Here is a 57671-nt window from a genome sequence, read left to right on the forward strand (position 1 = left end):
ACTTGCATCAAGTCGAACGTGAGGAGGTTATCCCGGCCGAGCGGCAACGCCTTCAGAAGCGCGTCGGCCTCGTCGACCGAATCCACGTTCATCAGGAAGATAACGCCCTTCATCGCGTCCCGTAACCAGAATTGCTCCATCTTCCCATCAAGGTAGAGCTGCAGAGTTGCCGGGACTTCCTTCGGCAAATAGGCCTGCTGTTGCTCGGGGGTAAGCGGCTTGAGTGTGCCAATCGCCATCACTTTCATCGTCGGCTCCAGTTACAAAGGTTGATCAGGATGTCGTCCGGGCAACGCGGACAGGTTGCGTTCGGATTGAGGACCACTGTAAGTCAGGAACGCGTATGCGTACTATTGTCGTAAATGACATTTTCGATGTCATTTGCGACTTGAAATTGACGATTCTCGCTCTCGATGGGGTGTTCGACACGGGGTTTTCCGCGGTGCTTGACGCTTTCACCACCGCGAACGATCTGGCCGCGATCCAGCAGCCCGGCGTCGGCCCGCACTTTGAAATCGACGTGATCGGAATGCGGCGCGATGTGCGGACTGCTTTGGGCGTGCGCGTGCCGGTCAAGCCGGTGAGCGCAATGGACCGGCCGGACTGGCTGGTCGTGCCGGCACTCGCCACAAAAATGCCGGAGCAACGGGTGCCGGCGCTCCAGCGTCGTAACGAACGATTTGACTGGCCGCGTGCCGAACGACGTGGCACCCTTCACGTTGCAGAGCCCGGACGGGCCGTCCAGGTCGGCTCCGTCCGCCTCGTCCGTGCGCGACCGGATGCCCGCACGCCGCCGAAACCCTAACGACATGACCATCGATAAATTCTTCCAACTATATCAATCCAAAGCTGCCGACAATCCGCTCAAGCACGAGTACCTAAAGGCGGTAATGATCGCGGCCATCGAAGACGGCCACTGGCGCGACGGCGACAAGCTGCCGACCGAGCAGATGCTCGCCGCAATCACACCGTTCAGTCTGGGCACGATCCAGAAGGCTGTCGGTTCACTGGTCAGAGAAGGCTATGTGCAACGCAAGCGTGGCCTCGGCACCTTCATCATTCCGAGGGAGAAGCGCCTGGGAGAGCCGTGGATATTCCAGATCCTGTCGACCGACGGCGACCGCTTCATCCCGATGACCAGCTCGGTGTCGCGGCGCGTTGAGGTCGAGTCGGATGCCGCATGGGCCCGCTGGCTGTGCGGCGGCATTGAGGATCGGCGCATCGTGCGGCTCGACCGCATCATCGTCGCCGAGGACTACACGTTCCTTAGTTTTTTCTACATCGACGCGACGCGCTTCCCGCACTTCAACGACGCGCCGTTCGATACGTTGCGCAGCGAGAACTTCGTGAAGCTGATCAAGGAGATCTACCAGGTCTCAGCGTCGCGGATCATGCACACGGTGCGCACCGCGCCGCTGCCCCGCTATGTCGCGGACACGTTGAAACTGCCGCAGAAGACGTACGGTACGCACCTCGAGATCATGGGCAGCAGCGCGGCCGGCGAGCCTGTGTTCTATCAGCAGCTGTACCTGCCGACCGGCGGCCCGCGCATCTACCTGTGACACGGCGGCATCGGGCGCGACACAGGAGCAGACGAGTCAGCTGATCAAAAAGCCTTCGTAGCCTTTGCCCGCCACTTCGCCGCAGATCTTTTCGTAACGGGCCATACCACCGGCATAGGGCATGAATACTCGCGGCTTGCCGGGCACGTTCGCACCGAGATACCAGGACGAACTCGCCATCGGCAGCAACGTCGCTTGCGCGGTCTCATTGACATGCTGCACCCACTTCTCGGCGGCCGTGGGCGTCGGTTCGATGCGTGTAGCCCCCCTGTTGCGCATCTCCGCAATGCATCGGGTGATCCATTCGACATGCTGCTCGATGGCGATAGGCATATTCGTTAGTACAGACGGACTGCCCGGACCCGTGATCGTGAACAGGTTGGGAAAGCCCGGCGACTGAAGTCCCAGATAAGTCCGGGGCCCGTGAGCCCACGCGTCCTTCAATTGCAACCCGCCGCGCCCCTCGATATTCAGCGCCAGCAGAGGTCCCGTCAGCGCGTCGAATCCCGTGGCGAACACGATTACGTCGAGCGGAATGAAGGCATCGCTGGTTCGAATCCCCTCCGGCACGATCTCGACGATCGGCGTGGCCTTGATATCCACTAACTCGACGTTGTCCCGATTGAATGTCTCGAAGTAGTGGGTGTCGATCGGTGGCCGCTTGGTCGCGTACAAATGATCACGGGGAGTCAGTTTTTCCGCGGTGGCGGGGTCCTTGACGATATTGTGGATTTTCTCGCGAATGAACTGGGACGCCGTCTCGTTCGCGGCCTCGTCGGTCAGCAAGTCCTTGAAGGTCGCCCGAAAACGCAGTCCGCCTCGTTCCCAGGCGGCTTGATAAGCCTGTTCGCGCTCCTCGTCAGAGACCTCCAGCGCGGATCGATCCGACACGTCGAACGGGTGGCCGTTCACCGAGCTGCGGGATTTTGCACGGATCGCCTCGCGATTTGTGGTCGCCCAGTCGCGGAAGCTCTGGTCGACAGGGCCGTTACGCGCCGGAACGCTGTAGTTGGCTGTTCTCTGGAACACCGTTAGCTTCCCGGCCTGCTCCGCGATGACCGGTGCCGCCTGAATGCCCGTAGAGCCGGTGCCGATCAGCCCGACGCGCTTGCCTTCGAAAACGACGCCGTTATCCGGCCAACGTCCCGTGTGGTAGTGCTCGCCGGCGAACGTCTCCAGTCCGGGAATCGACGGCACGTTCGCCGTGGACAGACAGCCGACCGCTGTCACCAGAAACTGAGCCTCAAAACGCTGGCCGTTACCGGTCGAGACGAGCCAGCTGTTTTTCAAGTCGTCGTAGGTAGCCTGGGTCACCCTGGTGCCCAGTTGGATGTTCGGTCGTAGCTCGAGCCGGTCCGCAACGTGGTTCAGATAACGGCGAATCTCATTGTGGTCCGGGTATCGCTCGCTCCACTGCCATTGGTCCTGAAGCTCGTCGGAGAATGTGTAGCAGTAGTAGTAGCTCTCGGAGTCGCAGCGTGCGCCTGGGTAACGATTCCAGTACCACGTCCCGCCAACGCCATCACCGGCTTCCAGCAGCCGTACGTCGAGCCCGAGTCGATCGCGGAGCATATGAAGCTGGTACAGGCCGGAGAATCCGGCGCCGACAATGATGGCGTCGTATCGACGACCCGGTTCGGCGTTGACGGCTCGTGTGTGACTCATGACCTCTCTCCATGTTCGGTTCCGCAACAGTTTGATCTTTGAAGCTTTACTGCATAGTAACAATGAACGTCAGAACGGAGCGATAGTGTTTTCCCCGATTCTCCACGGCCCCTCACAGCGCAACACTGACGCAATATGCTGGATGAAATCGGAGGGTAGGAGCGGCGTATCCGAGGTAGGGAAAAGGGTGCGACCAGGTGAAATAGCTCATCCATTTACTACATAGTTTATCGATTACTCAGGACCCGCGGGCGGCGCACCCGAGTCCTGTGCGCGGCGCGCCGCAGAGCGGTCCGACATTCCGCCGTCGTTGCTGCGCGACGGCTCGCTGCGCCGGAGGAATGGTTCGTCATGAACTCGAATTCCGCTTCGACTCCGCTTTCCGTCGTCGTGACTGGCGGCGGCGGCGGCATTGGCCTTGCAACCGTCCAGCTGATCCTTGAACGTGGCGGGAGCGTGGTGATCGTCGACCTGGACGCGACGCGCGCCGACGAACTCGCGCGTCAGTACCCACGGCGATTACAGCGCTTTGCCGGCAGCGTGACCGACGAGGCACGGCTACTGGAAATCCGCGAACTCGCGTCGCGCGCGGCCGAAGTGCCGCTGAACGGGCTCGTCAACTGCGCCGGGATTGCGCCCATTCCGACGCCGATCGAGGACTACCCGGTCGAACAGTGGTCGCGTGTGCTCGAGTCGCATCTGACCGGCACCTACATCGCGTGCAAGGTGTTCGGCGCCGCATTCGCGCAGTCAGGCGCGCCCGGATCGATCGTCAACCTCGCGTCGGTGCTCGCGCATCGCCCGGGGCCCGTGCTCGCATACGGCGCAGCGAAAAGCGGGGTCGTCAGCCTGACCGAGGCGCTGGCCGCGCACTGGGCGTCCCGCCGGGTGCGTGTCAACGCGGTCGCGCCCGGCTGGACCGACACGCCGTTCGTGCGCCGCAAGGGCCGAACCGACAAGGACTTCCGGTCGATCGTCGATGCCACGCCGCAAGGCCGTCTGCTCGATCCGGCCGAGATCGCCGAGGTGATCCTGTTCCTGCTGTCACCGGCAGCCAGTGCGGTGACCGGCTCGACCATCAACTGCGACGGCGGTTACGTCGCCGGTTCCGGCTGGGCGCCGTACGGCAGCTTTCCGCGCGCACCGAGCGACGCGCCGGACCGATACGCAACGACTCATCCACCTCGGGAGACGCCATGAGGGACTTCGCCAACCAGCAGGTCGTGATCGCCGGCGCGGCCGGGGGCATCGGCCAGCAGATCGCCGCGCTGCTCGCCGACGCCGGCGCGACACTGCACCTGCTCGACATTCGTGACCCCGTGCAGACTCGCGAGGTGAGCACAGCGTGCGCCCGCATCGGGTCGGTGCATCGCTGCAACGTCGCGCGCCGCGCTGAGGTCGAAGCGATCGCCGCGCAGGTCGGCCCGGTAGACGTGCTGGTCGACGCGGCCGGGATCTGGCCGCACGACGACTGGATGTCGCCCGACTGGGATGAGGCGTTCGATCGCGTGATCGATGTCAACTTGCGTGGGCCGATCAACTTGGTGCGCGCGTTCCTGCCGGGGATGATCGAGCGCCGCTACGGCCGGATCGTGCTCTGCGGATCGATTGCCGGCTGGGCCGGCGGAATGATGTCGAGCCCGCACTATGTCGCCAGCAAGGGCGGCATTCATGCGTTGGTGCGCTGGTTCGCGCAGTTGGCGGTGGCGCACGGGGTCTGCGTGAACGGAGTCGCGCCGGGACCGGTCGTCACGCCGATGACGCACGGCGCGAATCACGATCTGAGCAGGTTCCCCCTGGGCCGGCTCGCCGAACCGCGGGAAGTCGCACACGCGATGCGCTTCCTGTGCAGCCGCGATGCGAGCTATGTGTCGGGCACTGTGGTCGATGTGAACGGCGGCATCTACATGCGCTGAGCGATAGCCGCCTATCGAGGCCGCCAGATCATCGTGGCGGTCCGTTCCGGACAAGAGAGGAGACACAAAACCATGCAATCGAATCACACATCTTTGTCGTCGCCGATTACGCTGACGACTGCCGCGTCCTGGCTGATCACGCTCGCGGCCGGCTTCGGCCTGTTCTTCGACGCATTCGCGTCCGTCATCTATACGGTCACGGTGCCGCTGGTGGCCAAGGAATTCAATGTCTCGCCGCACCTGTTGGCCGGCACCTTTGGCTCGGTGTTCCTGATCGGCTATACCTTCGGCACGATCCTGTTCGGCGTGCTTGCCGATCGGCTCGGCAGGCGCCTGACGCTCGGGATCTCGATCGTCGGCTACGGCGTCTCGACCGCGCTGACCGGGCTGTCGAATAATCTGCTGATGCTCGGCGGCCTGCGCTGCGTGACCGGCATCGGGGGGGCAGGCGAGTTCTCGGTCGGCTTCCCGTACGTGTCGGAAGTCTGGTCACGCAAGAAGATGGCGCGCGCGATCGGATTGACCTACGCGTTCTGGGGACTCGGGTATTTTTTCACCATCTTCGTGTTCGAGACGCTGGTGCCGCGATTCGGCTGGCGCGCTTCGTACTTCTTCGCGCTGATCCCCACGGTGCTGATCCTGATCGCACGGCTGCGCCTCGAGGAGTCGCCGCGCTTCGTCCACGTGCTCGAGGCGCTGAAGAAGCTCAACGCAAAGAAGACCACGCTCGGCCAGGCGTGGCGCGTGCCGAAGTACCGGCGCCGGTTGATCGCCGCGATCCTGATCGCGACCGCGATCACCTACGGCTACTACGCGCTCGCGTTCTACCTGTCGGCGTTCGTGGTCGGCACGTACCACATGACACCGACCAATGCCGGCTGGTTCACGATGCTGTTCGTCGCCGGCGACATGTTCGGGATCCCGCTCGCGGTGTTCTCCGCGAATCGTTTCGGACGCCGAAAGTCGGCGCTGGTCGCCGGCGTGATCGGCATGATCGTGACCTTCCTGTGGTGGCAGGGCAATCTGTCGCTGCAGTGGTTCGGCGGGCTCGAGTTTCTCGGCTCGACCTTCATCGGCTTCGAATGGACCGTCGCGCTGATCGTGCTGTGCGAAATTTTCCCGACCGAGATCCGCGCGTCGGCGTTCGGCTGGTCGCTCGGCATTGGGCGGATCATCTCGATCGCCGCGCCGACGGTGACCGAACTGCTCGCTCATTACATCGGTCTTGAACGTGCGATCCAGTCGTCGGTGTTGATCTATCTGTGCCTGCTGGCCGGCTTCATCCTGCTGCCGGAGTCAAAAGCGATGGAGTCGGGCGAGTTCGTGCTGTCGCCTGGCGCACTCGACACCGACGCGGCGTTATCCGGGGCTGGCGTGCCTGCCCAAACGAAACTGGACACTTACTGAGCGTACCGAATGCACTGGGCGAGTGGCGCCGGATGTAAAGCGCCCGAGCATGGCTTGGGCGTTTTCGGTTAATAATTGCGCCTGCAGGTCTTTGCGCAGATCGCGCCCATCGACGAAGGAGACTTCATGCCACTGGATCAGGAAATCGCGCAGGTGCTGCAAGCGCTTGAAGGCGCGCCGCCGATGGAGAGCCTGCCGGTCGATGCGCTGCGCGCGAGTATCGCCTATCCGCCGCTCGAGAGCCGCACACCCGTCGGCAGCCTCGAAGACCTGACGATCCCCACGCAAGGCCATGCGTTGCGCGCGCGTCTCTATCGGCCCGCCGAGCCGCGCAGCCCTGGTCTGATGGTGTTTTTTCACGGCGGCGGCTTCGTGTTCGGCAACCTCGAGACGCACGATCACGTGTGCCGCGATCTATGCGTGGGCGCGGGATGCGCGTTGCTCGCCATCGATTACCGGCTCGCGCCCGAGCATCGCTTTCCGCTGCCGGCTGACGACTGTCTGAACGCGACGCGCTGGGCGGGCGAGCATGCCGCATCGCTCGGCTTCGACGCGACGCGGATCGTGCTGGTCGGCGATAGCGCGGGCGGCAATCTCGCGACGGTAACGTCGCTGCGGTTGCGTGACGAGGGCGGTCCCACGGTGCGCGCGCAGGCGCTCATCTATCCGGTCACCGACTATCACACGCCGGCCACGCGCTCGTACCTCGAGAATGGGACAGGCTACTCGCTGACGCGCGCGGCGATGATCCGCTTCTGGGGCGACTACCTCGAAGAGGCAGAGCACGCGCTGCATCCGCATGCGTCGCCGTTGCGCGCGCCCGATCTGTCGCGGTTGCCGCCGACGCTCGTGCAGACTGCGGAGTTCGATCCGCTGCGCGACGAAGGCGAGGCGTTTGCGCATCGGCTGCTCGATGCGGGCGTGACGGTCACGCTGTGGCGCGAAGCAGGGCTCATTCATGGCTTTGCGCGCATGGGGCTCGCGTCGGCTGCCGCAAGGCGTGCGAGCGCGCGCTGCGCGCAGTGGATCGCCGCGGCGCTCTGCTGAATCGGGGCTGGCGCAGTTCGGAATTCCTGGGGGCCACGGCAAGGACCTGGGAGGACGATTGAGCCCGCATCATCATAGCGGCGCAGCGCGCCCACCCGGAAAACCGGTCGTCTAGGGCGAGGGGCTTGCGGCTGGGGCGGCGGCGCCGTGCGGGAGCGCGCCGCCGAATCCCGTAATGGCGCCCGTGTTAAAGCGCCAGAATAAATACGGCAGTTTGCGTTGCGCGATCTTTGTTTCGAACCGCCGTTTGTAGCGCGCCCGGCGTTATTGCGCGGAGCGCTGCGCACGCTGTTGCGCGACGATGCGTCCGGCGCGCTGCGCATTGCATGGGTAGTTGAGCCAGTCGAGCGGGTCGTAACCGGCCGCGCGCCAGGCGACGAGATCGGCGATGACTTCCGCGCGTGTCTTGGGGGCGGCGGGGTCGTACCGCGATGTCGCGGTCTGGCTGAGCGCGGATGATGCCGACGCAAGGCACGCTGTACCCAGTACGATCCCGAGCGTCAGACGGGCAAGGTTTTTTTTCATGAGGAATCCTCCTCCAGGTCGAGGACGAGTCTTCATTGTAGGCTCGCTCACGTGAGCAGGTCGGCCGGCGTATGGGCGTTTTGCGCGATGAAGGTCGACGGCGGGCATCCCGCGCTGCTGCGCATGTGGGAACGTCGCCAGTGCGGCTACCGGGCGACGGGATACCGCGTTCGCACCCCCGAGGATGAGCTCCAGCTGGAGCTCGCCTGAAAGCCAGCAGCCAACCCGCAGGCTCGTCGCGCTCCTGCGCTAAGTTGCTATTTGAACGGACCTAGTTGATGCAGCGCTCAAGTTGTATCCTTAGCAAAGGATTCGGGGGAGTCGAGCATCATGCGTAGGGTAGTCGTCCGGCGGTCGCCGGTTCATGGAAGAGGCGTGTTTGCAATGCGTCCGCTGGGCGTGCCGTTGTGAAGGCAGGACCTGCGCCGGGTCGATGTTGGCCGGCGCGACGTGATGCCCTTCAGTGTCGTGCGCGCCCGTCACGTCTCAACAATCTCAAGCCCGTTTTCGGCACACCATTGCCTCAGCGCTCTTTCGACAGAATGGGAGCAGCGCGATTTCTGAACGGCCGGGTTCAAGGCGGAATTTTCCGCTTACTTGGCCGTGCCCTTCAAGCGCTGATTAAGCGATGCGCAGCGCCTGCAATATCGGTAGATGGACCTGAGCAAAGCGGTTCGCTTTCGCGACCAGTTCAGCCAGAGAAACCGCTGCGCCCGATGGCAGTCCCGCTGTTGCGCGCGCAGACTGGGATGCCCCGCGCAGGATAGGCTCTGCGAATTCAGCCCATTGCGCCGGTTGCTGCATTTGATGCAGTCTCGCCAATAGAAAGAGTTGCGGCACGCGCGGCATAAAAACCCCAGAACCCGACACCGGGCTCGCCAGAAACTGCACTTCGTCATAATGGCGCGCGTGTTCGCAGATCGCCGCGTTCAGCTTCTCTGTCGACGGTTGGGCGGCACTGATTTGCTCGTCGTTCTGGGCATTCAGCAACACGCCCGTGCTGATCAGCAGCGTCACGGCTTTGACGATCTGCGCCAGTGTGATGCCCCGTCCGAGAACGCTGTTTTCGATATCGGACAGGGTCGCGGGGCGATGGCTGGAAAGCGCGTCGAGAATAGGGCCGTATAGCGCTTCCGGCAACATCGTTTCGCCGAGCGCGCCGCGCACCTTCAGCACCACGGAAGCTCTCGGCAGGGCCAAGATGACCCGATGGGCGCGCAGTGCCGCCTCCCGCTCGTCGTTACTGAGCGTCAGTGGCTCCTTGACCCAATAATCGCGCCGAAACGACCGGTTCACGCAGAAATCGCGCACAGTCTCTCGCAAACCACTATCAGCAACGTCCGCTAACAAAGCGCGCTGCGCAGGGGTGAGGTTGATTTCATCGACGTGATCGCGGTAGTCCGCGGATCCCCCATAAGTCAGACCAGCCGCAACAAGCGATGATGCGAGCTGCACGAAAGACAGGGGTTGCCAGTCAGGAGCGAAATACTCATGCGCGAGATAATTCGGATTCTCCCCGGATAGCGTGTTGACGCGCTCAGCAAGCAGTGGATTGACCAGTGCATAGCCCGGCTGTGTCGCAAATACGGCCTGTGCAAAATCGACTGCTGCTTTAACGCGCACCTGGATGCGCTCTTCGGCGAGTATGCCGTTGTGCGGTTCGGATATCACACCGGCATGGAAATGTCGTTGCATCAATTCACGCACGGGCAGCATCGCGGTCCACCCGGGCTGGGTGTTGTAGCTCAGATACAGCACACCGCCGGCCTTGAGCTTGCGGCGTATGAATTCGACGATCAGGGCACGATTCTCGTCGGAGATCCAGCTCCAGACGCCGTGCATGCCGATGAAATCAAAGTCCGGCAAATCGTCGCGCCGGCAGAACTCAGAAAATCGCTCGCCGAACAATTGCGCCTGCGATCCTGCGCTGTCTGCGAGTCTCCGAGCAAAGTTCGCATGAGCCGGGTGAAAGTCTGTGCCATACCATCGCGTAGTCGACCCGGCTGCGTGAATATTTACGCTCACGCCGTGGCCAAAACCCAGCTCGCAAGCGGTATGCATAGCTGGCGAAGCGAGCCCGGCGTGCAGCAAAGGAAGGCTCAGCCGCAGCGGATTCAGCTCGTCGCAATAGCCAAATGTATATGCAATCTCATCAACGAAAACTGCGTCCAACTCACCCACGTTTTAACTCTCGTTCTTTGCGCGGGCGCCCGTATTGACTCCGCAGGTTGCCGAACCAGCCGTCCGGCGAAGCCCGTTACGATACCGTCGGGTGACATGGAATGCAAAACTTCTTGATGCGGGCATGAGCCTCCGATTTCACGAGACTGGTGGCATGCTGGTCCGGGCGTTCGCCGACGGCCTCGGGCGGCAACGCTACGCGGCGTCGAGATCCACGCCCGTCGTGTGTTTCACCAGCGAGACCGCGATCAAGGAAATTACCGACAGTCCTGCCAGATAGACGCCGATCGTCCACGACCGCCCGAAGCTGGTGATCAACGATTGCGCGATCGCAGGCGCGAAAGCGCCGCCGAGGATCGCTCCCAGCGCGTACCCGACCGATACTCCCGAATAGCGCACCCGGGCCGGAAACATCTCGGCATACAACGCCGCTTGCGGCCCGTAGGACAACCCGAGCGCGGCGGTCAGCACCAGCGCGGCGAGCAGAAACAGCGCCGGATTGCCCGAATCGATCAGGAACCACATCGGAATCGTCCACACTGCCATCAGCCCGTAGCCCACCTGAAACGTCCGCACCCGGCCCAGCCGGTCGCCCAGCCAACCGCCGAGCAGCGTAAACACAAACCAGCCGCCCGCCGACAGCGTGGCGATCAGCAGCATGGTGTCCGGCGGCATATGAAGGGTCTTCTGGCCATAGCTGATGAAGAAGGCGATCACGATGTAGCCCACCGCGTTGTTGGCCATGAAAATCAGCGCCGCACTGATGACCTGGCCGCCGTGGCTGCGCATCAGCTCGCCCAGCGGCGCGGAAGATTGCCTGCGGCGGGCCCGCATCGCTTCGTACACCGGCGATTCTTCGAGGGTGCGGCGAATGATCGCGCCGATGAAGATCAGCGCGATGGACAACAGGAAGGGCAGTCGCCAGCCCCACGCGGCCATCGCCGGCTTGCCGAGCATCTCGTTGAGAAACCACAGCACGCCGGTCGAGATGATCATGCCCAGCGGCGTACCGATCTGCGGCGCGGCGCCGAATAGGCTGCGCTTTTGCCTGGGGGCATGTTCGACCGACATCAGCGCCGCGCCACCCCATTCGCCGCCGGCGGAGAAGCCTTGCAGGATCCGCAGTGCGATCAGCAGCATCGGCGCCCATGCGCCGATCTGCGCGTAGGTCGGCAGCACGCCGATCAGCGCGGTCGCCGCGCCCATCATGATCAACGTGAAAACGAGGACGATGCGCCTGCCGAAGCGGTCGCCAAGATGCCCGCAGATCGCCGCGCCAAGCGGGCGGAACAGGAACGAGATGCCGATGGTGGCAAATGACAGGATCTGCGCTAGCCCGGGACTGTGCTTCTCGATCGGGGCGAAGAAGGCCGGCCCGAGCACCAGGCCGGCGGCCTGCGCGTAGACGAAGAAGTCATACCACTCGATCGTGGTGCCGACCAGCGTCGCGGCCAATACGCGTTTCTGTTCCTGTGTGCCGTCGGCGACAGCAAGTTCGACAGTATCCATTTCTCTCTTCCGTCTGTTGGGTTGCGGGCGACATCAGTGAATGCACGGGCGCGTGGTCTTTCGAGAGTCTGGTACGCATCGCCCGTGCGGATCGATTGCGACCAGCGGTTCCAAGCCGTCAACCGCTGATCGGTACTTGCACGATCTGCGAAATATCCGCGTCGCCGTAGCCGGCCTCGACCGCGCGTACCAACCACTGCCGCACCATGCCGGCAAGCGGCAAGGCCGCGCCGGTTTCACGCACCAGCGCTTGAATCGCGTCGAAATCCTTGAGCATCGTGCGGATCGTTCCCGTCGCCTGCGCGGGCGGCGCCAGCATGCGCGGCTGCAGCGTTTGCAGCAGCACCGAGTCGGCCCAGCCGCCCCGCAGCGCTTCGGGGATCCTCGCCGCGTCGATGCCGGCGTGCCGCGCCAGCAGCGTCGCCTCCGCGAGTGCGGCGATGGTGGTGGCGACAATCGTCTGGTTGGCGAGCTTGGTCGCCTGCCCCGCGCCGGTCTCGCCCATGCGGGTCACGCGCGCCGCGTAGCGAGCGGCTACCGGTTCCATCAAGCCAACGGCGTCTTCGTCGCCGCCGGCCATGATCGCCAGCGTGCCGGACACTGCGCCGGCGGTCCCCCCGGACACCGGCGCGTCGACCCACGCTCCGCCGGCCGCCGCGTGCCAGCGCGCCGCCAAGGTCCGCGTCAGCGACGGCGCCACGCTCGAATGGTCGACGATGAGCGGCGCCGCGCCCGCTTTGCCTGCCCCATCCACCAGCCCCTCGGCGCCGAAGACGACTGCATCGACCGCCGTGCCGTCGGTCAGGCACAACACGACGAGGTCCGCCTTTCGCGCCACCTCGGCCGGCGTCGCACAGACCGTGCAGTTCGCTCGACACCCTGCCGCCAGCGCCCGCGCCTTGTCCGGCGACCGGTTCCAGACGCGCAGCGCCACGCCGGCGTCGAGCAGGCGGCGCGCCATCGGTGCGCCCATCAGCCCCAGCCCGCAAAAACCCACCCGCATCGCTTTCATGCCAAGTCCCCCGGCGTGGGCGCCTCGTAGGGCCAGGGGACGCCGCCCGAGTGCGTGACCGCCCCGAGGTGCGCGGGCTGCACCAGCGCCTGATATTTTTCGAGCACGCCGCCCAGGCGCTCGCGCACGAACGGCACGGCAGCGGCGTGGCGGCGCGCCAATTCTTCTTCGGAGAGTTCGACGCGCAAGGTGCCCGCGCGCGCGTCGATGTGAATGCGGTCGCCATCGCGCAGCAAGGCGATCGGCCCGCCCGCAGCTGCTTCCGGGCCGACGTAGCCGATGCACATGCCGCGCGTGGCGCCGGAGAACCGGCCATCGGTCAGCAGCGCCACTTTCTCGCCCATCCCTTGACCGTAGATGGCGGCCGTCACGCTCAGCATCTCGCGCATGCCCGGTCCACCCTTCGGCCCCTCGTTGCGGATCACCAGCACCTCGCCCGGCTCGTACGCGTGCCGTGCCACCACCGCCATGCAGTCCTCCTCGCATTCGAAGATGCGCGCGGTGCCCGAGAACACCAGAGACTTGAGCCCGGCCGTCTTCAGGCACGCGCCGTCCGGTGCGAGGTTGCCCCGCAGGATGACGAGACCGCCGCTGTCGCTCAGCGGTTCGCTGCACGCGCGCACCACCGTTCCGTCCGGGCCGCCGAAGCCGCACAACGCCTCTTCAAGCGATACGCCCTCGAGTGTCGGTACGTCGCCGTGCAGATGGCCGCCCGCCAGCAACGCGTTGAGCACGGCGGGCACGCCGCCGGCATGATGCAGATCCTGCGCGAGATAGCGTCCGCCCGGCTGCAGGTCGCCGATCAGCGGAATCCGCTCGAACACGCGTTGCACGTCGTCGAGCGTGAAGCGCAGGCCCGCTTCGTGGGCAATCGCCGGGATGTGCAGCGCGGCGTTGGTCGAGCCGCCCGTGGCCGCCACCGCCGCACAGGCATTCTCAAGGCTCTTGCGCGTGACCAGATCGCGCGGCAGCGGCCCGCCCGCGTGCAGCATGCGCATGACGGTCTCGCCCGCGCGCCGCGCAATCGCCAGGCGCTCGCTGTAGACCGCCGGCACCATCGCCGAACCGAGCGGCGCGAGACCGAGTGTCTCGGCGACCATCGCCATGGTGTTCGCCGTAAACTGCCCGGGGCAGGCGCCCGCGCCCGGCGTGCATTGCCTCTCGATCGCATCGAGCGTCTCACGCGACATGTCGCCGCGCTGCGTCGTGCCCACCGCCTCGATGGTGGTGAGAATCGTCGACTGCCGCTGCGATGCGGCGTCGCCGGGAATCCGGCCGGGTGCGACACCCGGCAGCATCGCGCCGCCGAACAAGAACACGCCGGGCAGATTGACGCGCACCATCCCCATCAGAATGCCTGGTAGCGACTTGTCGCAACCGGCCACGCCGACGAGCGCGTCATAGCCGTGCGCGCGCACGAACACCTCGACGCTGTCCGCGACGATCTCGCGCGACACCAGACTCATGCGCATGCCGGCATGATTCATCGACGTGCCGTCGGTGACTGAAATCGCCGAACCGCGGATCGGCACGCCGCCGCCGGCGGCCACGCCGAGCCGCACATTGTCCGAAACCTGGTTCAATGACATCGAGCACGGCGAGTTCTCGCCAAACGTGTCGACGATCGCCACGAACGACTTTTGCATGGATGCCTCGTCCATGCCGGTGGCGCGCAGAAACGCGCGGTGCGGCGCCCGCGTCACGCCGTCGACGATGGCGCGCGAACGATGCTTGTGCAAATCGGCCATGATGGGCTTCCTTTGTCTGAATGTCCTGCGGCTACCCGCCGGCGAGCAGCAGGCCGTTTTCCATGGCGATCACCTGACCGGTGATCGCGGGTGCCTGCGCGGCGAGGAACCAGACTAGATCGGCCACTTCGGTGGGCTGCGAGACGCGCCTGAGCGGTGCCGCCTCGGTCATCCGCGCGACGACGCGCTCATACGCCTGCGTGTCGAGAACGTTCTGCAGCAGACCGTCGTCGACCATGCCCGGCGCGATCGCATTCACGCGAATGTGCGGCGCGAGGCTGCGCGCCAGCGACAACGTCAGCGTATTGGCCGCCCCTTTCGATGCCGCGTAGGCGACCGACGAACCCGTCCCATTGAGTCCGGCTAGCGACGAAATGTTGATGACGCTGGAGGCGCGCTCCCGCGTGGCGGTCTCGCGCAACAGAGGCACGGCCGCGCGCGTCATCTGGAACATACCGATCAGGTTGACGCGGTAGACGCGCTCGAACTCCGCGTCGTCGATCTCCGCGAGGTTCGCATGCGGCACGACGCGGGTGGTCCCCGCGCTGTTGATCAGCGCATCGACGCGTCCCCAGTGAGCGGCGACTTCGTCGGCAGCGCGGCGGCAATCGTCGTTCGCGCCGACGTCGGCGTCGAACACGAATGTCGGGGCCCCTTCGGCGCGACACGCGGCCGCGACCGCCGACGCCCCGGCGCGCGTGTCGTCGTTGAAGTTGCCGATCGCGACCGCCCAACCGGCGCGCGCGAAACGCCGCGCGCAAGCTGAACCAATGCCGCTAGCGGCGCCCGTGATCATGCAGACGGGCAGCTCGGAATACGCCATATTGGCTTCCTCTCGGGTTTTCAGTGAAGTCATGGGCGTGGCCCACTCGCCGGGTTCGCGCAGGAGATGCCCGCCACCACGCCGAGCGGCACGTGCCCGGCCGCGTCTCGCGGCGGACCGACTGTGACGGTGGGCGCGGGGGCCGACCAGTGGCCGGTGCAAGAGCTGTCGCTCATGCTTGTCTCCTAATTTACGTGTTGCGAGCCCGATCGTCGGACGGCCGCTGCCTCGTGAAGAGGCTCGCATCACGCTTGTTATACTAATTGGGTAATGCCTGGTAACGGGTGCGCATTGCACAAACAATTGTTTGCAGAGGTTAGCTAGACCCGGCAAAGTACGGCAAATCACTTTTTCGGCGCAAGTTATAACCATTTAGTTATTCCGCTAGAGGGACACATGTCGGCTCCGAGCAGCGGTGCGATTGAACGGTTCTTTCGCAGCGGCTTGAAATTGCCGCACCTGCGCATTCTCGTCAGCTTGGCCGAACTGGGCCAGGTGACGCGCGTGGCTGCCGCCTTTCACGTGACGCAACCCGCCATTTCCAAACAGATCGCGGAAATCGAGGAATCGCTTGGCGTGCAGATTGTCCAGCGCATCGGCAACGCTGTCGAATTGACGGGCATCGGCAGAGTGATCGTCGACCATGGCCGCGCGGTTCTGCGGCAACTCGAGCTTGCCCGGCGCGACGTCAGCGCGCTCGCTGCCGGCACCGGCGGGCACGTGCGCGTGGGCGCGGTCGTGACCATCCCCGAGCCGATCATCGCCAATGCCGTGCGCCTGTTCATGCGGCGCGCACCCGCGGCGTCCTTTTCGTTCATCGAGGCCACGCTCGACCGCCTGATCAGACAGCTCGATGACGGCGAGCTCGACATTGCGTTAGGCCGCAACCATCTGCCCGGCGTGCAGATGCGATTAAGACAGGAAACCCTTCATCGCGAGCCGTTCGTCTTCGTGGTCGGCGCCGGCCACCCCCTGGCCAATCCTGAGCGCGTGGTCTGCTGGGAAGATCTGCGGCAATGCCGTTGGATTGTGCCGCTACGCGGCGCGCCGGCTTTTGCGACGCTCGCGGAAACGTTGAGCGCGCACGATATCGTCCTCGCGGGCGCCGACGTGGAGTCGAGTTCTCTTGCTTTGAACATCGCGCTGATCAAGACCGGGGATTTCGTGTCGATCCTGCCGCTCTCCGTAGCGCGCAGCCATATGGTGCGCGGCACCATGCGCGTGCTGCCGCTGCCGCCGCTGGAGCCGCTCGGCGAAGTCGTCGTCTATTGGCGCACCGATTCGACCGCGCCGGCCACGTCGCTGTTCAACGAATGCCTGCGGGAGGCGTCGGCGGAGCCATATGACGAGCCATTCCCGGGAGCTGGATAGACCACGCAAAACGCCCAACCATGGCGGTTGGCTGTTTGCGTTGTGACGGCTTTCCCGGCGCGCGGAGGCCATCACACGATCGCGCTGCATAGACCTATCTCACGCAAAAACGATCGAGGCTTTCGATCGCTTCGTCGAGTGGCGATATAGGCGTGGAGACGGCGCGTCGTTGGACCGGCGAGAGTATCGCGGCCTCATGCCTCGCACGAAGTTGATCCTTACGCAGAAGGGCGGACCGTTTGAGCCAAGCGTAAAGCATCGCGTCAGCTTTGACGGCAGCCCCGTGGAGTATTTAGCGGCCGATAGTCTCCAGAGCTACGTGACGAGCCTGTACCGAGCCGCTGGCCTTGGCGCCGGTTGCAGTAGTCACTCTGGTCGTCGGACGTTGGTGCCGCCGCACGTCGCGGGGTGGGGTGCCGTCATCGGTGCCGGCCAATCCAGCCCTTGCGGACTTCGTGGGAAATCCCATATCATCTCTGAAACAACAATTCGATATAGTATGAATTGATGGAGTATGATTAGCGATAAAATCATATGAGTCAAGCGCGCGTTGTTTCGATCGAGATTGCTGATGTCATGTTGGTGACTGGGTGGGGCGTGTGCCGAAGCGCATTACCGGCGTTCACGCATTCACCTGGCGGTCGACAAGCCGTGGCGCACCTGGGGCGCTTCGTGCAGGCAACGCTTCAGATCGGCAATTGCGATGGACCGGATCATCAACAAGGAGACGATTCACCATGACGTTTGCGCAAACACCTACCGCAGCAAGCGAGTTTGTTTCAAAGGTTAATGAAACGATTGATTCGATGGACGAACAGGGGTTCGCTCACTTTCTGACGGAAAACTGTACCTTCGTCTATGCGAACAGCGAGCCTGTCATCGGTCGCGCAAACGCTGCTGCTGCTTCACAGAATTTCCTGAAGCAGCTCGCGGGCATCAAGCATCACATCCTCAACGTATGGGCGTTCGAGGATGTCGTCGTTTCGCAACTATCCGTGACTTACACACGCAAGGACGGTTCGACAGTGACGATTCCGGCCGTGACGATCTGGAAGTTGCAGGACATGTTGATCGATGAATGCCGCATCTACGTCGATATCTCTCCGCTGTTCGAGCGTTGATCATCAGGAAACAAAGCTATGAGCCGCGATCTTGAAGGCAAGACCGTCATCGTCACTGGTGGTGGTTCGGGTATCGGGCGTGCGGCGGCGCTGGCGTGCTCAGTGGCGGGGGCACTGCCGGCGGGCGAGTCTGGAAACTGACGCGCCGCGCTTTCCAGGGGGGGCTGCGGCACGGGCTAAAGGCGGAGGGCGTCCGCCTGCCATCCATAGAGGCCATGCAAATACTGCTGTATCATTTCCTTTTGGCCGAATCAATTTGCACGGATAGGACCGACCGATGGCCCGGTCCCATGCCAAGGAATGAGTGAATGCCCAAACCCAATTCGTCTGCAGCCAAGGCAGCCACTACCGCTCCGAAGTTAGTCGAGGCAACAGCGCAGAGGCTTTCCGATGTATTCGATGATCGCGGCAGAACCGTTCCGTGGATCGCGCGAACCCTACACCGACTCTACGATGCACAGGGGCAGAAGCTCCTCGACAGGGAGAGCATTCCGATTTCGTATTGGTACTACCTTCGCGTGCTGGCCGAACGCGGCGAGATCAATCAACTCGAGCTCAGTAAGCGCGTGGGCATCGCGTCGACGACCGCGGTACCCGCGCTCGACTATCTGGAAAAGCGCGGCCTGGTGAAAAGGGTGCGCGATCCAAACGACAGGCGAAAGTATTTCGTCCAGCTACAGGATGAAGGCCGGCGCCTCGTCGACGAAATGCTTCCCGATCTTACTGACATGATTTCGGCGTCACTCGACGGAATCTCGCAGAAGGACATGCGCGTCTTCTGGAAGGTCATGCACCAGATCGAAACCAACCTGATGCAGATGGCCCAGGGCGACACGGTCGTCGACTGACTGATCGCGAGCGTCGACGACTGAGTCCGTTCGTGCTCGCGACCTTGCGCGTTCACCTATCAGGCTTGATCGATATTCTGAGCCGTCGAAGAAGCGGCCACGGAAGCAAGAACGACCTGTGACTGACCACTACGCTTTGCCAGCGCCATAGCCGCCAGGTAACCAAACGTGATCGCCGGTCCCAGCGTGATGCCTGCGCCGATGTAGTGACCGCCAACAGGCGAGTTCATGTCGTTGCCGCATGCAAAGATGCCGGGAATCGGACGGTCGTTGCTGTCCAGGACTTCGCCGTTGGGGCCCGTCACGAGACCGCGGCTGGTGCCGAAGTCTCCCGGCATCAGCTTGACTGCATAGAACGGCCCGTGCTTGATGGGGCCGAGGCAGGGATTCGGCGCGTGAGACGGATCGCCCTTGTAGGTGTTATAGGCCGATGAGCCCTTGCCGAAATCCTCGTCGACGCCAGTTTGCGCGAAGTGGTTGTTGCGTGAGACGCTGCGCTCGAGTCCGGCGGCATCGATGCCTGCCTTGGCGGCGAGCTCCGCGAGTGTCTCGCCGCTATAGAGATAGCCCGACTCCTCATAGCGACGCAGCGACATGCCCGGCAGGATGACGCCAATGCCGTACTTCTTCACGGCTGCTGCGTCGACGACCAGAAACGCGGGGATTGCGCCGGCGTCGAACATCCCCTGAGTGAAGGCGTGATACGACGCGGCTTCATTGGTGAAGCGGTTGCCTTCCTTGTTCACGGCAATGAAACCCGGCTTGGGCCGATCGAGCATGAAGTGGCCCCACAGCGTATTGCCTTTTTCGTTCTTGTATTGCGAGATCGGCACGTAGTAGCCCGTGTCGCGCGCGTTGTGATCGAGCCGGCCGCCGACTGAAAGGCCGAGTCGAATGCCTTCACCCACGTTGCTCGGCAAGCCGAGGCCGAGTTCGACCGTCGGCTGACGGGAATGCTCGCGTCGCATTTCGAGGTTACCGCTGTAGCCGCCGGTCGCGATAACGACACCGCGGTGTGCGCGTATGCGAGACGTGCGGCCATCGCGCGTGACTTCGGCACCGATCACGGCACCATTGTTGGTGATGAGCCGCGTTGCGTGAGCGCCTCGCCAAACCGGAATCTGCTCATCGAGGATCGTCTTGTACAGGCGCGCGATGAGTGCATTGCCGCCCACGAGGCGGGTGCCGCGATGATAGCTCAGGCGGTCTTTGCCGTAGCGCAGGAAGCGCTTCACGACATGCGCGAACGACTTGAACGAGCGCGTGAACGACAAGAAGTGATTCAAGTCCAGAAGGTCGAGCATCATGCCGCCAAATGGCGCGAATGCCGGCAGCGGTGCCCGCAGGTCCTTGAAGTGCGCACCGAGTTCACGCCCGTCGAACTCGAGCGGGGCGTGAGCCCGTCCGAACATGCCGCCATTGGACTCCGGATAATAGTCTGGATAATGGACCGCCATGACCTTGAGTTCGGAATGGCGGACCAGGTAGTCGAGTGCAACCCGGCCCTGGGTGATGTAGCTTTCCTGGAGCGGGCTACCCACGGTGGTGCCAACCGTTGCCGCAAAGTATCGACGCGCTTTCTCGAAGGAATCCTGGAAGCCCGCCTCCTGCATCGGTGCGCTATCGACAAACCACATCATGCCGACCGACCAGGCGGAGGTGCCGCCGACCTGATCCGTCTTTTCGAGCAGGAGCGGCTTGAGTCCTTCGTTCTTCGACACAATGGCCGCCGACATGCCGCCTGCACCCGCCCCAAGAATAATGACATCGACCTCGAGATCCCAGCTTGCCGTCGTATCAGTACTCATAGCGCTTGTCCTGTTTGAGAAGTCCGGGAAGGTAAGTCGGGAATGGCAGCTCTGACTCGCAAAAATTCCAGTTGCCCCTGCGTGGTTCCGGCCAGCGGAGAGCTTGCACATCCGTTTTGCACATGCTGTATGATCATCACGAAACGGATTATCTTCAAAGAGATAATGCCATATAACATCGATTTATATGGGATGATGTGTTCTGGGGTAAACAAAGTCAAGAGATCCAGGGAATTCCCTGCATCGAGAGCATGACGCTTGCCGCCCGGCACGTACGTTGACGGCGGTGTGAACCCAGTTGAGGAATGGCCAATGTCAAAGTCGAGTTCGAATGAAGTGGACGAAGCGCTCGAGGGGCCGGAAGCGGCGGCCGGTCGCCGCACAGTCGTTTTTGACGACCGCGGCCGAACCGTGCCATGGATGGCACGCACGCTGTACCGCCTCTATGAGAACCAAGCCCAGAAGGTGCTGGACAAGGAGGGGGTTTCGGCTGCGCACTGGTTCTATCTTCGGGTTCTGGCCGAACGTGGCGAGATGAACCAGCTCGAACTCAGCAAGCGGGTCGGCATTGCGTCGACCACGGCCGTACCAGCGCTCGACAGCATGGAAAAGCGCAAACTCGTGCAACGCACGCGCGACCCCATGGACAGAAGAAAATACTACGTCAGCCTGCAGGATGAAGGACGACGCGTTGTCGACGCATTGCTGCCCGAGCTCACCGAGATGATTGCGGCTTCGCTCGAAGGCGTCTCGGCGAAAGACCTCCGGGTGTTCTGGAAAGTCATGCACCAGATCGAAGCCAACCTGACTCTGATGTCTCAGGGCGATTCCGCGATCGACTAGCCGCCGGCCGGTCACTGGCACGACGACGATGGTGGGGGGGCGTTGCTGACCGGTGTGCGCAGAACACCGGCGCGCGGTCGCGCTCACACGACGCGCATGGTCGGGCGGTCCCGGCCCGGCGGGAAAATACACCAGAGTCCGTCCCTGTGGCCAAAGAAGAACATGGCTGCGGTTCCGGCGGCCGTGCATGCTTCGACGCACACGTAACACTGCCGCCTCGCACGCTGGTTCTTGAATTCGACCACATGCACCGTGCCCATCGAGGTGGGAGCAAGCCAGTGCTCCACCGTCGAGCGCAACGACTTTCCTGCGCTAGCCATTCTCTTCTCCTTACCACGCTCGCCTTGATCGCGTGACGACAACCAGCTGACCGGCCTCGCTCACCAAAAGGACGTTCGCGTCCGCCGTGAGGCCAGTCGGGACCCTGACCTGCTACCTGCTTGCAGCGCTCCGCTCCTAGCCCCGGCCGACTATGGGCAGGATGGGGCGCTGCATACTCATATCTACGCGCTTCAATTACGTGTGCGGCGCATACGAGAGCCGCACACGCTTGCTACTTGCTCACCTTGATCCGTTTGCCCGTTTGACTCGACTGCTCGATTGCGTGGAGCACTTCGTGAAGCGCGCGTGCGTGATCGAAGCTGGGCGCCGTGCGGGTGCCATGGCGCAGGTCATCGGCCATCAACCGGTAAACGCCGGCGACATTGCGCGCTGCAACGGCATCCCCGGCGTCGATCGGGAACGGATCCGGGATGTCGAGCTCCTCGTAGCCGTCCTGGCCTTTGCGTCCGAACTCGACGCGCAAGGGCGAGATGTTGATCGCCGGGACGTATTCATTCCTCGCGGTGACGCGCAGATCGCCCTCGCTTCCGTTGATCTCCCATAGCAGCTTCGTCCCGCGCGGCATGCCACCGCGGAGTTGCAACGACAGCGGCGCCCCGGAGGACAGAATCGCGTTCGCCATGAGATGGTCGGGCGTTTTCATCTCGACGGTTTCGCCCGTCTCGATGACGCGCACGGTTTGCCTGCGTTGCGAGAGTACCGCGCCGATCTGTTCGATATTGCCGAGGACGGCATCGATCGCCGCAATCGCGTGCCCCCCGATCACGGAAAGCAGTGTGGCGCCGTTCCGGTTGTCCATGGCGTAGGCGTCACCCTGCAGGACGTCGTCGCCCCAGCTGAAACCCGAACCGACGTACGTCGAAGACAGGACATTGCCGATCTTGCCGTCCGCGACGAGCTTGCGCATGAACTGCACTTCGGGGGAGGCGATTGCCTGCGCGCCCACGACGGCCAATGCCTTTTTCTCGCGCGCGAGTTCGGCAAGCGCGATGGTTTCTTCGAGCCCGTTGCCGAGCGGCCATTCGCTGTAGACGCTCTTGCCCGCCTGCAGGGCCGCCGTGACGACTTCCTTGTGGTGCTGAACCTTGACGGTGACGACGACGATGTCGATGTCCGGCGATGCGGCCAGCGCAGCGGCACTTTCGAATGCCCGCGGGATGTCGAACGCGGCGGCCGCGGCCTGCGCGCTCGCGTGGCTCGTATTCGCCACGCCGGCGAGCTCGAAGACGTCGGACAAGGCCAGCAAGGCCGGCATGTGGGCTGTCGCCGCCCAACCGCGTTCCGGGCTCAGGCCGACGATACCGACACGATATTTTCTTTCCATGGCTTCCTCTAACCTTTAGGTAACTGCCGTAACCACGAGCGCCCGATCTCAAAGGTTGGCCCTCTGGAGTCGGCCACCGGCACCGGCCGCTCCCGTCATACGATCTGGTATTTGTACGACGAGTCTTCCTTGTCACGGCGCCCGACAGTGAAATTTTCGAGCGGTGCCAGATCTTCGGGAACCGGGTCCGATCGCTGGGAGTCGAGCACGACCACCCGATCGGCAATGCGCCATTCACCGTTTCGCCGCTCCATGCGGTCCACGTAGCGAATGTTCACCACCCAATCCATCGCGGGCTTGTCGCCGTTGGGTTTCGTGCGGTGGATTGCCTGCGCATAGTGTTCCGCAAACGCCACATCGCCGCGGACCTCGACATACTGATTGCCGGTGAAGTGCTGCGTCGATTCGAAGGTCGGCAACAACTCGGCTGCCCAGTCGATGAAACCTTCGATACTTCCGTTGTACGCGCCGTGCCTGTCGACCGCATCCGGGTGATAGCACGAGCGCACGAGATCCCAGTCCATCCGATCGATGCCGCGGCAATAGCGGATATGAACGCGGCGAATCTCCGCTTCATCCAGTAGCTGCTGAAGTTTCGCTTCCAACTTCGGTCTCCTTGATTGAATCGTCGCGGCTGAAGCAAATCGATGCCACGCCGCTGGTGGGGAGTGGATTAAAACCGATCGCGAGCGCAATCCACTTGCGAATCCGGAACGTGACCTGACGACAGGCGGAGCGGGCTTCGTCTGCGCTGATCTGCGCATCCGATCGCCCACTCCCGCAGCGCCTGCGCCGCTGCCCGCTTGCGCGGCATGGCTGCGCGAACCGTTTTAAGTGCGGGCCGGCTTGCCGACCAGCGCCCGGTACTCATTGGCCGAGGCTGGCTTGCGTCCGAGCAGGCCGGCGATGTCGCGCGCCATGTTGAACATCTCCAGATTGTCCTTGAGGCGCTCGTCGCTGTTCGGATACTTCCACGGCGTATCTTCGGTGCCGATCCGGATATGCAGGCCCATCATCGTGGCGAGGGTCGTCATATAGAGCGTCGCGCGACCGGCCGCACAGACGCTGATGACCGACGTCGGATCGATCTGGCGGATCTGGTCGACCATCAGGAACATGTGGTGCGTCATGTCCTGGGCATTGCTCACCCACGTGCCGGACACCAGCGTGCGGCCGACGTTGAACGGCAGGCCATAGAGAATCAGCCAGTTGTAGGGCTTCTTGAGGATGCCGGTATCGATCAGTTTGCGCTTCGCGAGCTCGATCTCGCCGGAGCTGTGGACGGCCAGTTCCGGCTTGACGCCGGTAGCCTCGAGCTCCGCGATAGCGGGCACCATGAACGCTTCCGGATGACCCGGCGCGCACGGTGCGACTTCGGTCAGACCCGCGCGCGCGGGACTCACGCACTCATCGAATGTCGAGCCGTTGAGGACGTTCAGATTCGGCACGAAGTCGTTGCCAAAGCGCGAGCGCAGCGGCTCGAGAACGGCGGAATATGCCTCAACTGGCGGGATGTCGCGGTCGAGCCGCCGCCCCTTCTCGTCGGTCATGAACGAGAAGTCGATGTGCACGCCGCAGGCGCCGGCTTCGATGACGCTCGACGCCGCATCCACGTACTCCGCGAGCGACGTCGTGCTCTCGAAGCGCCCCGATACGGCGGCATTGATCGCAATCTTTTCCGACACGTCCCATTTGGGTTGCAGCTCGGCGCCGGCAATGAACTGGTACTCCTCCATTTCGCGTTTGGCGGCTTCCCAGAGTGACAACTTTTCGACCATGATGATCCTCGACACAGGTAGTGAATTTAGGTTCGCAAATCTTCCGAACCCACGGCAATCCGGTTGCACTAAGATGATTACGTGCAAGATCGATGTCCATCGAATAATGCTGGGTGGAATTAATAAAGTCAAGGAACCCAGGGAATGCCCTGGTGAATGGCGCGTGAGCGACGGTCCTGTGCCGCCTGTCGGTCACCATTTGTCGAGGAATGAGCGAATGGCCAGGTCCTGGCCAACTTTGATCGATCCACTGGATCACTTTGACGAGCCGGCTGGGGACGCGGCTACTGGCGCTATCGCGAGCGGGGCCTGTCTTTACGACACAAGCCGACAGAAGCGGCCCAGGCGAAACAGGTCAAAAGGTGGATTTGCCGGCGCCGTTTGCTCCGGCGCGACTGTGGACTTCGCCCGCAGGCACCGAGAACGTCGTGTTCTCAGGTGCCCGCACGCCTGGAAAGGTCTTCGCGACCCAATCGATTTGTAGAACTGAGTCCTGTTTGTTCGTGACTCGTCTTCAGCTATCAATGCTCGAACACGGCCTTCAGCTTTTCCGGCGGGAGCGCGGAGGTGAGGTCGGCATCAGGCGGAGCGGACGGATCGCACTTCGGATAGAGGCCCTTGGTACTGTCCGCGTAGGCAAAGGGAAGAATCGACGGCGATTCCTTATCTGCCGTTCCCTGATAGGCCGCTACACCCTGGCGCACGGCAAAGCGCACGTAAGTCGTCGTGCCGTCGAGCGTGTAATAGGGATAGGGCTTGCCCGACTGCTTCGCCGCGAGAAAATGGCAGTTCACCTGGTTGTCGCTTGCAATCGTCGCGATGGCGGGGACCGGAAGGTGCGCCTGCTCGAATGCCTTTACGGCGGCCAGCGCGGTTTCGCCGCCGTCCGTCACGATGGCGTCAATCTTCGGATACTGCGCGATGAGACCGACCGTGGCCTTCTGGGCGTCGACGGGATTCCAGTTCGTCACGATGTACTGCTGGTTGAGCAACTTCAGCTCCGGATATTTCTTGAGTCCCTCTCTCAGACCATCCATGAAGTTTTGGGAGGTGGTCGCTCCGGGCGATCCCCCCATGAACACGACATTTCCCTTCTTGACTGTCGTTCCGAGCCAGTCGGCCCACAGGACACCGATCTGCTTCGTGTCGCCCACCACGTTGACGACGTAGTCACGGCCAGGTGTGCCAGCCATCTGAGCCGAGTACGGGACGACCGCGACGCCCGCCTTCATGGCCGCCCGCATGGCGGGAAGCTGCACCGCGCCGAAGTCGGGAAGCAGAATGAGGACGTTGATGCCCTGCGCGACCATGCTGTTGATGTCGGAATTCGCCTTCTGCGGATCGCCGTTGGCATTGCTGTAGATGACCCGCGTGACGTTCTTGCAGCGACTGAGCTCGTCCTTGACTTCCGCGAGTCCGGTCTTGCGCCACGTATTGCCGCCGTAGCCGTCCGACACGCCGACGATCATCGGTTTCGTGCCGCACAACGGCGTGATGTCGCCTTGATGGTTCGTGATGGAATCTTGCGCCGCGTGAACGGCGGTACAGGTGAAACCCGCGGAAAGAAGCAGGCTGGCGCATATTTGCATAGCCGAGACGAGCATCTTCGCTCGCCGGTATCGAAGATCGCGCCAGTTCTTGAGGCCGCATTGATGAGCGGTCGCAATCTCTTGCGCAAAGAACGGACTTTGCAGCTTTTGCACTGCAGCTTGCGATACGCGAAGCTTGAAGAACATGGTGATCCTCGCCGTGGATGGTGGATGAGTAATGGACAGGGGCCGATCAGGAAAATGGAGCTTTCCTGCAGCGGCATTGTCACGCGATCCTAAGTGAAACAATGCGTTGCAAGATCAATTTATATAGAATAATGGGTTTCGGAATGAGTGAAGTCAAGGCCCCTAGGGAAAGTCCCTGGCGAGGGGGCAGTGAACGCGCCGGGGGCGGCCGAATGCGCTTCGCGTGCAAGGGTAAGGAAGGGGCGGGAGCTGCGCAGCTGTCCGCAGGCTGAAAATGAGAGGGGGGAGGCGGGATCAAGATGATTCGCTTCCCCAGGCGCGCCTATTGCGGTGCCTGGGCCGGCGAGCTCATTTGGGGTCGACTGACGCATTCGCGCGGCGTTCACCGATTTCCTGCGTCAAGGCGCCGAGTTCGTCGCCCCCGTACTTCAATCGCGTTGTTGTCAGGGCACCCGGCTGGCCTGCGACACGAACTTGGTGACGAGGTAGCCATCGAACGTCTCAATGCCTCCTTCACTGCCCATACCGCTCTCCTTCACACCGCCCAACGGCGTTTCGGCCAGCGCCAGGCCGGAATGGTTGATGCCAACCATTCCGGCTTCGATACGGCCAGCAACGTATTCGGCGGTCGCGATCGAATTGGTGAACACATAGGAAGCCAGGCCGTATGGCAGCGCGTTGGCACGTGCCAATGCCTCTTCAGTGGTACTGAATTTTGTGATTGGCACAACGGGGCCGAACGGTTCCTCGACCATCAGGCGCGCGTCGTCGGGCACGCCGGTGAGGATGGTAGGGGGGAAGAAGCAACCTGTTTCAGACAGACGACTGCCGCCACACACCAGCGATGCCCCGCGCTCCCGCGCGTCCGTCACCAGGGACAGCATTGCGTCCACGCGTCGCTCGTGGGCCAGCGGCCCCATCTGGGTCTGCGGATCGAGGCCGTCTCCGACCCGTAGCGGTGCGTATTCGGCGGTGAAGGCATCCACGAACCGCTCATAGGCTCTTTCGTGCACGAAGAAGCGGCTCGGTGCCATGCAGACCTGACCGGCATTGCGTGTCTTGGTACGCGCCAGAAAACGCGCGGCCTGTTCCACGTCGGAATCGTCGAACACCAGCACCGGCGAGTGGCCACCCAGTTCCATCGTCATGCGCTTCATCTGCGCGCCGGCCATCGAAGCCAGCTGTTTGCCGACAGTGGCGGAGCCCGTGAACGAAATCTTTCGCACCGCCGGAGCGTTGATCAGATGCGTGGAAACCTCGGACGGCACGCCCCAGACGACGTTCAGGCATCCCGCCGGCAAACCCGCATCGTGAAATATACGCGCCATCGCCACCACTGCGCTTGGCGAATCCTCCGGGCCCTTGAGCACCAGCGTGCAGCCCGCGCCCAAGGCAGCGAGCACCTTGCGTAGCGACAGGTTGAAGGGAAAGTTCCAGGGTGTGAATGCAGCGCAAACACCTATGGGATCACGGGAGACCGTCTGCTGCACGCCCGGCGTGCGCGCCGGGATCACGCGCCCATAAATACGCCGGCACTCCTCAGCATGCCATTCAGCGTGCTCAGCGCAGCTTTGTACTTCCAGAATGGCTTCGGCCAAGGGCTTGCCCTGGTCGAGCGTAATGTTACGGGCGATCTGTGGGGCGCGCTCCCGGATCAACGAGGCGACGCGGCGCAGCAATGCTGAGCGTTCGATCGCCGGTGTGTGTCGCCAGACCTGGAATGCATCCGCCGCTGCGTTCACGGCATCATCCAGATCCTGGGGCGTAGCGTGCGGCAAGCGGGCGAACGCCTTGCCAGTCGCAGGGTTAATCACATCCTGTTCGGGCCGCCCATCGGCGCTCAGGAAACGGCCACCGATGTAGAGGGCAAGTGCTTCGTATTGTGCGGTTGTGGTGTCCATGGCGGTCTGACTCAAAGAAATACACTACCGCCGTCCACGGCGAGGGTTTGGCCGGTGACAAAGCCCGCACCATCACTAACCAGGTAAGCCAGTGCCGCTACGAGGTCGCTTGGCACCTGATCGCGCTGGATACAGCGGCCGGCAGTACGAGCGTTTTCGCCAATACGGTCTTGCAGATCGGTCTGCAGCACGCCATCGCTTAGCGTGAAGCCCGGAGCAATCGCATTGACCGTAATGCTGTCCTTCGCCAGTTCCCGCGCAAGGGCGCGCGTGAAGGCAATGACGGCCCCCTTGCTGGCCACGTAGTGCGCCATATTCACCGGCCCCTTGATTGGCACAGTGGAAGCGATGTTGACCAAGCGCCCCCGACCGCTCTGGCGCAGATGTGGCAACACCGCTTTGGCGCAGTTGAATGGGCCCATCGTGTTGACTTCCATCACCCGCATCCATTCCTGATTGGTGATCTGCTCAAACGGCTTGAGCGTCAGAGTGGTAAACAGTGCGGCGTTATTGACGAGGCCATCGATTCCGCCGAACTCCGAGACTGCTGCGGCCGCCATGTCAGCGGCATCTGCCTCGCTGACAACGTCCGTGCGCACGCCAATGACTTGATGTCCGGACTCACGAAGACGTGCTGCTGCATCGTGCGCGCCACGCAGGTCGGCGATGACGACACGATGCCCCAGCTGTGCAAGGTGTTCGCTGAAAGCGTAGCCAATGCCGCTGGCACCACCAGTGACAATAATGCGCTTGGGTAATTCAGGTTTCATGGTTTCCTTCGCACGTCAGAAGACTTCAGGTGACAATGAGTGGTCTATGTTCCTGTGGGGCGCTTGCCCTGTGGTATGTAGCGCAATATCGGCAAAGGCTGATCGGGTGTCAACGAACCCGGCTCCAATGTCCGGATACCGGACTTTTGTACGAAATTCGAATTTCGCGAGGGTCTATGGCGTCTCATGCGGGCGAGAAAGAATCACGGGAAAACGAACCCGAATACGTGATGGGGCTCGAAAAAGGGCTGTCCATCATCGAAGCATTCGGTATGAAAAGAGGGCCGTTGACCGTGACACAGGCGGCGGAGATAACCGGCCATACAAAGGGTTCGGTACGACGCAGTTTGCTGACGCTGTGCAGGCTGGGCTATGCCGCGCAGAACGGTCACAGTTTTGTCCTGGCACCACGCGCACTGAGGCTGGGCTACGCATATGTAGCCTCTGATCCGTTGACCAAGGTCGCGCAACCTATCCTGGAGATCACCAGCGAACGCACGCAAGAGTCTGCCTCGATCGCTGTGCTGGATTTGCAGGATGCAGTCTTCGTAGCGCGCTCAACGCATCGGCGCAGCCTGTCGAGCGGTTTGGGTGTTGGCTCGCGCTTGCCTGCTTACTGTAGTGCCACAGGGCGCGTTCTGCTGTCGGGGCGGCCGCCGGCCGAGGTGAGATTCATGCTGAACAGAATGGCACGTCCCGCTCTGACGCCTCACACCCTCACTACGACCTCCAGCATCATGAAAGAGATCGAGTTTGTGGGCAGACACGGGTACGCCATCATCGATGAAGAACTGGAGATTGGAATTCGCTCAATCGCCGTTCCGATCCGCAACGCGCGTGGCGAAATGATTGCGGCCATGAGTCTTTCGGTGGCCACAAGCCGCATGACGCGCGAAGGCGTAGTGGAACACCTGCTGCCAGAACTTGAGATCGCACGCCGCCACCTTGCCGCCCTGTTGTAGCGCTCCGCCTGTCCGGCCATGCATCGTCAGCGAGCCTGTGTGGCTCGCAGTCGTGCGGTGAGTGGCGTGCACCATACGTCAGGAAACGCCGGTAGTCGGGCGCACTTCTCGCGGCCGAATACGCGAATCGCCAGCCGGCCTATAGCGAGCGTTGCAGACGCCCGGCGGTTTCACGCAGCGCCGGCAGGAAGCTTTCCCGCAAGGTATCGATGGACACGCGCCCTGAAAATACGCTCACGCTCAGCGCCGCCTCGATCTGGCCGGCGCTGTTCTTCACCGGCACCGCCATCGCCGACATGCCGATTTCCAGCTCTTCGTCGCTGATCGCGTAGCCGTCCTCTGCCGCGCGCCGGATCGCCTTCAGCACCCCCTCGAGATTGGCCACTGTGCGAACGGTGAACCGTTTCATGGGCACGCTTTCGAGGTGCGCGCGCGCCTGCTCTTCAGGCAGGCCGGCGAGCAGCACGCGTCCCGTGGCTGAGCAATAGGCGGGCAGGCGGCCGCCGAGCTTCACGCCCGTCGACACGATACGGACCGCCTCCGCACGTGCGATGAAAACCGCATAACCCTCGTCCAGCACGGCCAGCGAGACGGACTCCTGTAGCTTGTCGCGCGTGCTCGCCAGCAGGGGTTGCGCAATCTGCGGCAGCGACGACGTGCTGAGGTAGGCGCTACCCAGCCGGAGCATGCGCGGCAGCGGCGTGAAGAACTTGCCGTCGTGGGCGAGATAGCCGTGCTCGACGAGCGTCAGCAGGCAGCGCCGCGCTGCGGGGCGGCTCAGGTCAGCCAGATGCGCCGCGTCCGAAACGGTCATGCGCGTGGTGTTCGGACCGAACGCCTCGATGATGGCCAGCCCCTTGGCCAGCCCCCCCATGCCTTCCTTCGCGTGGGCCTGGGTTGTCCCGGCCTCATCCTTGACGGGCGACATAGCGCGCTCCTCTGTATTGACAGGGCTTTTGATGGGTGTCATATTGGGTCGTATATCGAACAATGTCCGATATTCGAACACACCTGGGAGGGGCTGTCAACTGCAGTCCCGCCGAGGCCCCGGTAATCGGCGTTCGGCAAACGCCCTCTACGGAGTCAGCAACTTGAACATCATCCCCATCCAGCCGGCGCGCCGCGCCAGCATCGAGTGGCCCGCCGAGGGCGTCACGCGCGTGCCCTATGTGCTGTTCCAGAGTGACGAAGTCTATGCGGACGAGCAGGAAGCGATATTTCGTGGTCCGAACTGGAGCTATCTGTGCCTCGAAGCGGAGCTGCCGAATCCGGGTGACTTCCGCAGCACGTTCATCGGCGATGCTCCCGTGGTGGTCACGCGCGACACGGACGGCGAGCTCTATGCGTTCGAAAACCGCTGCGCGCATCGCGGCGCGATGGTTTGCCTGGAAAACGCGGGCAACGCGAAGGACTTCAATTGCGTCTACCATGCCTGGACGTACAGCCTGCAGGGCGATCTGCTCGGCGTCGCGTTCCGGGACGGCATCAACGGCCAGGGCGGCATGAAGGAAGACTTCTGTCTCGGCGATCACGGCTTGCGCAAGCTGCGCGTTGCGACGCTGCACGGTTTGGTGTTCGGCAGCTTCTCCGACGACGTGCCGCCGCTCGACGAATACCTTGGCGAGGAGATCGTCGAACGCATTGCGCGCGTGCTCGAAAACCGCACGTCCGTCGTACTCGGCCGCTTCACGCAAATGCTGCCGAACAACTGGAAACTTTATTTCGAGAACATTAAGGATTCCTATCATGCTAGCATCCTGCATCTGTTCTTCACGACTTTCCAGTTGAACAAGCTGTCGCAGCGCGGCGGCATCATCGTCGACCCCAGCGGCGGGCATCACGTCAGTTATTCAGCAGTCGATCACGCGGCTGAAGCGGCGACGCAGACGGCCACGAAGGACTACGCGGCCCAGAACATCCGCTCGGAGAGCGGCCACCGCCTCGAAGATACCTCGGTGCTCGCGGGCACCGACGAGTTCGGCGACGGCATCACCCTGCAGATTCTTTCAGTCTTTCCTGGCTTCGTGCTCCAGCAGATCCAGAACGCCATCGCGGTGCGCCAGATCCTGCCGCGCGGCGCGCGCCGGACCGAACTGAACTGGATCTATCTCGGCTTCGAGGACGATACGCCCGAGTTGCGGGAAATGCGTCTGCGCCAGGCGAACCTCGTGGGCCCGGCCGGGTACGTCTCGATGGAGGACGGCTGCGTAGGTGGCTTCGTGCAGCGCGGCATCGACGGGGCAAGCGATGCACGCTCGGTGATCGAGATGGGCGGCGATGGCACGACCAGCAGCGCGAGCCGCGTGACGGAAGCCTCGATTCGCGGCTTCTGGAAGGCCTACCGTAACGCAATGGGATATTGACGATGACGCAGGACATCCACCAACTGATCGCCCGTGCGCAGGCCGAATACGTGCGCTGCATCGACGACGGCGACCTCGGGCAGTGGCCCGAGTTCTTCACCACGTCGTGCGTCTACAGGGTCACGACCGCCGACAACCATCGCCGCGGCCTCGTGGGCAGCATGATCTACGCGGCCTCGCACGGCATGCTGGTCGACCGGGTCGCGTCGCTGCGCGACGCCAATATCTATGAACGGCACGCCTACCGCCATCTGCTCGGGCAACCGTACGTGATCAGTGACGACGGCACCGAGGCGCGCAGCGAAACCTCGTTCATGGTCGCGCGCATCATGCGCGACGGGACCACTGACCTGTTCGCGACGGGCCGCTATTGCGACGTGTACGTGCGCGACGAGGCAGGCGTGCGGTTGCGCGAGCGGGTCGTCGTGTCCGACAGCTCGCGTATCGACACGTTGCTCGCGTTGCCGCTATGACGCCCGCGAACCTGCCTTCGACCGACATCTGCTGACAACGCATCGAGGTGATATCGTGGATTTTCGCATTTCCGTCGCTGACAGCGACATAACGTTCCCATGCACGGCCGGTGAAACCGTGCTCGACGCGGCCGAACGCGCCGGCTATGCGGTGCCGTACTCGTGCCGCAAGGGCGTCTGCGCGTCCTGCGAAGGACGCCTCGTGGCGGGCGAGGGGCGTTCTCCGGTGCAGGGCGCAGTGGCGGCGCCGGTCGAGCGCGCGCTGCTGTGCTGCCTGCGCCCCGACACGGACCTGACGATCGCGCCGCGTCGCATCGAGAAGCGCGACCCCATCGCGCGCAAGACGCTCGAGGCCTCCGTGTATCGCATCACGCAGCCGGCCGGCGATGTCAGCACCCTGCAGTTGCGGCTGCCCGTGGGCGTGCGCGCGAAGTTCAGTGCCGGCCAGTATCTGCAGATCGAGCTGGAGGACGGCACGCGGCGCAACTATTCGATGGCGAATGCGCCGCACGAAAACGACAGCGTGCAGCTGCACGTGCGCCACGTGCCCGGCGGCCGGTTTTCCGAAGCCGTGCTGGGCCGCCTCGCGAAGGGCGACAGGCTGCGCATTGAGCTGCCGTTCGGAGAGTTCATGCTGCGCGAAGGGTCGAACAGGCCTGCCGTGCTGCTCGCGACAGGCACCGGGTTCGCGCCGGTGAAGTCGATCGTCGAGGATGCCATCAAGCGCAAGCTCGAGCGGCCGTTGCATCTGTACTGGGGCGCGCGCCGCGCCGAAGACCTCTACCTCGCGTCACTCGCGCAGAAATGGCACGACAGTGGCCGCGTAAAGTTCGTGCCGGTGCTGTCCGAAGCCGACGAGGCGTGGACGGGCCGGCGCGGCTTCGTGCACGAGGCCGTGCTCGAAGACTTCGGTTCGCTCGCGGGATATGAGGTGTACGCATGCGGCAATCCGTCGATGACGAGCGCCGCGCGCGACACCTTCGTGAAGGCCGGCTTGCCAGAAGACGACTTCTTCAGCGACGCGTTCGTTCACACCGGCTGACGCGCATGGCAAGGTTTGAACGAACGCAGTCGTTTCCGATGCTGGCGATGGGGTGCCGTTCGACCATAAGTGATGGCGTTACCGGCAGCGCGGCACGCCGATCAATGGCCCCATGATCCTTGACTTATGTAATGCTTAGTAGGATCATGCGACATAGGATAACGTGAGGTAGATCTGATCGGCCTCCCAGTCTGCCTGGCTGGCTCGGGCTGACGCTTTCGTTTCTATCGTTCCGCAACAAGGAGAAGAGGTAATGGGAAATCACAAACTCCGGCTGTCTATCGCCGTTGGCAACTATGACCGCATGCGGCCGCTCATCGATGGGGATGTTCAGATCGACGGCGTAGATCCGGTCTTCATGCTGCAGGAACCCGAGGAGATCTTCTTTCGCGCATTTCGGCACGCCGACTACGACATCTGCGAGCTGTCGCTCAGCAGCTATTCTGTCAAGGTGGCTGCGGGCACGTCGCCCTATACCGCCGTGCCGGTCTTTCCGTCGCGGGCGTTCCGGCATACGTCGATCTACGTGCGTGCGGACCGGGGGATCAACAAACCTGAAGACCTGAAGGGCAAGCGCATTGGGGTACCCGAGTACCAGCTCACCGCCAATGTCTGGGTCCGGCTTCTCCTCGAAGAAGAGTATGGGGTGAAAGCGTCGGATGTGACCTGGGTGCGCGGCGGTTACGAAGATCCAACCCGAGTCGAGAAAATTTCGCTGAACCTGCCGGACGACATCAAGCTGGAAGACGCCCCCGAAGGTGAAACCATCTCCAGCCTTCTGGCGGAGGGGAAGATCGATGCCGTCATCGGTCCGCGCGCGCCGTCCTGCTTTGACCAGGGCCATCCGCAGGTTCGGTATCTCTTCGACGATCCACATAAGACTGCGGCCGATTGGTATGCACGCACCAAGCTGTTTCCGATCATGCACACGCTCGGTGTCAGAAAGACGCTCACCGATCAGCATCCGTGGCTGCCGGCTGCACTCGTCAAGGCATTCGAGAAATCGAAGGCCCTCGCGCTCGCGCGCCTCAGCGAGACCGGTGCGACCAAGGTTACTTTGCCGTTCGTCGAAGACCAGTTGCGGGCGGCGCGCAAGCTGATGGGCTTCGACTTCTGGCCGTACGGCTTCAAGGAAAACGAGCAGACTATCGACCGCTTCCTTGCACGCCATCATGCCGAGGGATTGTCCAGCCGTCGGCTTGAGGCGCGTGAGTTGTTCCATCCTGCCAGCCTCGAAAGCTTCAAGATCTGATTCCAGCGGAATATCGCATGTCCGCCAACGAACAGGCGGACGTGCGAACATGATTCAAGATTCAACCTCCGTGCCACGTGATTTTCCGGGCAAGCCAACCCCACGACGTGTCAAGCGAAGGCCGATATGGGTTGCGATTGGTCGCGCTTATACGGCCGGGCTGCTGCGGTAAGCGCCATCGCCGTGAGGTGGCCAAAAGTCAACGCTGGGCCCGGCGTGATTCCCGCGCCGATCTATTGGCCACTCACGGGCTTCAGTAGAGTAGTGTGCCGAGGTTAACGCTGCCAGTGCGGTCTCTTGTAGCGATAACCTTTTCCGTTCCGCCCTTTCTCACCCGCAGCTCGATACGCGAGGACGGCGCAATCAGCCCAGAGAATCGGAAGTCGCCAAAATGATCGGTCCTGGTTGTGCGCTCGCTTCCGTCGGAGGAGTCGTGCAGGACAACTTCGGCGCCCTCCAGATTGCGCAGTTGACCGCCACCCAGGTCCTCACAGACGTTGCCCGCCACCAGATGGCTGAGTGCGTCCTCCAGATTCTTGTAGAAGACGCGCGGCTTGGTGCCGAACTCGGGGCGAATGACTGACAGATGGTCTTTCTCGACCATCTCCGCCAATTGGGCGTCCGCGATATTCAACGCACGGATCGCCTTGGTGGGGCAGGCTTGCGCGCAGCGCGGCTCTTTCCAGCCGGCGTCGAGCAGGTGAGCGTCGAAGTTCCAGTTCTGCGGCACCTGTTCCTGTTCGTTCCATTCGATCATGCCGTAAGGGCATGTCTCGACCAGATCGCGCCGGCCATGCGACTTGACCGGGTCGATCACGACGACACCGTCCGGACGCTTGTAGATCGCACCGTCCGACGCCGCTTTGACGCAAGGCGCGTTGTCACAGTGATTACAGGTCTTCGGGATATAGGTGACATCGACGAGCGAGCCCTCTGCGCGAACGTGACGTTCGATCCGGATCGTTTCCAGGCCTTCCGGCGGATGAGGCGCGGAATAACCCGGAAAGGCATTGCCGCTGTACTCGTCCTTGGTCGCGAGGACGCAATTTCTGCAATTGATGCAGAGTGAAACGTCAACGACCAGCGCCCAGCCGCTCACGCTGCTTTCTCGAGTTTCGAGTCCCATTTTTCCACCTCCACCCAGCAAGTATTAGGCATGATCCCATCTGCGGTCGGACTCATTTTTCCTCCTGGCGTCAGGAGATTGAGACAGCCTCCGCGATCGACCAGGCCCACCGAAGTCTCGATCAGGTCGAGCTCGGCACACGACTCGTTGCCGCGCGCCACTCCCGCCTTGACGAGCTGAGAAACGTCCACGGCGCAGATGACCGACGCCTGCGCGTTGTGGACCCGAACCAGATCGCCACGCTGTATGCCTCGAGTCTCGGCATCCCGGGCATTCATTCGCAAAACCCAATATCGATATCCGCCGACCTTCATCCGGTGTTCGTCGATCGTGCTGACGTGACTGTTCTTGCCATCCGCATGCGTATGGAAGCTGTAGACCGGATGGTTGGTCACGAGCTGCAGCGGAAACGGTTGTTTCGCGGTGCTGGCGCGGTTTATGTATCGGTTGACGGCCGGCCTTGCGGGATCGATCTGTTCGATGCGACGCAGGCTCGACGGCACGAACTCGAACTTGCCTGACTGCGTCGGCAGACCGTCGCCGAAGCCGGTCGAATACGTGCCCGGTAGCGGATTCGCTTCCGGCAGATCCTTCGGCCGTCCTTGCGCAAACCAGCGCATGTCGACAGGCGGCTGGTCGTCGTCCTTCGGCGGAGGCACGACGTGATAGCCCTTTTGCAGGAACTTCTTCCAGGTAGTCTGCTTGGGCAAGTCGGTTGAATTGAACGTCCGCTCGCACCAGGCCAATTCGGAGCAACCGCCTTCCGAGAACATCCCGCCGTATCCGAGCCTTGTCATGATCTCCAGAAAGATCTGATAGTCCGACTTCGATTCGCCGAGGGGCTCGATGCATTTGTGCTGCATGATCACCATACGGTGATTGAGCTGGGTCTGTGCATGCTGGATGTAGCCGCCGCAGTTCGCCCATTCGGCGATGTCATCACGTTCGAGCGAGGTGCACGCAGGCAGGATGATGTCGGCAAACTGCGCCTCGTTCTCCATCCAGATCGACTGGTTGACGATAAATTCGAGCGATGAATGACGATACGCTTCAACGAGCCTGTGTGATCCGGGAGTTGTGCCGAACGATGACGAGCCGTAGCGGTACAGCATGTGAATGCGGGAATGGCCCGGTCTCGGATACGAGTATTGGGCAAATTGTCCCTCGACCGAGAAGCCGTCCCACGCGTAGCCCTCCGAGTGTCCCTGCACGATGGCTTCGGCCAGCCGTTGCCGGGGAACGGACTGCTTCACCGGGTTGATCGTGATGATGTGAGGCATGCGGCAGTAGTTGTTGGCCGCGCTCGCAGTGTTGTTCAGATCGCCTGAGATTCCGCCCTCGGCGTACCCGGGAAAGTAAAAATTGAGGTCCTGCGGTGCACCGATCTGCAAATTGCCGAAGTTGATCCCCGGTTTTCCCCACCCCTGCATTGCCATCATCATGACGACGCTTCGCGCCCACTGCGCACCCGTCTCGGTTCGGCATGCACCACCAAAGCCTGCGCCCAGGCCGCCAGCCGCGAGATAAGTCTTCTTTGACGCCCACAACCGCGCCAGACTGCGGACATCCTTCGCGGGCACACCGGTCTCCGCTTCTTGCCACTCCGGCGTCTTCGCTACGCCGTCCTCTTTCCCGAGGACGTACGCGCTCCATTCGTCAAAGCCCGTCGTATTCGATGCCACGTACTCCTTATCGTAGCTGCCGATAATCATCCATTCGTGCATGATGGCGATCGCGAGCGCCGAGTCGGAGCCGGGTTTGATCGGCAGCCATTTCCCGCCGAGGAACTGAGCGGAATGCGTCAGATACGGATCGATATGCACGAACTCGATGCCGAGCTGTTTGGCCCACAGCCGGCGCTCGGTGCCTTCGAAGCCGCCATAAACGCCGTTGGTCGATTCGGGATCGCTCGACCAGAACACGATGACCTCGGCATGCTGAAGGCAGTCCTCGGTCGTGCCGTAAAAGCTCGGCGTGCCCAGGCGCAGGCTGTTGCCGTAGTGATGCATGGCCCCCCAGTACCATCCTTCCCAACTGATCGGACTCGGTTCGACGCGGGTAAAGCCGATCAGGTTGCCGAAGCGCAGCATCGCGCTCAGGTAGTAGTTGATGTTCCCCCACTGGTGGTGTGCGCCCGTGACCATGGCTATGGCCCCGGGGCCGTAGTCCTTCTTCATGCGGCGGATTTCTCCGGCGACGATATCGAGCGCTTCGTCCCAGCTGATGCGTTCATAGCCCGAGATCCCGCGATTCTGGGGATTGCGTTCGCCATTGGGATCGAAGTCGACGCGCTTCATCGGATAGAGGAGGCGCTTTTCGGAGTACACGAGCGATTTGAGGGAGAGCGCGTGCGGGCTGACCGTCGCGCGCCGTGCCGGCGAAAGCCGGCGACCTCTTGCAGTGATACTCCAGCTCGGTCCGTCATCCTCTTCGAGATCGATGGGCGTGGTGCGAACGATCTTGTCGTCCTTGACGAAGACGAACACTGGGCCGCCATTGGTGAGTGTGACGTAACGCGTGGTTCCGTCCTTCATCGGCATGCCCTTGCGCCACGCAGCCGTCTTCATCGCGTTGACGATTTGGCCGAACCACACAAGCTTCTGGTCGCTTCCGCCCTGCGTGATTTTGAAATTTTTGAGCGCATCGATCAGGAACGCATGATCGGTTTTCGGCGCGAGCATCTTGTGCGCTGTCGCAACGTCCATGAAGACAAGCTCTGCGTCGGGCTCGGGGCACACTCCCCAGCGTCCGGACACGCTGCCGTCCTTGAAATGAAGCTGCCTCGCGAGACTGTTGTCTCTGAGCCGTAGCTGGATGACTCCGCTTCCTGTGGCGAGATGCGCGCGCACGGACGGAAACTTGCGGGCCGCAATACGCAGGACGGTCGGCATGAGCCAGAGGATAAGTACAAGGATTTTTCGCTGCATGAGAATGTCATCCCTGAGCAGAACTGCACTTTGATTGGAAGCAACGACTGCCCGTCAGACATCGGTCGACTCTGGTCCGGGGCGTCGTTGCGGCCAGGTAAAGATTTGCTTGCGCGCATATGCGTTCGCGGATCACCCCGTACAGGCCTGTTTCAGGCGGCCACGGCATCGCGCGGCCTTTCGGTTCCCGACTATGCCTCGAGAATTTGGCGATCGTTCTCATTTTTAGATCTCCCTGTGTCTCCGTGTTTCCGGAACGATCCGCGACATCGGTACAGGCTGTTCCGAATTGCGCCCTAATGAGCGAATGTGGCGGAGCAGCACGACGCAGCGGTCGATCACGCTGTATGATCTTACTTTCAATGGATCATTTGTAAGGCAATGATACCACTAAAAATCAACCTGTATCGAATGATGTTGTATAGTGTAAACAAAGTCAAGGACTCCCGGCTGAGGTGTGCCCTGACTACCATTTGCTCGTGGCCCGGAAATCTGCCCGGTTTGCCCATACATGGAGGAATAAGGGAATGCCCAAATCGAATCCCGGCGTCGCCAAAGTAACTTTGGATCGCGAGCCACCAGCCGAGGCAGCCGCGAAGCTGTCGCCCGAACTATTTGATGAGCGTGGCCGAACGGTGCCGTGGATGGCCAGGACGGTGCGACGGCTCTATGATGCGCTGGGCCAGAAAGTTCTCGATAGGGAAAACCTTGCCATTGCGTATTGGTATTACTTGCGCGTACTGGCCGAGCGCGGCGAGTTGAATCAGCTCGAATTAAGTAAGCGCGTGGGGATTGCCTCGACGACCGCAGTGCCGGCACTAGACAACCTGGAAAAGCGCGGGCTGGTGCAAAGAGTCCGGGATCCTAAAGACCGAAGAAAATATTACGTCAGTCTTAAGGAGGAGGGTAGGCGCCTGGTCGACGACATCATGCCGGAGATCGCGGACTTGCATTCGACCTCGCTCGACGGAATTTCCCCGCGGGACATGCGGGTGTTCTGGAAGGTCGCGCACCAGATCGAGAAAAACCTGATTGAGATGTCCAAGGACGATGCGGCCCTGGACTGACTTCGAACGGGTGACACCGTCAAAACACACTGTCGCGAGGGCAGAACTTGGGAGATGTCGCGCCGCACAAGCACGCAGCGAGAGATCGGCTTGGGGAATTCCCTGGCGCTCTTGACTTGGTTTATTCTATTGCACATCATGCGATATCAATCGATCGTTTGTGCGATGAACAACCTCGAAACCAAGGAGGTGGACAAATGAGTGCCAAGCCGCAAGATGCGGGCTCGCCCCCGGTGCAACTCTGGAGCCGTGACGGATTCCAGGGGGCGCTGTCAGTTGTGACCCGCCAGACCTACGCGCCTGATTATCTTTCCGTGCAGGGGCCGCACGCGCCGCGGCGAGCCGTCCTTGACCGCTTGACGCCTGACGATCTGGACGACCCTGAGGCGCTTCCGACCACCGTGGCGACTTCCAGGCTCGGCGTCAAACTGCATGTGTCGGGGCGGCGCAAGCCCATGCCGTACGTGGTGCGCAATGTCGAAGCGGACGAGATTCATTTCATCCAATCCGGCACGGTCAGGTTCGAAACGGACGTGGGCTGTCTCACCGCAACGGAAGGGGACTTCGTCTGCATTCCCCGGGCCGTCGCGTATCGCTATGCGCCAGCGGGCGATGCCATGCGAAGCATCATCGTCGAGAGTCCTTCGGCCCTGAAGCTCGCGCCGCCTGCGCCAAGCGGCCTGCTCAACGTTGCGCGGGATCTGAAGTATGCCGAGATCGACTCCAGCATGCCGGCCGGCGGCCCGACGCGACTGGTGCTGAAAACCCTCGACCCCGAGAACACGGTCTTCACGATGCCGCATGATCCGCTTGCGCTTGGCGTGCACTTGTCGGAGTCCGTTCCGGTGTGGAAGCTGAATCTGGCCAATATCCAGGTTCACGCCTACCTGCCTGAGGGTGGTCCGCCCAGCCAGTTTCTGTCATCGAGCACGGGCGACCTGCTGATGTTCAACCTCAGCGCGCGTCCCGGCGGGCGGCCACCGGTTCACATCAACGCCGACTTCGACGAAGTGATTTGCTACGCGCGGGGACCCGGCGCCTGGGGCGGGTGTGTGGAACCCGGCACGTTGACCTGTGTGCCAAAGGGGGTCATCCACCACGGGCCATCGGAGGACGTTCCCGAGGGCTATCAGGCCTGGTTGCTGGAAACACGCGCGACGCTGCGTTGGACACCGAACGCCATTGCCGCTTCGGAGCTGATGGAGACGGGCCAATACAGGCCGCATCCGAGCGTGGGCAAATGACGTGACCCGCTGTTTCCGGGCCGTACCTGGGCCGTGCCTTAAAAAAGGCGGCGGCCTGGATACCAATGACCCAATGGTTTCGAGGATGCAATGAATAAACGCTTTCGAGTGGGAATCGTGGGAGTGAGCACGGAGCGCCGCGGTTGGGGTACGACAGCGCATATTCCTGCATTGCGTGCGCTGTCCGACGTATTCGAGACCGCTGGGGTGGCAAACACGAGTCTCGCGAGCGCAAAGGCGGCCGCCGCTGCCTTTAGCATTCCGCGCGCGTTCGAGAACGTGGCGGAGCTCGTGGCCTCCCCGGATATCGACGTCGTGGCCGTAACGGTCAAGGTTCCCCACCATCGTGAAGTTGTCGCGGCGGCTTTGGCGGCGGGCAAGCATGTCTACTGTGAGTGGCCGCTCGGCAACGGCCTTGCGGAAGCGATCGAGCTTGCAGGCCTCGCGAGGCTGAGCAAGGCACGGGCAGTGGTGGGCACCCAGGCCACCGCGTCGCCCGAAGTCGAACTCGTGCGCAAGCTCGTGGCTGACGGATACGTGGGCGAAGTGTTGTCATCGACCTACCTTGGCAGCGGTCCTACCTGGAATGACGAAGTCACGCGGGGCGACTCCTACGTCATGGATTCGCGCACCGGCGCAACCCTGCTGTCGATCATTGGCGGGCATGCACTTGCTGCGGTGCAAAGTGTGCTCGGCCCCGTCGACGAGGTGCAGGGCGTGCTGTCGCAGCGCCGCAAGACCGTGCGCATCGTCGAGACGGGCGACACAATCCCGATGCAAACACCCGATCATGTGATGGTCAATGCCGTTTTGAAGTCGGGTGCACCGTTGTCGCTGGAGCTTCGCGGTGGCCTGCCGCGCGGCACGCAACTGCTGTGGGAGATCAACGGAACGCTGGGCGATCTGCGCATTACCGCGGCGCATGACCAGTTTCCCGTGATCAATATCGCGCCATTGCGCGTGGAGGCTGGCCGCAAGGGTGAGCAGGGGTATCGCGAGGTTGAGGCAGCGAAGTCCGATTTCGTGGATACGGTCATAGCGCGAAATGTGGCGGCCATCTATCGGCAGATGGCCCGGGACCTGGTTCACGGAACCCGCACTGCCCCTGATTTTGATGACGCGGTAGCCCTTCATAGGGTGATTGATGCCATTGAGCGGTCAGATCAGACACGCAAGCGGGTGCGAATCGACTAATCAAAACAAGTGGCGAATGCCCACCGCGGAGCCTAAGGTCGTCCCCGCTGCGCCGAACAGCGCGCCGTTCGTCGACAGCCCGGTATTCATCTTGCCGCGGTTGTCGACGAACCCGCATTGGCCATAGAGCAGCGTCGCCTTCGACAAGCTGTACGTCAGACCGGTGGCAGCCATGTTCGAATGGTCGTTCGTATCGTTGCCGTCGCTCGTATGCCAGACGCCCGCATCGACGTTCGTCACAGGCGTGAACCGGTAGCTCAATCCGCCGCCGTACACGCGGCTGTCGAACGATCCCGCGACCTTGTAATTGACGAACACGGCGCCGGTGTGGATCGGCACGCCGCTGCCGAAGTAGGACGCGCTGCACGGATCCGACGCGATCAGCGACGGCACGAGCGGCGGTAGCTGCACGCCGGCTTTGACGGTGCCGAAGCCGCCATCGATTCCGACCCATGCCTCCATGGGAGCAGGCGGTAGCTTTGTCTACTGTGTTGCCGGGCGTCGCGACAGATTCTGAAGCGGGGCGTCAGAATCCCTCGTTGCGCTGGAAACCCGAAGCGCTTTTAATCGCCGCGCCCTCGGCGAACGACTAGAACGATCCCGCGAGCGTGTCCAGTTACGATTTGCGCGACTTCCCCGATCTGCGCGTTGACCCGTGGGTCATACTGCTGGCGAACTCGTCCGTCTTTGCATCGCACCATGCTCAAGAAGAACCAGGCGATCACGGATTGCAGCGAAGAAGCGTCATGCCGTCAGTTGAGGCATCGCCGTTCGCAGCCGCGGCTGCTTTGAGACGACACCCATGTGACATCCGTGGCCCGCGGGACAGGGGTAGGGAGATTCCCTAGGGCTCTTGACTTTGTTCATTCCACAACACATCATTCGATATACATCAATCGTGTATAGCATCATCGTATTTGAATGATGTACCCCAGAGCACGGATGGGGTGCTTCGATCTCGATGCTGTCTCATTGATCAACTGCCGTCGGTCCCCTTATGTGACGGTACTGCTAGTTAATTCTTTGTATTCCTGCGAGCGATCCGTCGTGCAGACAAGAATTCAGGCTGACTGTTGAGCCGCAGTGGATTCGTGCTTTGTCGAATGGCGCGAATGGAGGACGGCTTGGCCGGTCTCCCTGCATGCAGGGCTTCTGGTGGAGTCAAAGGCAATGCAATCCAGCAATCGAATCCTGGGCTCTGCCGGAAAGTCGCACCTCGACTGGCATTCCTCTGTTTATTTTCGATCTATCGCATTCCGCTGTCGAGGCTATCAATCCGCATTCACTGCGGGAATTTAAATTCTATTTAATAAATCTGGATGCAGATAGATAGAACAAGAAATCGGGTGGCACATTCATTTCTCAATATTTCGTACAACATATCAATGCAGACAATCGGCGAATTGTTCATATTTAACAACGGCATCGATGATCAACATGTTCGACTCGCTTAAGTCCTGGCTGACTGGCACGCGAAACACGGAAGACCTGCGCGAATTCACGAAGGCCGCCTTCGAAAGGAATGAGGCCCGTGCAGCGTGCCGATCCGGCGGCGCATTCGCGAAGATTGCCACGGTATTTGGTGCCTGCGCCATCGGCACGGCCGCCTATGCGGCCGGCGACTCCGTGACCAACCATCAAGGCGACATCACGCCGATTAGCGGCCTATCAGGGAACGGCAGACAAGGAGTCGCCGTCGATTCTGCCCGTCGTCTAGGCAGACGGCGCCACGGGCCTCGATCCGAAGTGCGATTCGTCCGCTTCGCCCGCCGCCGACCTCACCCCCGCACTTCCTTCCAAGAAGCTCAAGGAAGTATTTGCACAGTAACTCTTCGAGACGAATCATGAATGACCAGAAAACGCTGCTGCAGGTCGACGGTGTCACCAAGATCTTCCCCGGAGTCCGGGCGCTCGATAATGTGACGTTCTCGGTGGTCGAGGGCGAGGTACACGGTCTCGTCGGCGAGAACGGGGCAGGCAAATCCACGCTCATGGCCGTCGCGTCCGGCGCCCTGGTTCCGGAGAAAGGGCGCGTCGTGATCGACGGCACGGAAACACGAGGCGACACGGAGCAGGCACGCCGGTTGGGGTTGGCTATCGTCCGGCAGGAACCAGCGCTCATGCCGGACCTGACCGTAGCTGAAAACCTGTATCTCGGCGTGCCTGCCGAGCAGCGTCCGTCCTTGATGGAGGTTGCGCGATGGGCGCGAGGGCTTCTGAAGCAATGGAGCGACGATGTTTCGATCAATGCGAACGACCGCGTGGTGAGCTTGGGCCCCGAGCAGCGGTTCATCGTCGAAATCGTCAAAGCGCTTGCTGCAAAGCCCAAGGTTCTGGTTCTCGACGAACCGACCGAACACCTGTTGACGGAAGACGTCGATCGGCTGTTCGAGCGCATCCGCAAGATAACGGCTTCGGGTTGTTCGGTCGTCTATATCTCTCACCGGATCCGCGAGGTGCAAAGAATTGCACATCGCCTGACGGTTCTTCGCGACGGTCAGGGCCAGGGCACCTATGAGGCCGCGGGCCTCAGCGAACAGGAAATCGTCGAACTGATCGTTGGCGGTGCGCTCGACCGCGATTTCCCGGCCAAGGGTAACAAGGGCGGTGCGAGCGTCATTCTCGACGTGACGAAGCTGCGCGGTGCCGGCTTTACCGACATATCGGTTCGGGTCGAGAAAGGCGAGATAGTCGGCCTCGCGGGGATCGACGGCAACGGCCAGCGGGAGTTCATGCGGGCCCTCGCGGGACAGACACGAAGTCGCGGTAGCGTCACGGTGGCCGGCATTCCCGCGAAGCTTCACAACTCGCAGGCTGCCGCCGGTTCGGGCATCCGCTATCTGCCGGGCGACCGTCATCGTGAGGGCATTTTCGGCGAATTGTCGGTGCGCGAGAATTTTTCGATCCGCAGTCTCCCATTCGATTCCATCAAGGGATGGGTAAGCCAGCGCAGCGAAGCAAAGCGCGCCAGGGACGCCGTGACGCGATTCGCTGTCAAGACGCCGTCCGTCGACACGCCCATTCGTACCCTGTCGGGCGGTAACCAGCAGAAGCTTGTGCTGGCGAGTGTGCTCGCCAGTCATCCCAAGGTGCTGCTGGTCGACGAGCCGACCCAGGGCGTGGACATCGGCGCACGGATGGAAATCTACAAGGTGCTTCGCGAGGCCGCAGCTGCGGGCGCCGCCGTGATCGTCGTTTCGTCGGATGCGCACGAGGTGGCGGGACTCTGTGACCGCGTGTTCATCTTCTCACGCGGCCATGTCGTCAAGGAATTGGGCGAAAACGCCGTCAGTGAGAACAACATCACGTCTGCCGTCCTGACCGCAACGACTGAGCGGGAGAAGGGCGCTTCCCGGACCTCCGGGCTCTGGAAGTGGGCTGCTGGGGATTGGGCGCCGCTCATGATGCTTGCCGTTGCAGTCTGTGCGCTCGGCCTGTATGCGGCGCACGTCAATCCGGCCTATCTTTCTGCGCGGAACCTCAGCGGCATGCTGGCGCTCGTGGCGACACTGGCCATCGTCGCGTACGGGCAGCAGATGATCATGCTGGTCGGCGGGATCGATCTTTCGGTCGGGCCGCTCATGGGGCTGATCGTCGTCATACAGTCGTTTTTCCTGAATGATGGCGCCTCGTTGGGCCATCAGATCTCGGGATGGGTGATCGTGTTGCTCGTCGTCCTCGGCGTCGGACTCGTGAACTGGATGCTTGTCGGCCCGTTCCGGTTGCATCCGATGGTGGCGACGCTCGCGACGTACATGGTGCTGCAAGCGGTGTCACTGCTCCTGCGCCCGGTTCCGGGTGGCCTGATCGCGGATTCCATTGCTGAGTCGATCGGTGCCCAGATCGGTGTCATGCCCATAGTCGCGATAGCGGCAATCGTGATTGCCGTGGTGCTCGAAATCGCGTTGTTCAAGTCGAGGGCCGGTCTCACGCTGCGCGGCGTGGGCTCCCGCGCCGAAGCGGCGCGTATGTCCGGCGCCCGCCCGCAACTGACGTCGCTCGCCGCGTACATGGGGTGTTCGTTCCTTGCGGGCCTCGCCGCCGTGCCCATGATGGCGCAGGTCGGCTCTGGCGACCCCAACGCCGGTATCAACTACACACTCGGAAGCGTCGCAGCGGTGGTGATCGGCGGCGCAAGCCTGTTTGGCGGACGCGGCTCCTTCGTCGGTTCGCTGCTGGGTGCACTCCTCATCATTCAGGTGAATGTCGTCACCTCATTCCTCGATATCGGGGACTCTTGGCAGTCGTACCTCTTGGGCGGAATGATCCTCACGTCAGTCGCGCTCTATTCCAAGAGCAGAGAAATGGTGGTGGCGAAATGAGAAACGCAATGCACAATCAGAATCAGGCGGAAGTCATGTCGGAATTCCTCGATCCCTCGAAGTCGAAATCAAAAGCAAAGCCGGCACGGCTACCCGCAGTTGATGAATTCTCATGGATCTGGGTCGGGCTGATCCTGCTCTTCGTGTGCAGCTCCATCGTCGCACCGGGCACGATGACGCGAGGCTCGATCCTGGCCATGCTTCCGTTCGCCGGCATTCTTGCGATCGTCGCGACGGGTCAAACGCTGGTCATCCAGCAGCGCGGACTGGACATGTCGGCAATCGGTATGGTTTCGCTCGCGGGCATTGTCATGGCCAGAACAGGATTCGCGTTCAATTCCATCGTCCTTGCCGTCATTTTTTCCGTCTGCATCGGCGGGATCGTCGGAATCATCAATGGTGCGCTCATCTCGAGGGTCGCGATTACGCCGCTGGTGGCGACGCTTGCAGTCAACGCGCTGCTGATTGGCTGCGCACGCTCGTTGACCGGCAACGTTCCGGTTGACGTTCCGACCGTCATGCAAACCATTTCGCACGCCCAGTTCCTTGGGCTTCCGGCCAACGTCTGGTTCGCCTTCGCGTTCGTGACGACCGCGTGGATCATTACCCGCAAGACCACGGTAGGGCGCAGGTTCGTCGCCGTCGGAGTGAACCCGCGCGCGGCCGAAGCCGCAGGCGTCAACGTGCTGAAGTACCGGGTCGGGGCGTACCTCGCCTCCGCCATTTGCTTTTCCGCGGCGGGCATGCTGCTCGCCGGATTCATCGGAAGCGCGTCGCAGACTTCGGGTAACGACTATCTCCTGCCGGCGATCGCGGCCGTGGTGGTCGGAGGCACGCCGTTCACGGGCGGCAGAGGCAGTGTCGTCGCGAGTGCCGTGGCCGCACTGTTCATGGCGCAACTCGGTCAGCTCGTACTGGCGCTTGGCGCAGGCCCCGCTGTTCAGCTTCTCGTTCAGGCCTGCGCGATTCTGCTGGCGACGACGGTACGTCATCTTCCGGAACTTCTGCGGACAATTCGCAAGTCGAGGGGGTAGTCGTTTTGCACCGCGTCCGCCATGCCGCTGGCGGACGCGAATAGATCAGATCTTGAAAATGTCGATTTGTAATTAGTAGTGCGATTGTTAGACGTGTTCGCTTCTGGCTTGCACCAGAGGCAGAGCCAGGCCATTGAAATTCCCTACGGTCTATCTGTGCTAATCAGCGACAGGACCGCGGATTCTGTACGGTGTGGCCCGGAAAGAGGCCTCCGTTTATCCATGGAAATTACTTTTTCGTTCAGGATTGCAAAATGAAAAAATTGGCATTATTTGCGGCATTGACAGCCATGGGGATCTGCAGTGCAAACGCACAGAGCGCTGTGACCCTGTACGGGCGCGTTGCGGCTGGCCTCGACTTCGTGACAAATGTGGCGACCCCGAACGGCCAGTCCAAGCACAATTTCCGATTCGGCAGCAATCAGTACGGGTACAGCTGGTTTGGCCTGAAAGGCGATGAAGACCTCGGCGGCGGCCTGCATGCGGTCTTTAAACTCGAAAGCCTGTTTTCGTCCGGAACCGGCCAGATTTTTACCAACGAGCTCTTTATCCGCGATGCGTACGTGGGCCTGGCCGCCGAAAAATACGGAAGTATCTGGTTCGGCGAGACCCTGAGTCTGGCCGACGAAACCGGCTGGTACATTGACCCACTGGGAGAGCAGGTTGGGACAGGTGTTGCCAACTTCGCCTTCGGAAGAGCGTGGGGGCCACGATCAAACGTGGTCACCTACAATTCACCTAACTGGGCCGGCTTCTCCTTCCGCCTTCAGGATGGTTTCGGCAACCAAGCTGGCAACTTTCGCGGCGGTCGCGAGTTCAGTGCGAGCGTTCAATACACGGGCGCCAGCTTCGCTGCGTACGGCGTATATGAAGAACTCCGCGACTCCAATGGGAAATTTTCAGACCTGTACGCCGCGTCCCGGGTATACATGGCCGGTGCCACCTACACGTTCGGCCAGGTCAAGTTCTACACGGGATATCAGCAACTGGTCTCGTCCGGACAGGACACGGTCGCCACTACGTTTAACCCGTACGCAGCCACACGCAGCCAGCAGGAGTGGGTCGGCGCCTCGTATCAGGCTACCCCTGCGCTGGCGCTCCAGGCCGGCTGGTATCACGGTAACGTGAATCATGGCGGTGGAGTGGGCAATCTCGGTGCCATCGGCACCACCTACAACCTGTCAAAACGGACATTCCTCTACCTGACCCTCGGAGCAATGTTCAACGGCAAGCAGTCCGCGTTCCCGGTTGAAGCGACAGACTCCTTGCCGTTGCCGGGCCACAACCAGCAAGGTGGCTACTTCGGCATCATGCACTACTTCTGAACGCAATTGATGACCTTGACGCGCGACCGGCGGTCAATCGGCGCGACGTTCGCGAGGTCACGATCCGGGGCGCCGACATGGTCTGTCATGTGGCGGCGTCCCCGGTCGATCAGTCCACGCGGGTGCCGGTTCACGAACCGCCACCCGACTGCAGTCTCTCCATAAGAAACGTGCCGATGTCATCGAGAGCCTGTGTCGAAGCCTTCAGGATCCCGACACTGCCATAGAATCCGTGTGGCATGCCCATCCATACATCGACTCGTGCATCGACGCCCGCGGCGACAGCGCGCTGGACGTATAGACGCGAATCGTCCAGGAGTACTTCGTCGTCTCCCACGTGAACACGGACGGGCGGCAAGCCGGTCACGGGCGCGTGGAGCGGCGAAGCCAGTGGATGTTTGGGGTGAGCGTCGCGCAAGTAGGTATGGACGAGCTCCGATGCCTGCGCGCGCGTGAAAATTGGATCGGCATCCGCGCGCGATTCGTACGTCGGGCCGGAGAGCGTCAAATCCGTAACGGGTGACAACGCGACCGCGCCCACAAGTGTCGCCTTCGCGGCGACTTCTCCGCTGGCGATGCGCGAGGCGAGGATCAGGGCAAGATTGCCGCCCGCCGAGTCGCCCGTAACCGCGATCCGGGAAATACCGCTCTCGTCGAGCCCAAGAAAGCAGGACCGCACGTCATCAACTGCAGCGGGGAAAGGTTGTTCGGGCGCCAAACGATAATCCGCGACGAAGGCCTTTACGCCGCTCCTCGCGGCGATGTGGGCGACGAGGTGACGGAATGCGTTGGCGGATCCAAAGTGGAACCAACCGCCGTGCAGATGGAGTATTGCTTCGTCAGGCCGGCTATTTTCAGGTTTGACCCAGATCCCGGGAATGCCGCCGACCGAGCCGGATTCGAACGTCACGCCCTCGTGGGGCGGTACGCGTTCCATGATCGCATCGAACGCGCCACGCCACTCGACTCCCTGCCGCATGCCTTTGGCGGAACGGGTCATGGCGCGCATTGCCTCGGTGATTTTCCCGTCTTCAGGATCAAGCGGGTGTGTCACGACGAAGGTGCTCGACAGATCGCCCGTGGATGAATTTTGCATCGTCAGTTCCTATAGCCAGATCTCTATTGATCGTCCTGCCGATTACCACCGCTGCGCTTTGGCGTTTTCCCTCAACTAGCCATCGTCAGGACCGCATACGCGGAATTTCGGGTGCGAACCCAGGACAACCTCTGCGTTCCTTTTCAGTCCGATCGCCCCATTGCGGTCAGCGAGTTGGCGCGACGCGCTCGCATCGACAAGGGCACTCATCGGCGGCAGCGGATTCATTGAAATCACAGACGTCATTTGATCATTGGGGCTGCCAGGTAACAAGTCGCGAAAATGCGAAGCTTCGTTTCGCGCATAGAACGATTTGCATTTGTCAGGAGGCGGTGCTTTGCGGCAAGGGGGTACGCACGGCGATAGTCTCGTGAACCTTCGGGGCGTGCGTGGTTGGCTTCGCAAGTTCGTGTGGTCGAGCGCCTGGATACTATGGTCGCGCTGGCCGACAGTGAAGCACTTCACATCCTGGTTGTGCCTTGCGCCTGGCAACAAGATCTCGGGCGGCAAGGCCAAGGCCGTCACGGCTACCGCGCGCAAGATTGCCGTGCTGTTCTACAACACGCTGCGCTACGGAATGGACTACGTCGATCCGGGCGCCGCCTACTATGAGGAGCGCTACCGGCAGCGAGTTCTCAGCAACCTCACACGCCGGGCAGACTCAATGGGCTATGTGCTGCAACCGAAAGCGGGCCGATGCGAGGGAGTTTCTCAGGAAGGGCCGTGCGAGGCGTATCCATTTGCGCACTCCTCTCGGAAAACGGGTGTTGGAATCCTCGTGTACTCCTTGAGACTTACTTCCTCGGCCGTTCCATAGTATCCAGGCTAAGCCCAAAGATTGATTGCGCTTCGCCGCGTAATTCGAACCGGGGCCATGACTGCTCGCAAGTTCAGAAACGGCGCGCGGCGATGCATCATGGCCATGTGCGCCGCGTACCCCATGGAGTGGTGCCACTCGCAGATTGCAACTCGATCGACGGCAGCATTTCGCCGTGGCAGGCCAATGCGTATGGCCTGCGCGAACGAGCGCTGCCGTCGGCGCTCGCGATCGTGTCGACGATTCTCGCCGATGTGGACCGCATCGTTGCCGGCGAACTGCGTATCGACGAACTGGTCGATGGCATCAGCGACAACGCCGACGAAAGCGAAATGACGCTCGCGTCCGCATCTGAAGACGACGCTGGCGCCGACACCCGGTTGTTGTTCACGCCGGTCGACGGCGCGGTGACCAGTGCGCCGGTGGCCGTCTGCATGGTGGGGTTGGTGTCGTGCCCGTTGTAGTAGACGGCAGCAAGGTTCAGGCCGTAGTTCGAGTACTTGAGCACGGCCGACTCGCGCGTGCCGCCCTGGAACTTGCCGGGGACGCCGCCCGGCGCATACTCGAGCGCGAGCGAGGCGCCGTAGAACTTGGGCGACTGGTAGACGATGGCGTTGTCGCCATGGAGGGCGCCGATCGGGCCGTTCGTGCTGAGGCCCTGCCAGTTCGCGGCCTGGTTCAGGCCGAGCCAGGCGGTCGGAATAGAGCCGAAGTACTGCGCGTTGCGGACGTCGGTATCGGCCATCGCATAGATCATCGGCACGATCTGGCGGCCCGCGTCGATCGAGCCGAACGGGCCGGAGACGCCCAAGGTCGTCTGCTGGTTGAACATCGCGGTGGCGCCCGGTGTGTCGGCCAGTCCAGTCTTGCCGTTGCTGCTGTTGAAGGACCCCTGCAGCTTGAAGTTGGCCTTGTAGCCGCCCCCGAGGTCCTCGCTGCCCTTCAAGCCCCAGATGCTCGAATAGATGCCGCCATCCTTGAGCTCGTAGACATGCCCGAGATTGATCTTGGACTGGAAATTCGCGGCGTTCGCGCTCTGATACAGGAAACCGGTATCGATGACGCCATACAGCGTTACCGATGACTGCGCACTCGCTGCACTGGCGAACAGGACGAGCGCAGCTGCGCCGCTCAACTTCAATCTCATTGCGTCTCCCCTTATGGGTTGTAGTGGCCGGGCGAACCGACATATGTTCAGCGAACGATAAAGCGGACCATGGCAATACTGCGTTCGTCAGGCAGACAGGTAGTAATCCGTATATTCATCGCGAAGACGGTTTTTGAGCACCTTGCCAGTCGCACCAAGCGGCACATCGTCGACAAATAGCACGGCGTCTGGCTTCCAACAGCTTGCGAGCTTACCTTCGAAGAATGCGAGCAATCCGTCGCCGGTCAGTGCGCTGCCAGGCTTCTTCACGACCAGCAGCAGCGGACGCTCGTCCCACTTCGGGTGCTTGGCCGCAATGCATACGGCGCTAGCCACCTCAGGGTGCAAACCCGCAACATTCTCGATGTCGATCGAACTGATCCACTCACCGCCGGACTTGATCACGTCCTTGCTGCGGTCCGTGATCTGCATGAAGCCGTCCGCGTCGATCGTCGCGATGTCACCGGTCGGGAACCAGCCATGGGCGTCGGCATCAATACGCAGCGGGTTTCCGCCTTCGTTGCGGAAGTAATCGCGCACCACCCATGGGCCGCGCACCAACAGCTCGCCTGCGCTCACGCCGTCCCACGGCAGTTCCTGACCGTGCGCGCCTACGACTTTCATGTCGACGCCAAACACTGCACGACCCTGTTTCGATTGCGTGGCACAACGCCCTTCCGAGCTCATCGCCAGGTGTTTGTGTTTCAGTGCGCCGAGCGTCCCGGGCGGACTCAGTTCGGTCATACCCCACGCGTGCAGTATCTCGGCGCCATATTTGTCCTGAAACGTGCTCAGCATGGCTGGCGGGCTGCGCCGCCGATGACGGTACGCTGCAAGCTGGAGAATTTCCGGCCTTCCTGTTCGAGCGCGCCAAGCAGAACCTGCCATACCGTGGGCACACCGGCGGCGAACGTGACCTGCTCCGCTTCAAGGAGTTCATGCAGCGACTTGCCGTCCAGCCGCGGCCCCGGGAACACCAGCTTGGCGCCAACCATGCACGCGACGTGCGGGATGGCCCACGCATTGACATGGAACATAGGCACTACCGGCAGGATCACGTCGCGCGCCGAGCAGTTCAGCGCATCCGGCAAGGCTGCGGCCCCAGTGTGCAGCAGCGTCGAGCGATGGGAATACAACACGCCTTTCGGGTTGCCCGTCGTGCCCGACGTGTAGCACAGCGTGCACGCGTTTTCCTCGTCGAAGGTCGGCCACACGTAAGTTGGCGAGCTCCCCTCGATCAGATCCTCGTAGCACAGCAGGTTGGTCATGCCGGTATCCTGCGGCATGTGCGCGCGGTCAGTCATTGCGATAAACGCCCTGACGTTGCCGCAGCGGCCGGCAATGCTCCTGACCAGGGGCAGGAAAGTCAGATCGAAGAAGATGTACTGATCTTCCGCATGATCGGCTATGTAGACGATCTGATCGGCATGCAGGCGCGGATTGATCGTATGCATCACCGCGCCCATGCCGGATATGGCGTAGTACAGCTCCATGTGGCGATAGCCGTTCCACGCCAGCGTGCCAACGCGGTCGGAGGCTTTCACGCACAGATTGGTGAGCGCATTCTCGCGAGGCGTCAGCATCTGGTGGCGGCCCCGCGCGTCGACGAGTCGAGTAGCGTTGCTAGGATTGCGTCGCGCGACGTTGCCGGAATTGCCTAGGGCAACCGCGCGCAAGGCTTATACTCCCCAGGGGCTCCGAGTGGTAGTTGCGGACGTGTTACAGCAGGTGAGCGGCCATGTGGTGCCGCTTGCGGCGAGTTCAGGCACTGCCGCGGCCGCTACCTGAGCGTGTCATTCGAGACCATCATGATTATGCTAGCTAGGGCAGAGAAGTCGGGCAGACGCAGCGCGCCGATCATGGCAGGTCGATTACGCGCCCCCGTCGTGATCGTGATCCTCGCGGTGCTTGCGGCATTGGCAGTATTCCTCAGGCACTACAAGTGACGCCAGCAGGCCTGCGGTGTGCGGGTGCTGCACGGGGCGGTACTTAAACAACGTGCCGATTCCGCGCACACCGCGACTCCGTGCGCTCCGCGTATTTCCATGACATCCGCGCAAGCACGGCGCCAGAATGGTTCTTCGTCCACCTGTCAGCATAGGAGGATGTATGCGCATACTGGTCATCGGAGCGACAGGACTCCTCGGAAAGGAAATCGTCGGCCTACTTTCGGCGGATCACGACGTGATTGGTGCGAGCCGCAAAGGGTCGGCTATTGCCGTTGATATCTCTGACAAGAAGTCGATCGTCGCGATGTACAGGCAGGCGGCGCCGTTGGATGCAGTGGTTTGCGTTGCCGGCATCGCAAGATTCGTGCCGCTCGATACGCTCGCCGACGGCGACTTCGCGTTCAGCATCGCGAACAAGCTAATGGGGCAGGTGAATCTGGTGCGCTGCGGCGTGGCGAACGTCACGCGGGGCGGCTCGAGCACGTTGACGAGCGCGCTGGTGGACAGCAACCCGCGCGGCTCCCGTGCCGGCAATAACCGCCGTGCTCTCAATTACCGGCACTTCATCAAGGGCCTCGAGCGCAATTGCCTGGACGCAGATGTTTCGGCCCAGGCCTAAACCTTCAATTGAGAAGAGGATGGGGAACGGGCGACTTTAACCGCCGAACAGATGGGTGGCGTGAGTGACCGCGGCACCTGCACGCATCGCCGCGGCCACCAGGGCAGTCTCGGCCAGCTGTGCGTCGGTGGCGCCGGCATCGCGCGCGGCCTTGGTGTGCAATTCGAGGCAGTACGGACATTGTGTCGTCAGCGCCACGGCCAGGGCCATCAATTGCTTCTGCTGTACGGTCAACGCGCCCTCGGTGAAGGCCGCCTTATCGAACGCCCGAAAGCTTTTCATGGCCTCCGGTGCATTTTCATCGAGCTTCTTCAGGCGATTGAGATTCTTCATGTCAAACATGGAATTCTCCTAAAAAAACAATGAAACTACGAACCCATGATATTTGTGGTCGAGTTCCATTTTGTCCTGGTTTGGTTCTAAATGATCCAAACCAGAAGCGCCGCCTCCCAGGGGCATCTTACGCTTGATCATCTGCTTGCTGCACTCGTCGTCGGCGTAACCGACTTCACCATCTGTGACGTGCGCGCCGGATGGCGCGTGAGTTTCGATGCGTGCACAATCGACGCAACGCAACAGTGCTGCGGCCAGTTTCGGTCACTTATCGTCCGCGGGCGAGCGGCCGCTTTCGACCTTGTGTGAGACGTAGCTCAATAGATGCCTCCCAGCTTCAATGCATCTATGGTCATGTTTGCGCCGAGGGCAACCAGAATAACTCCCATAGTCAAGCGTTGAGCCTGTAGGAGTCCCGGGCGACTGGAGAGGAACGTCGCCATGCTGCCGGAGCAGACCGCCACGAAGCCATTGACCGATGCGAACGCGACAATCAGCGACGAACCGAGCACAAGCGTTTGCCTGAGAACGCTGCCGTCCTGATAGTTGATGAACTGTGGCAGGAGTGACAAAAAGATCATCGCGAGCTTGGGATTCAACAGACTAGTCGTCGCGCCCATCGCGAAGAGCCGGCGAGGCTGTTCGCGAGGCAGATCGTGAACCTCCAGGGGAGAACGGCCACCAGGCTTCACAGCCTGCCACGCCAGATAGAACAGATACACAGCGCCCCCCGCACCCAAAACGCTGCCTGCATAAGGCACGCTAAGGAAAAACGCCGTGATGCCGAACGCTGCCCCAAACATATAGAAGAGGTATCCGAGTATAACGCCCGCAAGCGATATCAGCCCGGCCGTGCGTCCTTGCGAAATCGAGCGCGACATCACGTAGACCATGTTTGGGCCCGGTGTCACAGCAAGCATTCCGCCGACCGCCAGAAATTCGTAAATCGATACCGTACCATGCACTTTCGCGGGCTCCCCAAGCGGTCGTCGATCGTAGTATCGGTTTGATGCATACTCTAGTAAAACGAATTAAACTGAATTTATTGCTCAGAATTTCTGACTAAAATGAAGAAGCTCGATCTGGACGTGCTTGAAATGTTGGTGGCGGTTGCCGATACGGGATCGTTTGTTCGAGGTGCGGAGTCCGTGCATCGCTCGCCGTCGGCAGTGAGCATGCAGATCAAGGCGCTTGAAGAAGCGCTGGGAAAACCGCTTTTCGTGCGAAGCACCCGTAACGTAGCGATTACCACAGAAGGCAAGACTCTTCTGGACTATGGCCGTCGAATGCTTGCAATGCGGGAGGAAGCATGGGCGTCGGTAGTTCGCCCCGAGATGAAGGGCCGCGTCACCATCGGGGTTCCTGACGACTACGCCTCATCGTTGTTGCCACAGGTTCTGGGAAAGTTCGCGGTTGCTCATCCGCGTGTCGAAATTCGGGTAATCGGCCTGCCTAGCAGTGCGCTCGCTCCATTGCTCAAAGACAACACGCTGGACCTGGCCTGCATCACGAAAACGAGGGGTGTTGCGGGCGAATTCATCCGGTTCGAGCCGATGGTGTGGGCCGGGTCGCCCGCAAGAAAAGTGTGGAAAGAGCGCCCGCTTCCAATCGCCGTTTTTGCACATGGCAGTACTGCACGTGCCTATGCCATCAGCGCGCTTCAGCGGGAAAATATCAAATATCGGATGTCCTACGAAAGCCCGAGTCTGTTGGGCCTTATCAGCATGGTCGAAGCAGGGCTCGCGATAGCACCCCTCGCAAGATGCAGCGTACCGGGACACCTTGTTCAGCTATCGCAGAACGAAGGGTTGCCGCTACTGGATGAACTCGAAGTCGTCCTTGCCCGCAGTGCCCGGTCCGGCCGACCGCCCTGTGATTTTCTCGCTGAACAGATTCTGGTTGAAATGAGGGTTTGAGCCGGTCGCTCAATGGCCGACCATCACCTGACGGACGGTCGTTTAGAGCGTCCGACTGCCTCTTGTGGGTCGAACTGAGCCGAACGCGTCAGGCAGAGTTCCGGACATCGGCAAATATGGCAATTGCGCCGTTCGAATGTCTCATCCGCAACCGGGAAGCCGACTTTCGCTGCACTCCATCGATCGTCGGGTATGAAATTGTGTCCGGGACTGAGGCGGTCGAGCG

52 protein-coding genes and 3 pseudogenes are annotated in these 57671 nt (G+C 61.8%); 28 read left to right on the forward strand and 27 right to left on the reverse strand.

The window, feature by feature from the left end; translation table 11 throughout:
* Positions 1-248, reverse strand: a 248-nt coding sequence (locus J3489_RS27805) for a hypothetical protein (protein WP_207003701.1), incomplete at its 3' end; no start/stop codon positions are given.
* A gap of 95 nt (positions 249-343) precedes the next feature.
* Between J3489_RS27805 and J3489_RS27810 the strand changes: the two genes are divergently transcribed.
* On the forward strand, positions 344-805 hold the full coding sequence (locus J3489_RS27810) for a type 1 glutamine amidotransferase family protein (RefSeq protein ID WP_207003703.1): 462 nt from the start codon (positions 344-346) through the stop codon (positions 803-805).
* Positions 768-1562: a GntR family transcriptional regulator gene (locus J3489_RS27815; RefSeq protein WP_207003705.1), complete on the forward strand. Its 795-nt coding sequence runs from the start codon at positions 768-770 to the stop codon at positions 1560-1562. The genes J3489_RS27810 and J3489_RS27815 overlap by 38 nt, the downstream gene beginning before the upstream one ends.
* Before the next feature lie 36 nt (positions 1563-1598).
* Here the strand turns inward: J3489_RS27815 and J3489_RS27820 are convergent, their stop codons facing one another.
* Positions 1599-3227 carry a flavin-containing monooxygenase gene (locus J3489_RS27820; RefSeq protein ID WP_207003707.1) on the reverse strand — a complete coding sequence of 543 codons (1629 nt, stop codon included), beginning with the start codon at positions 3225-3227 and terminating at the stop codon, positions 1599-1601.
* Positions 3228-3578: 351 nt separating this feature from the next.
* Here J3489_RS27820 and J3489_RS27825 point away from each other — a divergent pair, with 351 nt between their 5' ends.
* The 4 genes from J3489_RS27825 to J3489_RS27840 all read left to right on the forward strand — a co-directional run bounded on the left by J3489_RS27825 (position 3579) and on the right by J3489_RS27840 (position 7597).
* Entirely contained in the window at positions 3579-4427 is an 849-nt protein-coding gene (locus J3489_RS27825) for an SDR family NAD(P)-dependent oxidoreductase (protein ID WP_207003709.1), read from the forward strand.
* On the forward strand, positions 4424-5143 hold the full coding sequence (locus J3489_RS27830) for an SDR family NAD(P)-dependent oxidoreductase (RefSeq protein WP_207003711.1): 720 nt from the start codon (positions 4424-4426) through the stop codon (positions 5141-5143). The genes J3489_RS27825 and J3489_RS27830 overlap by 4 nt, the downstream gene beginning before the upstream one ends.
* A gap of 72 nt (positions 5144-5215) precedes the next feature.
* On the forward strand, positions 5216-6550 hold the full coding sequence (locus J3489_RS27835) for an MFS transporter (protein ID WP_207003713.1): 1335 nt from the start codon (positions 5216-5218) through the stop codon (positions 6548-6550).
* 126 nt (positions 6551-6676) lie between these two features.
* Positions 6677-7597 carry an alpha/beta hydrolase gene (locus J3489_RS27840; protein ID WP_207003715.1) on the forward strand — a complete coding sequence of 307 codons (921 nt, stop codon included), beginning with the start codon at positions 6677-6679 and terminating at the stop codon, positions 7595-7597.
* A gap of 264 nt (positions 7598-7861) precedes the next feature.
* Here the strand turns inward: J3489_RS27840 and J3489_RS27845 are convergent, their stop codons facing one another.
* Complete coding sequence (locus J3489_RS27845; RefSeq protein WP_207003716.1) at positions 7862-8122, reverse strand: DUF4148 domain-containing protein; 261 nt, start codon at positions 8120-8122, stop codon at positions 7862-7864.
* A gap of 87 nt (positions 8123-8209) precedes the next feature.
* Here J3489_RS27845 and J3489_RS38390 point away from each other — a divergent pair, with 87 nt between their 5' ends.
* A complete protein-coding gene (locus tag J3489_RS38390; RefSeq protein ID WP_255555289.1) occupies positions 8210-8332 on the forward strand; it encodes a hypothetical protein in 123 nt (40 codons plus the stop codon).
* Positions 8333-8743: 411 nt separating this feature from the next.
* Here the strand turns inward: J3489_RS38390 and J3489_RS27850 are convergent, their stop codons facing one another.
* The 6 genes from J3489_RS27850 to J3489_RS27875 all read right to left on the reverse strand — a co-directional run bounded on the left by J3489_RS27850 (position 8744) and on the right by J3489_RS27875 (position 15571).
* A complete protein-coding gene (locus J3489_RS27850; RefSeq protein ID WP_207003719.1) occupies positions 8744-10303 on the reverse strand; it encodes a class I SAM-dependent methyltransferase in 1560 nt (519 codons plus the stop codon).
* Between the two features lie 195 nt (positions 10304-10498).
* On the reverse strand, positions 10499-11812 hold the full coding sequence (locus J3489_RS27855; RefSeq protein WP_207003721.1) for an MFS transporter: 1314 nt from the start codon (positions 11810-11812) through the stop codon (positions 10499-10501).
* Between the two features lie 118 nt (positions 11813-11930).
* Positions 11931-12824 carry an NAD(P)-dependent oxidoreductase gene (locus tag J3489_RS27860; protein WP_207003722.1) on the reverse strand — a complete coding sequence of 298 codons (894 nt, stop codon included), beginning with the start codon at positions 12822-12824 and terminating at the stop codon, positions 11931-11933.
* Positions 12821-14572, reverse strand: coding sequence for a dihydroxy-acid dehydratase (ilvD, locus tag J3489_RS27865; RefSeq protein WP_207003724.1), 1752 nt, complete (start codon positions 14570-14572; stop codon positions 12821-12823). The genes J3489_RS27860 and ilvD overlap by 4 nt, the downstream gene beginning before the upstream one ends.
* A gap of 31 nt (positions 14573-14603) precedes the next feature.
* Positions 14604-15395, reverse strand: coding sequence for an SDR family NAD(P)-dependent oxidoreductase (locus J3489_RS27870; protein ID WP_374193495.1), 792 nt, complete (start codon positions 15393-15395; stop codon positions 14604-14606).
* Positions 15396-15424: 29 nt separating this feature from the next.
* Positions 15425-15571 carry a hypothetical protein gene (locus J3489_RS27875; RefSeq protein WP_207003726.1) on the reverse strand — a complete coding sequence of 49 codons (147 nt, stop codon included), beginning with the start codon at positions 15569-15571 and terminating at the stop codon, positions 15425-15427.
* A 220-nt stretch (positions 15572-15791) separates the two neighbouring features.
* Here J3489_RS27875 and J3489_RS27880 point away from each other — a divergent pair, with 220 nt between their 5' ends.
* The 4 genes from J3489_RS27880 (at position 15792) to J3489_RS27895 (ending at position 18735) form a co-directional block, all read left to right on the forward strand.
* Positions 15792-16766 (forward strand): LysR family transcriptional regulator, encoded by a 975-nt coding sequence (locus J3489_RS27880; RefSeq protein ID WP_207003728.1) that lies wholly within the window; start codon positions 15792-15794, stop codon positions 16764-16766.
* Positions 16767-17503: 737 nt separating this feature from the next.
* Positions 17504-17887, forward strand: a complete 384-nt coding sequence (locus J3489_RS27885; RefSeq protein WP_207003730.1) for a nuclear transport factor 2 family protein — start codon at positions 17504-17506, stop codon at positions 17885-17887.
* An 18-nt stretch (positions 17888-17905) separates the two neighbouring features.
* A complete protein-coding gene (locus tag J3489_RS38395) occupies positions 17906-18028 on the forward strand; it encodes a hypothetical protein (RefSeq protein WP_255555290.1) in 123 nt (40 codons plus the stop codon).
* 167 nt (positions 18029-18195) lie between these two features.
* Positions 18196-18735, forward strand: a complete 540-nt coding sequence (locus J3489_RS27895) for a MarR family winged helix-turn-helix transcriptional regulator (RefSeq protein ID WP_207003732.1) — start codon at positions 18196-18198, stop codon at positions 18733-18735.
* A 59-nt stretch (positions 18736-18794) separates the two neighbouring features.
* On the opposite strand, the gene J3489_RS27900 is transcribed toward J3489_RS27895, so the two are convergent.
* Positions 18795-20543: an FAD-binding protein gene (locus J3489_RS27900; RefSeq protein WP_207003734.1), complete on the reverse strand. Its 1749-nt coding sequence runs from the start codon at positions 20541-20543 to the stop codon at positions 18795-18797.
* 312 nt (positions 20544-20855) lie between these two features.
* On the opposite strand from J3489_RS27900, the gene J3489_RS27905 reads away from it, so the two are divergent.
* Entirely contained in the window at positions 20856-21386 is a 531-nt protein-coding gene (locus tag J3489_RS27905) for a MarR family winged helix-turn-helix transcriptional regulator (RefSeq protein ID WP_207003736.1), read from the forward strand.
* 83 nt (positions 21387-21469) lie between these two features.
* On the opposite strand, the gene J3489_RS27910 is transcribed toward J3489_RS27905, so the two are convergent.
* From J3489_RS27910 to J3489_RS27940, 7 genes are all read right to left on the reverse strand, one after another.
* Positions 21470-21706: a hypothetical protein gene (locus J3489_RS27910; RefSeq protein ID WP_207003738.1), complete on the reverse strand. Its 237-nt coding sequence runs from the start codon at positions 21704-21706 to the stop codon at positions 21470-21472.
* A gap of 233 nt (positions 21707-21939) precedes the next feature.
* Positions 21940-23052 carry a Gfo/Idh/MocA family protein gene (locus tag J3489_RS27915; protein ID WP_207003740.1) on the reverse strand — a complete coding sequence of 371 codons (1113 nt, stop codon included), beginning with the start codon at positions 23050-23052 and terminating at the stop codon, positions 21940-21942.
* A 95-nt stretch (positions 23053-23147) separates the two neighbouring features.
* Complete coding sequence (locus J3489_RS27920; protein WP_207003742.1) at positions 23148-23657, reverse strand: nuclear transport factor 2 family protein; 510 nt, start codon at positions 23655-23657, stop codon at positions 23148-23150.
* Positions 23658-23882: 225 nt separating this feature from the next.
* The gene (locus J3489_RS27925) at positions 23883-24830 is read right to left on the reverse strand and encodes a 3-keto-5-aminohexanoate cleavage protein (RefSeq protein WP_207003747.1); all 948 of its coding nucleotides are present in this window, start codon (positions 24828-24830) and stop codon (positions 23883-23885) included.
* 521 nt (positions 24831-25351) lie between these two features.
* Positions 25352-26566 (reverse strand): substrate-binding domain-containing protein, encoded by a 1215-nt coding sequence (locus J3489_RS27930; protein ID WP_207003748.1) that lies wholly within the window; start codon positions 26564-26566, stop codon positions 25352-25354.
* Positions 26567-27009: 443 nt separating this feature from the next.
* Positions 27010-28467, reverse strand: coding sequence for an NAD-dependent succinate-semialdehyde dehydrogenase (locus J3489_RS27935; protein ID WP_207003749.1), 1458 nt, complete (start codon positions 28465-28467; stop codon positions 27010-27012).
* An 11-nt stretch (positions 28468-28478) separates the two neighbouring features.
* Entirely contained in the window at positions 28479-29237 is a 759-nt protein-coding gene (locus J3489_RS27940) for an SDR family NAD(P)-dependent oxidoreductase (protein WP_207003750.1), read from the reverse strand.
* 176 nt (positions 29238-29413) lie between these two features.
* On the opposite strand from J3489_RS27940, the gene J3489_RS27945 reads away from it, so the two are divergent.
* On the forward strand, positions 29414-30199 hold the full coding sequence (locus tag J3489_RS27945) for an IclR family transcriptional regulator domain-containing protein (protein WP_242540369.1): 786 nt from the start codon (positions 29414-29416) through the stop codon (positions 30197-30199).
* Between the two features lie 139 nt (positions 30200-30338).
* Here J3489_RS27945 and J3489_RS27950 read toward each other — a convergent pair whose 3' ends face one another.
* The gene (locus J3489_RS27950; RefSeq protein ID WP_242540370.1) at positions 30339-31127 is read right to left on the reverse strand and encodes an IclR family transcriptional regulator domain-containing protein; all 789 of its coding nucleotides are present in this window, start codon (positions 31125-31127) and stop codon (positions 30339-30341) included.
* A gap of 163 nt (positions 31128-31290) precedes the next feature.
* On the opposite strand from J3489_RS27950, the gene J3489_RS27955 reads away from it, so the two are divergent.
* The 4 genes from J3489_RS27955 (at position 31291) to J3489_RS27970 (ending at position 35329) form a co-directional block, all read left to right on the forward strand.
* Positions 31291-32562, forward strand: a complete 1272-nt coding sequence (locus J3489_RS27955; protein ID WP_242540371.1) for an aromatic ring-hydroxylating dioxygenase subunit alpha — start codon at positions 31291-31293, stop codon at positions 32560-32562.
* Between the two features lie 2 nt (positions 32563-32564).
* Positions 32565-33035, forward strand: a complete 471-nt coding sequence (locus J3489_RS27960) for an aromatic-ring-hydroxylating dioxygenase subunit beta (RefSeq protein WP_207003753.1) — start codon at positions 32565-32567, stop codon at positions 33033-33035.
* 55 nt (positions 33036-33090) lie between these two features.
* Positions 33091-34077 (forward strand): 2Fe-2S iron-sulfur cluster-binding protein, encoded by a 987-nt coding sequence (locus J3489_RS27965; protein ID WP_207003755.1) that lies wholly within the window; start codon positions 33091-33093, stop codon positions 34075-34077.
* A 253-nt stretch (positions 34078-34330) separates the two neighbouring features.
* Positions 34331-35329 carry an ABC transporter substrate-binding protein gene (locus J3489_RS27970; protein WP_207003757.1) on the forward strand — a complete coding sequence of 333 codons (999 nt, stop codon included), beginning with the start codon at positions 34331-34333 and terminating at the stop codon, positions 35327-35329.
* Between the two features lie 253 nt (positions 35330-35582).
* Here J3489_RS27970 and J3489_RS27975 read toward each other — a convergent pair whose 3' ends face one another.
* A complete protein-coding gene (locus J3489_RS27975) occupies positions 35583-36455 on the reverse strand; it encodes a 4Fe-4S dicluster domain-containing protein (protein WP_207003758.1) in 873 nt (290 codons plus the stop codon).
* Positions 36425-39382 (reverse strand): molybdopterin-dependent oxidoreductase, encoded by a 2958-nt coding sequence (locus tag J3489_RS27980; RefSeq protein WP_207003760.1) that lies wholly within the window; start codon positions 39380-39382, stop codon positions 36425-36427. The genes J3489_RS27975 and J3489_RS27980 overlap by 31 nt, the downstream gene beginning before the upstream one ends.
* A 527-nt stretch (positions 39383-39909) precedes the next feature.
* Between J3489_RS27980 and J3489_RS27985 the strand changes: the two genes are divergently transcribed.
* The 3 genes from J3489_RS27985 (at position 39910) to J3489_RS27995 (ending at position 42887) form a co-directional block, all read left to right on the forward strand.
* Positions 39910-40449 carry a MarR family winged helix-turn-helix transcriptional regulator gene (locus J3489_RS27985; RefSeq protein ID WP_207003762.1) on the forward strand — a complete coding sequence of 180 codons (540 nt, stop codon included), beginning with the start codon at positions 39910-39912 and terminating at the stop codon, positions 40447-40449.
* A gap of 197 nt (positions 40450-40646) precedes the next feature.
* Complete coding sequence (locus tag J3489_RS27990) at positions 40647-41693, forward strand: homogentisate 1,2-dioxygenase (RefSeq protein ID WP_207003764.1); 1047 nt, start codon at positions 40647-40649, stop codon at positions 41691-41693.
* A 90-nt stretch (positions 41694-41783) separates the two neighbouring features.
* On the forward strand, positions 41784-42887 hold the full coding sequence (locus J3489_RS27995; protein WP_207003766.1) for a Gfo/Idh/MocA family protein: 1104 nt from the start codon (positions 41784-41786) through the stop codon (positions 42885-42887).
* On the opposite strand, the pseudogene J3489_RS28000 reads toward J3489_RS27995, so the two are convergent.
* Positions 42888-43346: pseudogene (locus J3489_RS28000) on the reverse strand (porin); the annotation flags it as partial.
* A gap of 923 nt (positions 43347-44269) precedes the next feature.
* Positions 44270-44482 (reverse strand): hypothetical protein, encoded by a 213-nt coding sequence (locus tag J3489_RS28005; RefSeq protein WP_207003770.1) that lies wholly within the window; start codon positions 44480-44482, stop codon positions 44270-44272.
* 249 nt (positions 44483-44731) lie between these two features.
* On the opposite strand from J3489_RS28005, the pseudogene J3489_RS37920 reads away from it, so the two are divergent.
* From J3489_RS37920 to J3489_RS28020, 4 genes and pseudogenes are all read left to right on the forward strand, one after another.
* A pseudogene (locus J3489_RS37920) lies at positions 44732-45181 on the forward strand (ATP-binding cassette domain-containing protein); the annotation flags it as partial.
* A gap of 69 nt (positions 45182-45250) precedes the next feature.
* Positions 45251-47209 carry an ABC transporter permease subunit gene (locus tag J3489_RS28010; RefSeq protein ID WP_242540378.1) on the forward strand — a complete coding sequence of 653 codons (1959 nt, stop codon included), beginning with the start codon at positions 45251-45253 and terminating at the stop codon, positions 47207-47209.
* Positions 47125-48243 carry an ABC transporter permease gene (locus J3489_RS28015; RefSeq protein ID WP_242540372.1) on the forward strand — a complete coding sequence of 373 codons (1119 nt, stop codon included), beginning with the start codon at positions 47125-47127 and terminating at the stop codon, positions 48241-48243. The genes J3489_RS28010 and J3489_RS28015 overlap by 85 nt, the downstream gene beginning before the upstream one ends.
* A 254-nt stretch (positions 48244-48497) precedes the next feature.
* Positions 48498-49568: a porin gene (locus J3489_RS28020; RefSeq protein ID WP_207003781.1), complete on the forward strand. Its 1071-nt coding sequence runs from the start codon at positions 48498-48500 to the stop codon at positions 49566-49568.
* 130 nt (positions 49569-49698) lie between these two features.
* Here J3489_RS28020 and J3489_RS28025 read toward each other — a convergent pair whose 3' ends face one another.
* Positions 49699-50664 (reverse strand): alpha/beta hydrolase, encoded by a 966-nt coding sequence (locus tag J3489_RS28025; protein WP_207003782.1) that lies wholly within the window; start codon positions 50662-50664, stop codon positions 49699-49701.
* A gap of 370 nt (positions 50665-51034) precedes the next feature.
* Between J3489_RS28025 and J3489_RS37925 the strand changes: the two genes are divergently transcribed.
* On the forward strand, positions 51035-51481 hold the full coding sequence (locus tag J3489_RS37925; RefSeq protein ID WP_242540373.1) for a hypothetical protein: 447 nt from the start codon (positions 51035-51037) through the stop codon (positions 51479-51481).
* A 97-nt stretch (positions 51482-51578) separates the two neighbouring features.
* Here J3489_RS37925 and J3489_RS28035 read toward each other — a convergent pair whose 3' ends face one another.
* Both J3489_RS28035 and J3489_RS28040 read right to left on the reverse strand, forming a co-directional pair.
* Entirely contained in the window at positions 51579-52628 is a 1050-nt protein-coding gene (locus J3489_RS28035) for a porin (RefSeq protein ID WP_207003783.1), read from the reverse strand.
* Between the two features lie 87 nt (positions 52629-52715).
* Positions 52716-54304, reverse strand: a pseudogene (locus J3489_RS28040) (long-chain-fatty-acid--CoA ligase).
* A 132-nt stretch (positions 54305-54436) separates the two neighbouring features.
* Between J3489_RS28040 and J3489_RS28045 the strand changes: the two are divergent.
* On the forward strand, positions 54437-54574 hold the full coding sequence (locus J3489_RS28045; protein ID WP_207003784.1) for a hypothetical protein: 138 nt from the start codon (positions 54437-54439) through the stop codon (positions 54572-54574).
* A gap of 163 nt (positions 54575-54737) precedes the next feature.
* Entirely contained in the window at positions 54738-55196 is a 459-nt protein-coding gene (locus tag J3489_RS28050; RefSeq protein ID WP_207003785.1) for an NAD-dependent epimerase/dehydratase family protein, read from the forward strand.
* A gap of 36 nt (positions 55197-55232) precedes the next feature.
* Here J3489_RS28050 and J3489_RS28055 read toward each other — a convergent pair whose 3' ends face one another.
* Positions 55233-55538 (reverse strand): carboxymuconolactone decarboxylase family protein, encoded by a 306-nt coding sequence (locus J3489_RS28055; protein WP_207003786.1) that lies wholly within the window; start codon positions 55536-55538, stop codon positions 55233-55235.
* A gap of 308 nt (positions 55539-55846) precedes the next feature.
* Positions 55847-56449 carry a LysE family translocator gene (locus J3489_RS28060; protein ID WP_242540379.1) on the reverse strand — a complete coding sequence of 201 codons (603 nt, stop codon included), beginning with the start codon at positions 56447-56449 and terminating at the stop codon, positions 55847-55849.
* A gap of 147 nt (positions 56450-56596) precedes the next feature.
* Here J3489_RS28060 and J3489_RS28065 point away from each other — a divergent pair, with 147 nt between their 5' ends.
* Entirely contained in the window at positions 56597-57445 is an 849-nt protein-coding gene (locus J3489_RS28065; protein ID WP_207003788.1) for a LysR substrate-binding domain-containing protein, read from the forward strand.
* The last annotated feature ends 226 nt before the right edge of the window (positions 57446-57671 follow it).

It is taken from the genome of Trinickia mobilis (genome assembly GCF_017315705.1).
In the GTDB taxonomy this organism is placed as follows: domain Bacteria; phylum Pseudomonadota; class Gammaproteobacteria; order Burkholderiales; family Burkholderiaceae; genus Trinickia_A; species Trinickia_A mobilis.

Coding starts and splice junctions, on each gene's coding strand:
- J3489_RS28005 (WP_207003770.1), bottom strand. CDS start 44,482: ATGGCGCAGGCACCAAATACCGTGGCAATCTTCGCGAATGCGCCGCCG.
- J3489_RS28035 (WP_207003783.1), bottom strand. CDS start 52,628: ATGAGATTGAAGTTGAGCGGCGCAGCTGCGCTCGTCCTGTTCGCCAGT.
- J3489_RS27905 (WP_207003736.1), top strand. CDS start 20,856: ATGTCAAAGTCGAGTTCGAATGAAGTGGACGAAGCGCTCGAGGGGCCG.
- J3489_RS28020 (WP_207003781.1), top strand. CDS start 48,498: ATGAAAAAATTGGCATTATTTGCGGCATTGACAGCCATGGGGATCTGC.
- J3489_RS38390 (WP_255555289.1), top strand. CDS start 8,210: ATGAAGGTCGACGGCGGGCATCCCGCGCTGCTGCGCATGTGGGAACGT.
- J3489_RS27970 (WP_207003757.1), top strand. CDS start 34,331: ATGGGAAATCACAAACTCCGGCTGTCTATCGCCGTTGGCAACTATGAC.
- J3489_RS27885 (WP_207003730.1), top strand. CDS start 17,504: ATGACGTTTGCGCAAACACCTACCGCAGCAAGCGAGTTTGTTTCAAAG.
- J3489_RS27910 (WP_207003738.1), bottom strand. CDS start 21,706: ATGGCTAGCGCAGGAAAGTCGTTGCGCTCGACGGTGGAGCACTGGCTT.
- J3489_RS28055 (WP_207003786.1), bottom strand. CDS start 55,538: ATGTTTGACATGAAGAATCTCAATCGCCTGAAGAAGCTCGATGAAAAT.
- J3489_RS27825 (WP_207003709.1), top strand. CDS start 3,579: ATGAACTCGAATTCCGCTTCGACTCCGCTTTCCGTCGTCGTGACTGGC.
- J3489_RS27845 (WP_207003716.1), bottom strand. CDS start 8,122: ATGAAAAAAAACCTTGCCCGTCTGACGCTCGGGATCGTACTGGGTACA.
- J3489_RS27810 (WP_207003703.1), top strand. CDS start 344: ATGCGTACTATTGTCGTAAATGACATTTTCGATGTCATTTGCGACTTG.
- J3489_RS27915 (WP_207003740.1), bottom strand. CDS start 23,052: ATGGAAAGAAAATATCGTGTCGGTATCGTCGGCCTGAGCCCGGAACGC.
- J3489_RS27925 (WP_207003747.1), bottom strand. CDS start 24,830: ATGGTCGAAAAGTTGTCACTCTGGGAAGCCGCCAAACGCGAAATGGAG.
- J3489_RS27830 (WP_207003711.1), top strand. CDS start 4,424: ATGAGGGACTTCGCCAACCAGCAGGTCGTGATCGCCGGCGCGGCCGGG.
- J3489_RS27880 (WP_207003728.1), top strand. CDS start 15,792: ATGTCGGCTCCGAGCAGCGGTGCGATTGAACGGTTCTTTCGCAGCGGC.
- J3489_RS28050 (WP_207003785.1), top strand. CDS start 54,738: ATGCGCATACTGGTCATCGGAGCGACAGGACTCCTCGGAAAGGAAATC.
- ilvD (WP_207003724.1), bottom strand. CDS start 14,572: ATGGCCGATTTGCACAAGCATCGTTCGCGCGCCATCGTCGACGGCGTG.
- J3489_RS27945 (WP_242540369.1), top strand. CDS start 29,414: ATGGCGTCTCATGCGGGCGAGAAAGAATCACGGGAAAACGAACCCGAA.
- J3489_RS27835 (WP_207003713.1), top strand. CDS start 5,216: ATGCAATCGAATCACACATCTTTGTCGTCGCCGATTACGCTGACGACT.
- J3489_RS27870 (WP_374193495.1), bottom strand. CDS start 15,395: ATGGCGTATTCCGAGCTGCCCGTCTGCATGATCACGGGCGCCGCTAGC.
- J3489_RS38395 (WP_255555290.1), top strand. CDS start 17,906: ATGAGCCGCGATCTTGAAGGCAAGACCGTCATCGTCACTGGTGGTGGT.
- J3489_RS27930 (WP_207003748.1), bottom strand. CDS start 26,566: ATGTTCTTCAAGCTTCGCGTATCGCAAGCTGCAGTGCAAAAGCTGCAA.
- J3489_RS27875 (WP_207003726.1), bottom strand. CDS start 15,571: ATGAGCGACAGCTCTTGCACCGGCCACTGGTCGGCCCCCGCGCCCACC.
- J3489_RS27975 (WP_207003758.1), bottom strand. CDS start 36,455: ATGGGACTCGAAACTCGAGAAAGCAGCGTGAGCGGCTGGGCGCTGGTC.
- J3489_RS27840 (WP_207003715.1), top strand. CDS start 6,677: ATGCCACTGGATCAGGAAATCGCGCAGGTGCTGCAAGCGCTTGAAGGC.
- J3489_RS27900 (WP_207003734.1), bottom strand. CDS start 20,543: ATGAGTACTGATACGACGGCAAGCTGGGATCTCGAGGTCGATGTCATT.
- J3489_RS27995 (WP_207003766.1), top strand. CDS start 41,784: ATGAATAAACGCTTTCGAGTGGGAATCGTGGGAGTGAGCACGGAGCGC.
- J3489_RS28060 (WP_242540379.1), bottom strand. CDS start 56,449: ATGCTTGCTGTGACACCGGGCCCAAACATGGTCTACGTGATGTCGCGC.
- J3489_RS27860 (WP_207003722.1), bottom strand. CDS start 12,824: ATGAAAGCGATGCGGGTGGGTTTTTGCGGGCTGGGGCTGATGGGCGCA.
- J3489_RS27820 (WP_207003707.1), bottom strand. CDS start 3,227: ATGAGTCACACACGAGCCGTCAACGCCGAACCGGGTCGTCGATACGAC.
- J3489_RS27990 (WP_207003764.1), top strand. CDS start 40,647: ATGAGTGCCAAGCCGCAAGATGCGGGCTCGCCCCCGGTGCAACTCTGG.
- J3489_RS27950 (WP_242540370.1), bottom strand. CDS start 31,127: ATGTCGCCCGTCAAGGATGAGGCCGGGACAACCCAGGCCCACGCGAAG.
- J3489_RS27985 (WP_207003762.1), top strand. CDS start 39,910: ATGCCCAAATCGAATCCCGGCGTCGCCAAAGTAACTTTGGATCGCGAG.
- J3489_RS27940 (WP_207003750.1), bottom strand. CDS start 29,237: ATGAAACCTGAATTACCCAAGCGCATTATTGTCACTGGTGGTGCCAGC.
- J3489_RS27960 (WP_207003753.1), top strand. CDS start 32,565: ATGACGCAGGACATCCACCAACTGATCGCCCGTGCGCAGGCCGAATAC.
- J3489_RS28045 (WP_207003784.1), top strand. CDS start 54,437: ATGATTATGCTAGCTAGGGCAGAGAAGTCGGGCAGACGCAGCGCGCCG.
- J3489_RS27980 (WP_207003760.1), bottom strand. CDS start 39,382: ATGCAGCGAAAAATCCTTGTACTTATCCTCTGGCTCATGCCGACCGTC.
- J3489_RS28025 (WP_207003782.1), bottom strand. CDS start 50,664: ATGCAAAATTCATCCACGGGCGATCTGTCGAGCACCTTCGTCGTGACA.
- J3489_RS27935 (WP_207003749.1), bottom strand. CDS start 28,467: ATGGACACCACAACCGCACAATACGAAGCACTTGCCCTCTACATCGGT.
- J3489_RS27855 (WP_207003721.1), bottom strand. CDS start 11,812: ATGGATACTGTCGAACTTGCTGTCGCCGACGGCACACAGGAACAGAAA.
- J3489_RS28065 (WP_207003788.1), top strand. CDS start 56,597: ATGAAGAAGCTCGATCTGGACGTGCTTGAAATGTTGGTGGCGGTTGCC.
- J3489_RS27895 (WP_207003732.1), top strand. CDS start 18,196: ATGCCCAAACCCAATTCGTCTGCAGCCAAGGCAGCCACTACCGCTCCG.